Raw genomic sequence first — 46,421 nt, 5'->3', positions numbered from 1 at the left:
ATGTAGGGACAGACCGCGTGTCTGTCCGATGAGCGTGTGGCGGACAGGCACGAGGCCTGTCCCTACAGGTTGGTTGCGCACCTCCTATAGCGCAGACAGAATCCGCATAAAGGACAGATTTCAGGCACGAATCCCCTGTTTGTGGCAAGCGGAAATGTAGGGACAGACCGCGTGTCTGTCCGATGCGAGTGTGGCGGACAAGCACGGGGCCTGTCCCTACATTTCGCCTGCGATTCGCTGCACATTATCAGTCGCACATCACAAACAGCATTTCGCCTTGCCCAGCCTGCTGTCTCCATAAAACGAAAGTGCCGTTTTCGCATGACGAAAACGGCACTTTGACTATGCGAAAACGGCACTTTCATTTTCTCAGAAAGGCACTGCCCCTCCCATTCCGGGCGGAGGCGGAGGCAGCGGCTCGTCGTTCATGCGGCTTCCGATAATCTCTCCGCCTGTACCGCCGTCCGGCAGCGGTGCACGGAAATCGTTGTCCTCGGGATTGGCAAACCGCGTAAACTCGCCGCGGAAATTCAGGAGCACGTCGCCCGTGGCACCCTTGCGGTGCTTGGCAATGATAATCTGCGCCATGCCGTGCAGGTCGTTCCCCTTTTCGTCCATATAGATATGATAGTACTCGGGACGGTGAACAAAGAGCACCATGTCGGCATCCTGCTCAATGGCTCCCGACTCGCGGAGGTCGCTCAACTGCGGACGCTTGCCCTCAAGACCCTCGCGCGCCTCGACGGTACGGTTGAGCTGCGACAGGGCTATGACGGGAATGTTCAGCTCCTTGGCCAGTCCCTTCAGCGAGCGCGATATGGTCGAGACCTCCTCCTGACGGCTGTTGAAGCGCGCCCCGTTGGCATTCATCAGCTGAAGGTAGTCTATCATCAGCAGCTTGATGCCGTGCTCGCGGGCCAGACGACGGGCTTGGTGCGCAGCTCGAAGATGGACAGGCCGGGAGTGTCGTCGACATAGATGGGCGCACCGTCGAGGCGGCGCAGGTTGGAGTCGAATCGTTCCCACTCGTCGGGCGTCAGCTGACCGTTGAGAATCTTGTTTCCCGGTACGGAACAGACGTTGGAGATGAGCCGGTTGACGAGCTGCACGTTGTTCATCTCGAGCGAGAAGAAGGCGATAGGCTCCCGGTAGTCCACTGCAATGTTCTTGGCGATGCTCAGGGCGAACGACGTCTTGCCCATCGCAGGGCGTCCGGCAATGATGATAAGGTCGGAGGCCTGCCATCCGGCCGTGATCTTGTCGAGCTGGTGAAATCCGCTCGGGACTCCCGTCAGTCCGCCGTTCTCCTTGTTTCGGGCCGCTTTGACGAGAAGGTCGTGCGCCTGTCTGACGATGGGGTCTATCTGCGTGTAGTCCTGCGCCATGTTCTTCTGCGACAGTTCGAAGAGCGAACTCTCCGCCTTCTGCATCAGTTCGTCTACGTCGACGGTCTCGTCGAAGGCGTCGGTCTCCACCATCGAGGCGAACTGTATGAGCTGGCGGGCAAGAAATTTCTGTGCAAGGATGCGCGCGTGGTACTCTATGTGGGCCGACGAAGCGACGTGCGAGCTTAGCTCCACGATGTAGCCCGGGCCGCCGATGTCCTCAAGGTCGCCCTTCCGCTTGAGCTCTTCGGCAACGGTCATGATGTCGACGGGCTTCTCGTGGAGGTTGAGCGACTGGATGGCATCGTATATCTTCTGGTGGCGGCTCTCGTAGAACGTCTCGGGACGGATAATCTCCGATACGACCGTGAAGGCATCCTTGTCTATCATCAGTGCGCCAAGCACAACGCGTTCTATTTCAGGTGCTTGCGGCTGCAAGTGTCCGTAGGTGTTGTCTATCGGTGCCTGCGTCCTGCGCCGGTTGGTTCTGGGTGTATTGCTTTTGGTTTCTGGCATAATGCGCAAAAGTACACAAAATAATTCATAATCCATAATTCATAATTCAAAATTATCCCCGCCTATTCGTCGGTACCTCTTGCCGATTATGAAATATTATTGCTACCTTTGCACCACACATTATATATAATAATACATGATTACCTTTCCCTGCTGCAAAATCAACCTCGGACTGAACGTCGTCAGCCGCCGTCCGGACGGCTATCACAACATAGAGACCGTCTTCTATCCCGTTCCCCTGTGCGACGCTTTGGAGATAAAGACGATGGACGACGGCTTCCCGTCCGACACCGACTGCGACCTCAAGCTGACCGGCGACGCCATCGGGGGCAGCGAGGCCGACAACCTCGTCGTGCGCGCCTACCGTCTCCTCGCTGCCGGCTACACCCTGCCGCGCGTCCATGCCCACCTCTTCAAGCGCATACCCTCTCAGGCCGGACTCGGAGGAGGCTCGTCCGATGCCGCCGGAATGATCCGGCTGCTCAACGAGCGGTTCAGGCTCAACATGGGAAAAGCCGAAATGGAACGCCATGCAGCACGGCTCGGGGCCGACTGCGCCTTCTTCATAGCCTCCGAGACCGCCTATGCAACGGGCATCGGAGACCAGTTTGCCCCTGCCGGTATGGAGAAAGGAAAACTCAGCGGATACTACATCGCCATCGTAAAGCCCCGCATCGCCGTCTCCACGGCCGATGCCTACCGCGCCATCACACCCCGGCAGCCGGCAAAATGCTGCCGCGACATTGTCCGGCAACCTATAGGAACATGGCGCAGCGAACTGACCAACGATTTCGAGCAGCCTGCCTTTGCCGCCCATCCGCGTCTGGCAGACATCAAGCAGCGGCTCTACGGACTCGGCGCACTCTATGCCCAGATGTCCGGCAGCGGCAGCGCGCTCTTCGGAATCTTCGGCCACAATCCGGGGCAGATAGCCGGGACATTCCCCGACGATTTCACCTTCGTCTGCCGCCTGTAGCCCCGCGGCAGTCCGGCTACAGCAGGAAAACAGGGGCAAAACCCCATACGGCATTTGGCGGATGAGCCAAAATATATTGCAATAAATTTCATTATACGCGAGTTTTTCATTAACTTTGCCCCGATATTCCCCCGTTGTCTTCCTGCGGAGATGCCGTGGGCGCACCATACAAACGAAAATAACAAAAAACAATAAAGAAAAAAATGGCAAACAAAAAAGCAGAAGGGACATACGAAGAAACCCTCAACAATTCTGAAGCCTTCTTCCTGAAGTACAAGAAACAATTCATTATCGCCGTGGCGGCAGTGGTCATTGTCGTTGCAGGCATATTGTGCTACACCACGTTCGTGTCGGGTCCGCGCGAGGCAGAAGCCAGTACCGAACTGGCAAAGAGCCAAGCCCTCTTCAACGCACAGCAGTATGATCAGGCCATCAAGGGATTCGAGAAGATCCAGAGCGACTACAGCGGAACCGAAGCAGGAAACCTTGCTAACCTCTACACTGCTCTCTGCTATGCGCATCAGCCAAGCCGAACTGGGCAAAGGCCATGGAGAACGCCGAGAAGTTCAGCACCGGCAAGGACATGGTAATCAGCCCGGCATCCCAGATGGCCCTTGGCGACATCTATGCCAACAACAATCAGAACGACAAGGCACTGAGCGCGTTCAAGAAGGCAGCCGATCTCGCCAATAGTCAGGCCCTCGACAACGTGAACACAACCATTGCCCCACTCGCCCTCAAGAAGGCAGGAATCCTCCTCGAAAGCCAAGGCAAGAAGGCAGAAGCACTCGAAATATACAAGAACATCAAGAAGACATACGTCAATTCTCCTGCTTTTCAGGACATAGACAAGTATATCGAGCGCGCATCCAACTAAATACAGACGCCTGAGACTTGAGGCTTGAGGACCTTTCCCTACCGTGGAAGCAGACCCCAAGCCTCAATTCTACACGTCCGGGCCCCCATCCTCAAATCACCGAATCCCAACATGGCAACAGCCTTACACAACCTATCTTCCTACGATACCGCCACCGTTCCCGATGCAAGCAACATGTGCTTTGGCATCGTAGTGTCGGAATGGAATCCGGAAGTAACGGGTGCGCTCCTCGACGGAGCCGTGAAGACTCTCGAAAAGCACGGCACCATACCCGAGAACATCCACATCAAGACCGTGCCCGGCAGCTTCGAGCTGATATACGGCGCACAGCAGCTGACCAAGAACGACGGTTTCGATGCCGTCATCATCCTCGGCAGCGTCATCCGTGGCGAAACCCCGCACTTCGATTACATCTGCGAGGGAGTTACCTACGGCATTGCCCACCTCAACGCCACGCAGAACATCCCCGTCATCTACGGACTTCTGACCACCGACAACCTCCAGCAGGCTCTTGACCGCTGCGGAGGAAAGCTCGGAAACAAGGGCGACGAGTGTGCCATAGACGCCATCAAGATGGCCAAGTTCTAAGGCGACGGGCACCGCGCATTGTGGGAAATGACGCCGAACGACGCCCTTCCCCTGCCAATACGCGGCAACATAGCCGTTCGCCAACACCCGGCACCCGTTACCAAACACCCAATATCACCCAGCAATGAAACTTCAAGAATACTTTCAGGCTTACGATTTTGAAGAGATATTCCCCTATGTCGGACTGATGTTTCCAAAGGGCAGAAAGCTCCGCGAGCCGTTTCAGGCCGCATACGGTCTTCTTCTCGCCATGACGCCCGTCCCCTCCAAGAAACAGATACACTACCAGCTAATGGAAGACCCCGACTCGGGCGAAATGTTCTTCGGGGCAGACGACAGCAACTTCAACGGCCCGTGGGAGGTGCTGCTCGGCAAGAACGTCAGGAAAGACGGCAAGGTTCAGCTGACCAACGAGGAGATTGTCGCCAACTGCCTCGTCAACGTCATCCTCATCGGACGCCATCCCAAGGCCTTCGAGAAGGAGTACGCGCGCATCGTCCGATAGCCTGCAAACATATCCAGCCGCCTGTCCGACCCACCGGGCAGGCGGTTTTGCATATCCGCATCCGCAGCATCCGGCATACGGGGACTGCCGGTGCATACGCAGGGCGGAGCATCTTCCTCCCGCAATTCCGGGACAGGGACGAGGCTGATGCCCAACGGCCAATTACCCAATAATAGGCGAAAAGATGTTAAAAAGTTATGCCTTACCAATAAATTATGCTACTTTTGCAGCACGAACAGGAAATATTGGAATTATTACAAATACACCTTGACGATTCCATCACGGAAGAATAAAGGCGGAATCAAGCTAAAAGAGAACGTCCAATACAGGAACATTAGGAAACAAACAAGATTATATCATTTCAAATTAAGACAGAAACATTATGAAGAAGAAATTCATTTGCACCATTTGCGGCTACATGCACGAGGGCACAGAGGCTCCGGCAGAGTGCCCCGTTTGCCACGCTAAGGCAGACAAGTTTCAGGAGTTCGACGGCGAGGCCCTGAAAGGCAGCAAGACCGAGAAGAACCTTCAGGATGCCTTTGCAGGCGAAAGTCAGGCACGCGGCAAGTACACCTACTTTGCTTCCAAGGCCAAGAAGGAAGGCTATCAGCAGATTGCAGCCATCTTCGAGGAAACTGCGCTCAACGAGCAGGAGCACGCAAAGCTCTGGTTCAAGTTCCTTCACGGTGCCGAAATCCCCTCAACGGACGAGAATCTGAAGCTGCCGCCGAGGGCGAGAACTACGAATGGACCGACATGTACGACCGTATGGCCAAGGAGGCTGAAGAAGAGGGCTTCCTCGGTATTGCAGCCAAGTTCCGCAAGGTAGCTGCCATCGAGAAGAAGCACGAGGAGCGTTATCTGAAGCTCTTGAAGAACGTAAACGACAAGCTCGTCTTTGCAAAAGACGGAAGTGCCGTATGGCAGTGCCGCAACTGCGGCCATATCGTAGTGGGCAAGGCTGCCCCGGTAGTATGTCCGGTTTGTGAGCATCCACAGAGCTTCTTCCAAGTAGCTCCAGAAAACTATTAATCCTTTGTTACTTCCGCTCAGGCGGTAGTATAGCCGACACTTCAAGACCCCTGTCTGTTCCCTTCCGAGGGCAGACAGGGGCTTTGCCGTGCATGCAGACAGAAGGGAACAGGCACGGCAGGGTGCTGATGGGTATATTGTTCTTTCAGGCAGAAGATGTGCGTGGAGAGATTTCAAAAGTGAGAAAGACAGAATGAATAGATAAGGATTTAGACAAAAAGGTACAGAAGGAGCAGAATCCAAACGCGAATACCCTTTTTATTGCATGTGAAATGTAGGGACAGACCCTGTGTCTGTCCGAAACGAGCGGAGCGGACAGGCACAGGGCCTGTCCCTACAAGTCGCTTGTTCTTCGCCTGTAATGCCGTCAGACAATACATAAAGGACAGATTCCAAGCGCGAATATCCTTTTAATAGCAGGTGAAAATGTAGGGACAGACCCCGTGTCTGTACGAAACAGGCGGTGCGGACAGGCACAGGGCCTGTCCCTACGGGTCGCTTGTGCTCCGCCTGTAATGCCGTCAGACAATACATAAAGGACAGATTCCAAGCGCGAAAACCCTTTTAATAGCAGGTGAAAATGTAGGGACAGACCGCGTGTCTGTCCGAAACAAGCGGTGCGGACAGGCCACTTGCTGACTGTTGCACATTGTCCGCTGCTCGTCTCAAGCTCTGTATTGACAATCCGTTCAGCCGTCTCCATGAAATGAAAGTGCCGTTTTCGTCGTGTGAAAACGGCACTTTGGCTACACGAAAACGATACTTTCGTTTTCCCAATCACATACCGCTGGTTATCAATGTTTTCAGGATACATATTTCTTTCCCACAATATAGAAACATGACGGAGAGAAAATAAACAGATTAGCCCATGAAAAAAAGGTAGATAATGCACAGATTTCAGACACGAATACCCTTTTAATAGCAAGCGGAAATGTAGGGACAGACCCCGTGTCTGTCCGAAACAAGCGGAGCGGACAAGCACAGGGCCTGTCCCTACAGGTCGCTTGCTGACTGCTGCCCATTATCATCCGACTGGCTCAAGCCCCGTGGCAGCATATCCGCATTGTTTCTGTTGCCGTCTCGATTCCCCACAGCGGAATATCGGGAAACAGACACCGAACAGGCGACTGACTGAATCTAATACGACTCCTCCACGCCCGGGAACGAACTGTCCTTCACCGTCCGTACATACTCCTCAACGCCTTCGGTCATACATCTGTTGACATCGGCAAAATGGCGGAGGAATTTCGGCTTGAAGCCCTTGGTCATCCCGAGCGCGTCGGCATAGACCAGCACCTGCCCGTCGGTCGCGTTGCCTGCCCCGATGCCAATCGTAACCGCACGGACGCAGCGCGTAACCTCTGCCGCAAGGCTGGCAGGAACCTTCTCGAGCGTAATGGCGAAGACACCGGCCTCGTCGAGGGCCTTGGCGTCGGCAAGGAGCTTGGCGGCCTCCGCCTCTTCCTTGGCACGCAGACCGTACCCCCCGAAGACGTGGATGCTCTGGGGAGTCAGCCCGAGATGCCCCACGACGGGTACTCCTGCCTGCACGATGCCGCGCACGGTATCGGCTATCTCCTGTCCGCCCTCCATCTTCACAGCGTCCACCCCCGTCTCCTTCACGATGCGGATGGCGTTGCGGATGCCCTCCTCGCGGCTCGCCTGATAGCTGCCGAAGGGCATGTCGCAGACCACGAGGGCATGTTTGCACGCCCGGGCCACCGCACGCGCGTGGTAAATCATCTGGTCGACGGTGATGGGGAGCGTGTCCTCGTTGCCTGCCATGACGTTGGAGGCTGAGTCGCCTACGAGTATGCTGTCAATCCCGGCAGCGTCGAGGATGCCTGCCGTCGTGAAGTCGTAGGCGGTCATCTGCGCTATCTTTTCGCCTGCTGCCTTCATTTCGGCAAAGGTCTTGGTCGTTATCTTCTTCTTGTCTGTCGTTAAATATCCCATTGGTAGTGAGTTTCGAGTAATGAATGTTGAGTGATGAATGGGGAGATTCCCCGGCTTCGGGTGCTGAATGTCGGGAGAGAGGTTTCCTGATTGCGGATGTCGAACGGTGAATTTCCTCAATTCCGGGCACTGAATGTCGGATTAGGCACGCAGGAATCAGGGGCAATCGTAATTTTGGATTACGAACTTTGAATCTAAATAGTTCTCCCTCGTCTCGTCGCAAAGCCCTGCAATCGCCTCCGCGCTGTTCGTGCTGGTTATCCCGACGACGTATGCGCCCGATTCCCTTCCCGACCGCAGTCCGTTGAAACTGTCCTCAAAGACTATGCAGTCTTTCGGTTCAAGGCCGAAACGTGCGGCAGCACGCTCGTAGCACTGGGGCGACGGCTTGCTCTCGGTGAAGTCCTCGGACGTGAGGATGGCATCGAAATAGCCGCGGAACTCGGGGTGGCGGCGGTAGATGTTCTCCATCTTCTCGCGGTTAGAGCTGGTAACGACGGCCGTCTTGATGCCCCCGCTGCGCAGTCTCTCCACAAACGCCTCGAAGCCCGGCAGGTAGCTGTATGCCAGCTCGTTGCGCTCATAGTCGTTCAGGCGGTCGGTGATGGTCTGCTGCGTAGCAGTGTCGCCCCCGAAGTACCGGTCGTAAATCTCTACGAGCGTCTGTCCCTTTATCAGATGTTCCATATCGGACACGTCGGGGCGGAACTCGCGCGCTATCTTTGCCCAGAAGAGCGTGTACTGTGGCTCGGTATCGAATACCACACCGTCGAGGTCGAACAGGCAAGCCTTTGCTTTCATAGTCTTTTGTCCTTTCGTTGGCAGCGGCAGATGGGTTGCGGCAGTGTCGCAACATACAGGGCCGCGCTGCTGTTTATTTTCTTTAATGTTCCTTTACTGACCTGCAAAGTTACAAAACTTTTTCGTAACTTTGTCCCGATTATGGTCAAGAAACTATATACGGCAGCCTTTGCGCTCGCCGCCGGCCTCGTCCTCGCCGCCTGCGGAGGTGGGGATAAAAAGCCGAAAGCCCTCACCGTGCCCGTGGCGCATGCCGTGGCCGACACCGTGCTCACCCTCGGCCACTACGGGCGGCTGCGCGTACACGTCGACTTTGCCTACCTCCGCGGCAAGGAGTATGCCGCAGTCAACGACTCGCTGCTCCGCATGGGACTCCTGCAACCCGACTATTCGGGCATCAGCTACCAACGGCTGCAGCCCGTGCCTGCCGTCCGCGACTTCGTCAGACGCTATGCCGACGACTACGTGGAGATGGCCCGGCTCATCAGACAGCACGAGAAAAAGGCGGCGCGGCTCGACTGGCAGCTCGACATCCGCACACGCTTCGCCGCAGGACAGGGCAGCGACATCGTCTGCCTCGCCGACATTGCAAACAAGACGGGCGATGCCGTTGTCCGGTACACCCTCGTCCGCAATTTCAACCCGAAGACCGGGCGCATCACAACCCTCGCCGATGCTTTCGGCGACGACTACCGCGAGAGTCTCACCCACGAGATTGTCTCCGCCCTTGCCGGACGCCTCGGATTAGAAAATGCCGACTCCACCGCCCTGCGTACCAAGGGCTACTTCGTAGGAACGTCGCCCTACCCCACTGACAACTGCATCCTCACCGACGATTCCGCCACCTTTATATATACGCCGGGCGAGATTGCAGCCAAGGAAGTGCGCGTCAGCATAGAGCGGTAGGCAGGAACAACAACCCGGCATGCCCCATCCTGCATCTTGAAAAAGCCCCTCCGGCTCCCTCGGAGTATCTGAAAGAAAGCTCCCACCGCCCCTGATAGTGCTCACAAATACCCACCATCCGACAACCAACACCCGAATATGACAGAACTCATCACCCAATACTTCCCCGACATCACCGAGCGTCAGCGCGGCCAGTTCGAGGCCCTCGACGCGCTCTACCGCGACTGGAACGCGAAAATCAACGTCATTTCCAGAAAAGACATCGACAATCTCTACGAACGGCACATCCTCCATTCCCTCGCCATCGCGAAGATGATACGCTTCGTCGACGGCACCAACGTGCTCGACTTCGGCACAGGGGGCGGTTTTCCGGGCATCCCCCTCGCCATTCTCTTCCCCGAGGCAAACTTCAAGCTCATTGACGGGACAGGCAAGAAAATACGTGTCGCCACCGAGGTTGCCAATGCTATCGGACTGGAAAACGTACTGCCGCAGCACCTCCGCGGCGAGGAGGAGAAGGGAAAGTTCGACTTCGTCGTCTCGCGTGCCGTCATGCCGCTGCCCGACCTCGTGAAGATTGTCCGCAAGAACATCGCACGCGACCAACACAACGCCCTTCCCAACGGCATCATCGTCCTCAAGGGAGGAGACCTCTCGGCCGAGACAGCCCCCTTCCGGCGCATCGTTCAGCAGGAAGACATCAGCCACTGGTTTGACGGAGAATGGTTCCGGGAGAAGCATGTAGTCTATCTGCCGGTATAGGAAAGCCTCCCCAAGCCCCCGGAAGGGAGGGGATGCCGGATACCGGAGGCTCGCCTGCACCGTCGCTGCACTCCAGCCTGTGCTCCGAGACACTGCCGACGCCTTGCCCGTCAGCTCCTCGCCCCTCCGCAGCCTTCACCCTCTACGTCGCGGCTCTGCCGCAGCCATCCCCCCAAAAAGTACAAACAACTCCAAAAACAACGCCCCACCCGTACCCGTCAGCTCCGCGGAAAGAGCGGAAGCACGACAGAACCTCCCCGTCGCAGCCTTCCGGGCGTTCCCTCCCGGCAGCAGAAAGCCGGGGAGAGACCGACGGGAAAGGGACTACATACAGATATGCTCAACATTCAGAAATTCCCCTGCAACATGCTCTCCGAGAACTGCTACGTGGTTTCCGACGAGACTTCGGAGTGCGTCATCATCGACTGCGGTGCCTACTACGAGGAGGAACGCCGCGCCGTCACCGACTATATCCGCACCCGGAACCTCCGTCCCGTCCATCTCCTCTGCACCCACGGGCATCTCGACCACAACTTCGGCAACAACACAATATACGAAGCCTTCGGACTCAGACCCGAGGCCGCACCCGGCGACGACGTGCTCATGGAGAACATGAAGGCACAGGCAAGAGAGATGTTTCAGATAGAAACCGACTACGACTTCCCTGCCGTAGACCACTACTTTGCCGAGGGCGAGACCGTCAGCTTCGGAAGCCACAAGATGGACATCCTGCGCACGCCGGGCCACACTCCCGGCTCGGTGGTCTTCCACTGCCCGTCCGAGCACGCCGCCTTCACGGGCGACACGCTCTTCAAGGGCAGTATCGGGCGCACCGACTTCCCCGGAGGCAGCATGTTCCAGATAATCAGCTCCCTGCGGCAGCTCTGCATGCTCCCCGACGAGACCGCAGTCTATCCCGGACACGGCCCGAAGACCGACATAGGATTCGAGCTGGCACACAATCCCTACATGGACCGATGAGCGGAAGGACGGAAACGGAACCGAAGATTATCCTCGGAATAGACCCGGGCACGAACGTCATGGGCTACGGGGTGCTCCGTGTCGTGGGCAGCAAGGCGCAGCTCGTCGTCATGGGCGTCATAGACATGCGGCGCGAAAAGGACGCCTACCTGCGGCTGGGCAAGATATTCGACCGCGTTACGGGCATCATCGACGAGTACCTGCCCGACGAACTGGCCATCGAAGCCCCCTTCTTCGGCAAGAACGTCCAGTCGATGCTGAAGCTCGGCCGCGCCCAAGGAGTCGCCATCGCCGCCGCCATCCACCACTCCGTCCCCATCCACGAGTATGCCCCCTGAAGATAAAGATGGCCATAACCGGCAACGGCGCAGCTCGAAAGAGCAGGTTGCAGGCATGCTGCAGCGGCTGCTCTGCCTCCGCGACGACCAGATGCCCCACTTCATGGATGCCACCGACGCCACCGCTGCCGCCTACTGCCACTTCCTGCAGATGAACCGGCCCGAGCCAGCCGACCGGCACTTCTCCTCGTGGAAGGACTTCGCCAACAAGAACAAGGAACGAATCAGATAACACAAAGCCCACACCATCACCCACAACCGCCGCCGCATCTCTCCTTGCCGGAGGAAGCGGACAGGCCAACAAGCAAGAATTATGAAAAGAACAGTATTATTCCTCACCCTCGCCTTCCTCGCTGCAATCGGCGCAAAGGCACAGACCAACACCCACGTCTATCAGCAAATCTACGACGCCGCCTACAAGGTGGCCACCGACACCCGTGAAGACGCTGCCGTCCGAAAGGTAGCATCGTTCAAGGTCGATGCCATCTCGTACCTGAAGACGCGCACCCTCATCGCCCTCTCCGACACTGCGCGGCAGTACACCAACACGGAGGTGGCCCACCTGAGCAACCAGCTCGACTCAATGGCCTACTACATGTACGACTATGTCAACCTCTTCACCAAGGAATATCAGCGCGCACAGACCATCGACCGCGCACGCGTCCTGAAGATTTTCCGCGAGGCGAGCATCAACCATCCCCTCTACAACGACCCCGACCGCGAACTGGTGCTCTCCTATTACAACCGCGAGGACTACCTTACCCAGTTCTCTCTCGATACCGACTGGGTGGCCGCACTCGCCGACGTGAGACGCAAGCTCCGGTAGCCTTCCGGGCTGCCCGAAAGGCCAAGTCTTGCCGACAAAACGAAAGTGCCGCTTTGACCACGCGAAAGTGCCGTTTTCACCATGCGAAAACGGCACTTTCGTTTTCCCGTCCCGACACCTTCTCCACGACGCCGCGCCACCTCCTTTCACGATGCCCCCGGCAACGGCTTTCCGCCCCCAAATGCCGGGGAAATGAAGACGGAAATGCCGCAATACGGGCCTTTTTGTCCCTTTTCTCGGTCTCATTATTGAAATTTTTCCATATTTTCTTTGCCACCTCAGATTAAATACCTACATTTGCCACGTCAGCCGACGGCTTCCGGCCCAATCAGGCAGCAGCCGGCTTACCTACCCGTCGGAAATACCAAATCAGACAGCGGAGAAAACATCCGCACAACAGAAATTATCGCGAACAGAAAACAAGCTGCCAAATCACAAAAATACTAACAATATGGGAAATGAAACCTAAGACAATCCTCCGTTTGCAAACTTCACATTGCAAAACGCGACCTTAGCGGACAAGGCAATACCTAATAATAATGATTGAAAAATAAGAAAGAAACCATAGCTGCACAAAGAAACGGACATGTGCAACGTTTTTTACTTACAAATAAGTATTGCCCAAAGCGGCAAAAGCACGTAACTTTGCATACGTAAAAACAAGGCCGCAGACGGACTGCAGCGATGCCCCTGCACGCAGGGACGCCACCGTACTGCACCGCCCACGGGACGCCCGTCCCACCTTGCAGCGCATCCGTGCTCCCGTTGCCGATGCCTGTATGCCGCCCCACCTACCCAAAACACCAGACAGAAAAAAGTATTCACATTTATATTTCCACAGTCATGAGAAAAGAATGGAGAGGCTTCACTGGCACCAAGTGGCTTGATGAAGTCAACATACGCGAGTTTATTCAGAACAACTACACCTGCTACGACGGCGACGAGTCGTTCCTCACCGGTCCGACCGATGCCACCGACAAGCTCTGGGGCATGCTCAAGGAGCTTCAGAAGCAGGAGCGCGCCAAGGGCGGAGTGCTTGACATGGAGACAGAGGTTGTCTCCAGCATGACCGCCTACGGACCGGGCTACATCAGCGAGGGTACAAAGGAGCTTGAGAAGGTGGTCGGCCTCCAGACAGACAAGCCCCTCAAGCGTGCCTTCATGCCCTACGGCGGCATCAAGATGGCAGAGCAGGCCTGCACGACCTACGGCTATCAGCCTCTGAAAAACTGCACGAAATCTTCACAAAATACTGCAAGACGCACAACGACGGAGTATTCGACGCCTACACCGACGAGATGAAGCTCGTCCGCCACAACCATATCCTCACAGGTCTGCCCGACACCTACGGACGCGGACGAATCGTGGGCGACTACCGCCGTGTGGCTCTCTACGGAATAGACTTCCTCATCGAGGAGAAGAAGAAGGACCTGCGCAACTGCGGCGACGGCACGATGACCGACTATACCATCCGCCTGCGCGAGGAAATCTCCATGCAGATAAAGGCCCTCAACGAGATGAAGGAGATGGCGAAGATTTACGGCTACGACATTTCACAGCCTGCATCCAACGCACGCGAGGCTGTGCAGTGGCTCTACTTCGGCTACCTCGCTGCCATCAAGACGCAGAACGGTGCCGCCATGTCCGTCGGCCGCATCTCCACCTTCCTCGACATCTACATCCAACGCGACATACAGGAAGGCACGCTCACCGAGGCCGGGGCACAGGAGCTGATAGACCACTTGGTAATGAAGTTCCGCATGGTGAAGTTCGCACGCATCCCGTCCTACAACCAGCTCTTCTCCGGCGACCCCGTATGGGCTACGCTCGAAGTGGCAGGCATGGGCATGGACGGCCGCTCGATGGTTACGAAGAACGACTTCCGCTTCCTCCACACACTGGAGAACATGGGACCGTCGCCCGAGCCTAACCTCACCGTACTCTACTGCTCCCGTCTGCCCGAGGGATTCAAGCGTTACGCTGCCAAGATTTCAGTCATTACAAGCTCCATCCAGTACGAGAACGACGACGTGATGCGTCCGGTCTGGGGCGACGACTACTCCATCTGCTGCTGCGTCTCGGCTACGCAGACGGGCAAGGAGATGCAGTTCTTCGGTGCACGCGCCAACCTCGCCAAGTGTCTCACCTACGCCATCAGCGGCGGTATTGACGAGAAGACACGCGAACAGTGCTCCCCGGCTTTCCGTCCGATTGAGGGCGACGTAGTGAAGTACGACGAGTTCATGCCGCGCTTCATGGACATGATGGAATGGCTCGCTGGTGTTTACGTCAACACCCTGAACCTTATCCACTACATGCACGACAAGTATTTCTACGAGGCAGCCGAGCTGGCACTCATCGACACCGACGTGCGCCGCACCTTCGCTACGGGCATAGCCGGCTTCAGCCACGTTGTCGACTCCATAAGTGCCATCAAGTACGCCAAGGTCAACATTATCCGCGACGAGACGGGCTTCCCCGTTGAGTTCAAGACCGAGGGCGACTTCCCGCGCTACGGCAACGACGACGACCGCGCCGACGATATTGCAGTATGGCTGCTGAAGACCTTCATCGGCATGGTGAAGAAGCACCACACTTACCGCGACTCCGAGCCGACGACAAGCATCCTCACCATCACTTCCAACGTGGTTTACGGCAAGTACACCGGCAACATGCCCGACGGACGTCCTGCAGGTGCACCGCTCGCCCCGGGTGCCAATCCGTCGTACGGCGCAGAGAAGAACGGCCTTCTGGCTTCGCTCAACTCTACGGCCAAGCTGCCTTACAAGTATGCGCTTGACGGCATCTCCAACACTCAGACCATCAGCCCCGACACGCTCGGACACAACGACGAGGAGCGCACCAACACGCTCGTAGGCGTAATGGACGGCTACTTCGACCGTGGCGCACACCACCTGAACGTCAACGTATTCGGTGTCGACAAGCTCATCGACTGCATGGAGCATCCCGAGAAGGAGGAGTATGCCAACTTCACCATCCGTGTCAGCGGATACGCAGTGAAGTTCATCGACCTCACCCGTGAGCAGCAGATGGACGTTATCGCCCGTCAGGCACACGGAAAGATGTAATATCCCTCTCCCTGAATCCACCCTCTCTCCCAACGGAGGGGTAAACTGACAGCAACACCCCCCTTGCCCACGACGGCAGGGGGCTTGTTTTCCTGTCTTATTCCTCCGCCCTCATCACTCTTTCCCCGTCCTGCCGGTCTTTCCTTTCATTCTTCCCACTCCTGCGACCGCCCTCCCGGCCTGTCTGCTGCCGTTGTGTTGCAGCCCCGGCGATTCCCTTTCGGACAGGATTTCCGCGAGACAAGCCCCTTCTTGTGAGGCTTCGGGGAAGGTTCTTTATCACTATCATGCAACCAATCAACCAACAACAGCAACCCTCCGCCGAGTCTGCACAGCCCCTTTCCTCCTTCCCGAAAGGAGGAAACAACGATGGGCATGAATCTCTTCTGGTCCATTCCGTCGAGTCTTTCGGCTCCGTCGACGGGCCCGGCATCCGCTTCGTCATCTTCCTGAAAGGCTGTGCCATGCGCTGCCGGTACTGCCACAATCCCGACACGTGGGAACAGACAGGCGGCGAGCTGCGCACCGTAGACGAGCTTCTCGCTCAGGCCGTCCGCTACCGCAGCTATTGGGGCAGGCAGGGAGGCATTACCGTCAGCGGCGGCGAGGCTCTCTTACAGATAAAACCGCTTATCCGGCTCTTCCGCAAGGCAAAGGAAATGGGCATCCACACCTGCCTCGACACGGCAGCGCAGCCTTTCCGGCGCGATTCTGCCGGCTTCCGCCTTTTCGAGGAGCTGATGCAGTACACCGACCTCATCCTTCTCGACATCAAGCACATCGATTCCGAAGCCCACAAGTCGCTCACCGGCTGGGCGAACGAGAATATTCTTGACTGTGCGCGCTATCTTTCCGACATCCGCAAGCCCGTATGGGTTCGCCACGTCCTTGTTCCCGGCATCACCGACGACGACTCCGCCCTCCGCCATCTCCGCAGTTTTCTCGACACCTTATATAATATAGAGAAGGTCGAAGTGCTGCCCTACCATTCGCTCGGGACGTACAAGTGGGAGAAACTCGGTATCCCCTACACCCTCAAGGACGTGCCTGCCCCCACCTCCGAACGTATCGAGAACGCCAAACGAATACTCAAGGCACAATAACAGGCCTCTCCGCTTCAGTTTCCTCCGCTGTCTCCGTCCTGCATGCTGCCATACGGGCGCAGCCTTTCCTCCACCGTCGAGGCAGGACTCCCGGTAATCTTTCACCACGGACGGGGAGCAGAGGCGAGGGCCTTCAACACCATCATTATGCAAAACCTCCTTTTCATTTGTCTCGGCAACATTTGCCGGTCTCCGGCCGCCCACGCCGTCATGCAGCGGTTCGTCGACGATGCCGGACTCACCTCCCAGTACTTCATCGACTCCGCAGGCATGGGCGGATGGCATGTCGGACAACTTCCCGACAAGCGCATGCGGCAGCACGGCCTCCGCCGCGGCTACCACATCGACCACATCGCCCGTCAGTTCGATGCCGCTGCGGACTTCCGCCGCTTCGACCGCATCATCGTCATGGACGAGGATAACTACCGTGCCGTTACCGCCCTTGCCCCCTCGCCCGAGGCCCGTGCCAAGGTGCTGCGCATGGCAGACTATTTCACCGCCCATCCCGGTGCAGCCTCAGTTCCAGACCCCTACTATGGGGGGCCTGAAGACTTTGAGCTTGCCCTCGACCTCGTTGAAGACGGTTGTCGCGGACTTCTAAGCGAGTAGCTCATTAACAACAAACAGCACCACCGTTCCGGCTCCCTCCCTTGGCGGAGAAGCCGGATTGGGTATCAGATATGCACATCCTCCTTGCCTCTGCCAAGATTATGCGCGACCTCTCCGCGCCCGGCCTGACTGCCACCTCTCCCCGTTTTGCAGACGAAGCCCGACGCTTCGCCCTTGAGATGTCGTCGCGCAGCCCTGAACAGCTCGCCTCCGACCTTCACTGCAATCCGCAAATTGCCCTTGAGAATCTCCTGCGCTATCAGGACTTCTTCAACGATTCAGCCAATCGCCCTGCCATTCTCGCCTATCACGGACAGGCATACAAATGTCTGAAAGCCGAGAATTTCTCCGCCGAAGACCTCGGTTTCGCCCAGCAGCACCTGACCATTCTGAGTTTCCTCTACGGCATGCTGCGCCCTCTCGACCTTATCCACGCCTATCGGATGGAAGCCAAAATTACGACCGAAGCAGCCGGAGGAAAGAACATGTTCGCCTTCTGGAAACCCCGGCTCACCGACCTCCTCCTCCAAACCGTACATGCCGACGACGGCATCCTCCTGCATCTTGCCACCGCAGAGTATCAGAACCTCTTCGACTGGAGGCGCATCAATTGTGAGACGATGCTCATTCAGCCGCATTTCCTCGTCCGTCAGCCGGACGGAACTCTCAAGAACGTTACCGTCTATGCCAAGAGTTGCCGTGGTGCCATGACTCGTTTCATCATTCAAAACCGCCTCACCTCCCCATCCGGCCTTGCCGCCTTCTCCTACGAAGGCTTTGCCTACGACAGCCGCCTCGGAGACGACAGGCATCCGCACTTCGTAAAATAGCTGCTGAGCACATCGCTATTAAATCTTTTTCTTGTCCATTCCAAGGATTTTCCGTATATTTGCAACAAATAAATCTAAAACAATGCGTAAACTTGCAACTACTTTCCTACTGCTTCTCCTCGGCCTTACCATGCAGGCGCAGGACTTCGACAAGTATTTCACCAACGCCACCCTCCGCCTCGACTATGTCTTCTCCGGCAACCGCAGCCGGCAGTTCATAGCCGTCGACGAGCTATGCCGACTGCCCCGATGGGACGGAAAGCGGCAGCGGCTGTCGGAAGTTCCCGTCGAGGGTAACGGACAAGTCATCGTCCGCGACCACCGTTCGCACGAGGTTATCTACCGCAATTCCTTCTCCACTCTCTTTCAGGAGTGGCTCTCTTACGATGCTGCCAAGACCGAGACAAGGTCGTTTGAGAACGTCTTTCTCGTACCTTTCCCGAAAGACAGCGTAGACATCACGCTCGAACTTTACAACAACCGGCGCACCGTCATGACGTCCCTAACCCACACCGTCGACCCCAACGATATTCTTATCCGCCGGATTGGCAGCAAGCCCACGCCCTACCAGACCCTTCAGCAGGCTGCCGACACTACACGCTGCATACACATCGCCTATATTGCCGAGGGATATACCAAGGCAGAGATGCCGACCTTCCTTGCTGATTGCCGGACGGCCATGGAAGCCCTCTTCGCCCACGAACCGTTCAAGTCGCTCCGCCCGCGTTTCCATGTCGTTGCCGTGAAGTCGCCGTCGCAGGAAAGCGGAACATCCGAACCGGGAAAGGGAATCTGGAAAAACACCGCCCTCCACTCCAACTTCGATACCTTTCACAGCGACCGCTACCTGACCACGCTCCACCTCAAGGACCTTCACAACTGGCTGGCAGGCACGCCTTACGAACACATTATAGTACTCGTAAACACCGAGAAATACGGTGGCGGAGGCATCCTCAACTCCTATAATCTCTCCATGACCCATCATTCTTACTTCAAGCCCGTCGTCGTGCACGAGTTCGGACACTCCTTCGGCGGACTTGGTGACGAGTATTCCTACGGCAACGAGCAGATACCCATGTATCCGCACGACGTGGAGCCATGGGAACCCAACCTTACCACCCTCGCCAACTTCCACGGGAAATGGGAAAATCTCATCGAGAAGGGAACGCCGCTGCCCACACCGCAGCCGTCCGACCTTGACAAGCCCAGTGCCGATATGTCCAAATGGCGTGTCGGAGCCTACGAGCCGGCAGGCTACTCCGAGCATGGAGTATATCGCGCCTTCCCCGACTGCCGCATGCGCACCAATGCCAATCCGGAGTTCTGCCCTGCCTGCCGGAAAGCCCTCGTGCAGCTCATAGACTTCTATACCAAATAGTCAGTATGCCGGCACAGACGGCCTGCTCCCACAGCTCCGCCTGACTCCAAAGACAGACAAAGCCTACACGGACCGGCAGCAAGCCGGCCTGCCGGCACAAGACAAATTCCCCGGATGGGCGTTGATGAGAGTCAACGCCCATCATCGTTTACCATCCACCCCTCCATATACCTCCCCGGCCTGCTTCCTCTCCTCTTTCAAAACTGCGAACACTGCCTTCCGGCATAGTGCTGATGAAGAATTGACACCGTCAGACCCACCTTTCTGTTAACTCATGTTATTTTCTTGAATAATTTCCACGGGAAATTTGTTAGATTAAACTTATATATCTATCTTTGCAATGTTTTCCAACGGAAACTACAAAAACGCCGCTCCTATATGGCAATCACAATGTAAAGAAAAGAAAGGACAAGCAAAATGAACGCACGACCCATCTCACAGGAAGAGTTCAAGACACTCGTAGGAACAGGAAATCAAGGCAACTTCCAGTTTGCCGCCAACCGTCCCGTCATCGTAGACTTCTCGGCCCTTGAATGGTGCAGCCACTGCCGTACCCTCGCACCCATCTTCGAGGAACTCGCAGGAAAGTATGCCGACCGCGCAGACTTCTATACCGTCAACGTGGACGAGAACGAGGAACTCACGCGCAACTTCAATATCAGAATGGTGCCCACCCTCCTCTTTGCGCAGCCGGGGAAAGCCCCGGAGCTTCTCCTCGGAACTCTCAACCGTCCACAGCTCGAAGAAAAAATAAAGGAAATATTCTCATTTTAATACAACAATGGCGGTTCAGACCTGCAAGCGGCTCACACACCTCCCCCTTACGGGCCGCCACCGCCCTTCATAACCAACACACGACTATGACAAAGAAACTTCTGGCAGCCTGCCTTGCAGCCTTTGCCCTCACCATGGGCAGCTGCGCACAGACAACAAAGAAAGAGACTCAGCCAACCAACACAGAACAACAAAATAAAGAGAACAAGAAAATGAACGGAGTAACAGAACTAACAGCAGCCATGTTCCGCGAGCGCGTCATGGACTACGAGAAGAATCCCAACCAGTGGAACTACAAAGGCACGAAGCCGGCCATCATTGATTTCTACGCCACTTGGTGCGGCCCCTGCAAGGCCACAGCCCCTATCGTGGAGCAGGTAGCCGAGGAATATGCCGGGAAAGTGGACGTTTACAAGGTAGACGTAGACAAGCAGCCCGAACTGGCTGCACTCTTCGGAGTACAGTCTATCCCCACTATCCTCTTCATTCCTACCGACAGCCTTCCCAAGAAATCGGTCGGAGCGATGATGAAGCCGCAATTCGACGAAATCATCAAGGCCGACTTGCTCAAGTAAGCTGACAAGCCGACTGGCTAACAGGCCGACAAGTTGATTGCAGCCAAGGCGATTTCGTACCCATACAAACCCGCCTCCCCCACCCTAAGCGTCAAGTTTGGGGAGGGGGAGGCTTTACGAGCTGACGCTTAAGACATCACCATCATAGCTTATGAACCAATCCTGCATTTCCCGAATACGCGACATATACCGCGCCATTTCCTCATTTGAACATCAGCTCGAAGCCACCTTCGCGCTCAATATCAACGAAACCATGCTGCTATGCCTGCTCACCGAGAGGGAGAACCTGCTCGCCAGCGAAATAGCCGGCGAACTCGGGCTTACACGCTCCAACGCCTCGAAGGTGATAGCATCCCTCGAAAGAAAGTCGCTTATCCGGCGACAGGCATGCAAGCACGACAGCAGATGCCAGCGGTTCCACATCACAAAGAAGGGCACGGAACTGCTCTCACACATCAACTGCCCCAGCTTCTGCCTCCCCGACGGACTCAGCCGGCTCATCGGACCTGACGCTCCGGCAACAGACCCCGAAGCCGACGACGGGCCATCTCCCTTGTCCGAAAACTCCTGAACACCGCCGGCGCAGCACCCAGCCGCCACTCCCCGGCAGCGAAACCGACGGAAGAGGGACGGGAGCTTCGCACACCGGCAGCCCTTAGTCAAAGAGTTTCTTCCAAATCCACAGCACCGCCACTGCCCCAAAGAGGCAGAACACGAAGTTGGCAAGATAGCCCCTGCCGAACAACTCTATGTTCAGCAGATGGCTGATGAACGCTCCGGCATAGCTGCCGGCTATTCCCACGACAAGGTTCAGGCAACATCCCTTGCCCTCACCGCTCATAATCCGATTGGCAATGTAGCCGACAAAGATACCTGTCAGTATCGGCCAAGCCGTAAATTCTGCAATATGTCCTAACATTTCCAATATTTTTCTGCGACGTCCTCCCGGCTTCGGAAACCGTTTCCCGAAACTGCGGCAACGCCCTTCCGCCCTGTCGGCGGCTACTTCCGGCTTATCTGCCGAGATATTCGTCGTCCCTTACGAGAATCTTCTCAATCTTTCCGACATACATTGTGTGAAAATCTTTCTCGGGATAGCTCTCCCCGACGGTTTCCCGGCTCATGAATCCGCTCTCCTTCAGTTCGGCCGCATACATCTTCTTGCAGACTATCACCATCTTGGCTTCGGCAAAATAGACGCTGCCGTCGGCAAACACCTTGGTCAGCCCGGCCTTGGCAATCTTGTCCTCGTCCCTGCCCGACACGCTGCCCAAGTAGGCCATCTGCCGTTTGAACGACTTGTCCATCACCGAGAGCGTGAACCGCTCCTCCCTGTCTACGAACTTCTTCGTATGGCGCGTGGGACGCACGTAGATGACAGCCGTAGGGTCGTTGTTGCCCCACAGGCAGCCGAAGTGCCCCCAGCTGATGGTCATCGTGTTGCATCCCTCCTGTTCGTTGCCGGCAGACGCCAGCATCCACTCTCCGCCCAGCAGGTTGAACGGGTTGAACCTAAGTTCCTTGTAACTTACCCCTTTCATTTCTTTTCGCGTTTTATCTGTTTTCTGAATATTTCCATACGGCAGCCGTTTAGCCACGGCTTCCGTTGCCGGTATGCGGCCGGCTGCCCGAAGTCAGCCCCCGGCCTCCCTACTCCTCCAGTCTCCATCCATGCTCGCCATGATAAACCATCTGGCGCGTCATGCCGCCGTCGATGCAGAGGTTCTCGCCCGTGATGAAGCCCGACCGCGAGGAACAGAGGAAGAGCACCGCATGGGCGATGTCAATCGGACGGCCCACCCTGCCCACCGGCTGCTGCGCGGCATCCGGCCCTTCGTACCGGGTGCCGGAAGTGTCTATCCAACCCGGCGAGATGCTGTTGACGCGCGCCTTTCCGCGGAGGCTCACCGCAAGCGCGTGGGTCAGGGCAGCTATGCCGCCCTTGGCAGCCGTATAGCTCTCGGTCTGCGGCATGCTCATGCGGTCGCGCGACGACGATATATTGACGATGGCAGCTCCCGGGACAAGATGCGCGGAAAGGAGCTTCACGAGGTAGAACGGAGCCGTTACGCCCACGCTCATGGCATACTGGAAGTCCTCGTAAGAGCAGTCGTCGATGCCCTTCATTACCGGCAGCGCATTGTTGACGACGAAGTCTACCCTGCCATATCGTGCCGCCACCTCTCCGGCAAATGCCTCGAGCACCTCCTTCCGGGCGATGTCGCCCACAAAGTGGCTGCCCTCCTGCCTGTCGATGATGCAGACCTGCGCCCCTGCTTTCCTGAACTCGTCGGCCACACACTTGCCGATGCCCTGCGCACCGCCCGTTACCACGGCTACCTTGTCCTTAAATTCATTCATACGTTTTCGGTTTATTTCAGTGCAAATATACGATTTTCTTTTGGTAAGACGTAACTGCACGCGACGAAAATTTTCCTCAGCCGTCCTGCCGTTTCCGCTGTCTCCGAAACATCCCGGGGCATCTCTGCCCTCCTCCTCGATTCACAGGCTGAGCGCAAACAGTCTGTCCGCCGTGCCTACCGGCATCACAGGTGAATCGCAGGCAACTTGTAGGGACAGGCCCCGTGCCTGTCCGCCAAACACGCAAATCGGACAGACACGAGGTCTGTCCCTACACTTCCGCTTGCAACAAATAGGGTGTTTGCACATGGATTTTTTCTTTTTGCACATTCTGTCTGCATCACAGGCGAAGCGCAGGCAACTTGTAGGGACAGGCCCCGTGCCTGTCCGAAACACGAGAATCGGACAGACACACGGTCTGTCCCTACATATTAATTGGCATCAGTGGCAAATTCCTGACGGAGACATGCTTCCTCCATGCCACCACATCGCCCGGAACCGATTCTGCGGAAACAGAGGCGCAAAGAAAAATGTAAACATCTGATAATCAATTGGGTCAGTTGTGTAAAACGAAAGTGGCACTTTGACCTGATGAAACAGCCTTGTTCGCATGGCGAAAACGGCACTTTCGATTCATGGAAACAGCGGAATGGATATGCAGCCACCGGGATGTAGGAAGAAAAAAGGAAACAGAACGCGAGGCGCAACTAACTTGTAGGGACAGGCCCCGTGCCTGTCCGCCACAAGCGCATCGGACAGACACGAGGTCTGTCCCTACACTTTCAACTGCTACAAAAAGGATATTCGCACCCGAAAACTATATATTCCGCCTACTGCACAGGCAGAAATCCGCTTCAGAAGACGGGTAACCGTCAGCTGCGGACGAACTCTGCCAACAACTGACCGCCAAGGACTGCAAGGAAGCCGACGGCGAGACTGCCGACGATATAGGCCGCAAGAACAGGCATGTTGCCGTCTTTCAGCAATGCCGCGCCCTCATTCATAAACGTGGAAAAGGTGGTGAAGCCACCGCAGAAACCCGTGGTGAGAACCAGTCTGGAGGCAGGCGACAACGCTCCGCCCGACGGCAGGCCGGAGAGGAAGCCTATCAGCAGGCAGCCCAGTACGTTGACGGCAAACGTGCCCAGCGGAAACGGAGTGGTCATCCACTGCGACATCAGCCTCGAAACCAAAAGACGAGAGCCGCCACCAAGGAAGCTGCCCAGTCCGACGAGTAGGAAGTCTTTCAACATGCTTTCTGTATTTTCCTGCAAAGGTAAGAACTTTCGACGGCAATTTCTTCGTATTCTCTCCTTTTATCAGTACTTTTGCATGGAAGTAATCCCGAATATCATCATCCAAGACCAATAACATGAGGAAAACATTGCTATTATCGGCCCTTGCGCTCTCGGCTGCAAGTGCTGTCGGACAAGACATCAAGTATCCCCCTGCACCGCAGGACGGACGGTAGACGAATACTACGGAGAGAAGGTGGCAGACCCCTTCCGCCCCTTGGAAAACGACACCAGCGCGGCAACCAAGGCATGGGTAGAGGCCGAGAACGCCGTAACGGCGGCCTATCTCGCCAAGATTCCCTTCCGCGAGAAGCTCCTCAAGCGGCTCAAGGCAGTATCTGACTACGAGCGGACGAGCGTCCCCTTCGAGCAGAACGGGAAGTGGTATGTCTACCGCAACGACGGACTGCAAAACCAGAGCGTGCTCTACCAGATGGACAGGCTGGGCGGCGAGCAGCGCGTCTTCCTCGACCCGAACAAGCTGAGCAGCGACGGCACGGTGGCACTGCAAGGCACCAGCTTTTCCAACAACGGCAAATACATGGCCTATGTCATCTCGCGCTCGGGCAGCGACTGGCAGGAAATATACGTCCGCGACGTGAAGACGGGAGAGCAGCTCGCCGACCACATATTGTGGGCGAAGTTCGGCGGTGCCGTCTGGTACGGCGACGGATTCTACTACAGTGCCTACGACGCACCCGAGAAGGGCAAGGAGTTCAGCAGCAAGAATGAGGTTCACAAGGTCTACTATCACAAGATGGGCACGCCGCAGTCGGAAGACGTGCTCTTCTATCAGAACCCGACGCAGCCCCTGCGCTTCTACAGCGTCAGCGTGAACAAGGAGGAGACGGTCATGTTCCTGCACGAGTCCGGCGCAGGCGCGGGCAACAACCTCTACGTGCGCGACCTCCGCGTGCCGGGCTCGCAGTTCGTGCAGATTACCAACAACATGGACTTGCAGTATTTGCCCGTCCAAGTCGTAGGCGACAAGATATACATCTACACCAACGACGGTGCCCCGCGCAACCGGCTGATGGTAGCCGACGTGCGCAATCCGGCCATGTCGGAATGGCGCGAGCTGATACCCGAGTCGCCGGACGTGCTCACCGACGTTACCTTCACCAACGGGCGGATGATACTGGAGTACAGCAAGGACGCTTCCACACACGCCTATCTCTACACGATGGAGGGCAGGCGCATCCGCGAGATAACCCTGCCGTCGGCAGGAAGTGCCGGATTCTCGGGCCGTCGCGACCAGAAAGAGTGCTTCTACACCTTCACCTCGTTCACCGTTCCGGGCACGGTCTACAGCTACGATGCCGAGACGGACAAGAGTACGGTGTACGGTCAGCCGAAGGTTAACTTCCGTCAGGACGACTTCGTTACCGAGCAGATATTCTACACGAGCAAGGACGGTACGCGCGTGCCGATGTTCCTGACCTACAAGAAGGGTCTGAAGCGCAACGGCAACAACCCTGTCTACCTCTACGCCTACGGCGGCTTCAACATTGCCCTGCCTCCGTCGTTCTCGGCAAGGCGCATCCCCTTCCTCGAAGCCGGGGGCATCTATGCACAAGCCAGCCTGCGCGGCGGAAGCGAATACGGAGAGGAATGGCACGTGGCAGGCACGAAGATGCAGAAGCAGAACGTCTTCGACGACTTCATCGCCGCGGCCGAATGGCTCATCAGCAACAAGTACACGTCCAAGAACAAGATTGCCATCGTCGGGGGAAGCAACGGCGGACTGCTCGTCGGTGCGTGCATGACGCAGCGTCCCGACCTCTTCAAGGTCTGCATACCGCAGGTAGGCGTGATGGACATGCTCCGCTACCATAAGTTTACCATCGGATGGAACTGGGCACCCGACTACGGCACGAGCGAGGACAGCAGGGAGATGTACCGGTATCTGCGTGCCTACTCGCCCCTGCACAACCTGCGGCCCGGCACTTCCTACCCGGCCACGCTGGTAACTACGGCCGACCACGACGACCGCGTGGTTCCGGCACACTCCTTCAAGTTCGCCGCCACGCTGCAACAATGTCAGGCAGGCCCTGCCCCCGTGCTCATACGCATTGACAGCAAGGCCGGGCACGGTTCGGGAAAACCGCTCAGCAAGCAGCTCGAAGAGTCGGCCGACGTATACGGATTCATCATGTATCACCTCGGAATGAAGTACTGACAATCCTCCCCCTGCCTCCCTCGCAGAAAGGGAAACGCCTCACGAAACCCAGTCAGACGGGTCTCCGTGAGGCGTTTTTCCGTGTAAGTGTGTTGTGAACAGGCTTTTCCGAGTGCCATGCTTATGAAACGGCAGAGCGGAAGGCCGGGATTCTCCCTACAGCTCTACCACCGTGATGCCGGCACCGCCGAACTGCACGTGCTCGTCGCGGTAGGAAGAGACATTGGGTACGGCAGAGAGGTACTGCCGTATCATCTGCCGGAGGATGCCGTTGCCCTTTCCGTGAAGGATGCGAACCTGCGACGCACCCACGAGAATGGCGTCGTCGATGAAGTACTGCACCTGTGCGAGGGCCTCGTCGGCACGCATCCCGCGCACGTCTATTTCCTGTCGGAAATGGCTGCGGTGCTGGTCGATGGTCTCGCGCGTCTCCCGACTGTAGTTGAAAGCCTGAAACTGCTTCTGCTCGCTTTGCAGCGCGGCAGCGTCGACATGCTCGAGCCGCCCTACCTGCATCTTCGTGCGGACGGTTCCGAAGATGACTATCGCCTGCTTGCCCTCAAGAGATTCTACCCTGCCTACGGAGGTCAGGCCCTTGATGCGCACGTTGTCGCCCACCCTGACGAGACCTTCCGACCGTTGCTTTTCGGCTGCGGCACGCAGCTGTTCAGCGGCAGCCTGCTGCCGGTCTGCCTTGTTGCGCTGGTGCAGCTCGTGGCGTTCCTTGCGGCTGCGTATCTTGTCAATCTTCTTTTGGAAGTCCTCATCGCTAAGGAGTCCGGCCGAGTGGAGGGTCTGTTTGTCCGTCTTGCCTCGCTTGCCGGCCTTATCCCCCTTGCCGGGCAGGCCGTCTTCGCCCATCAGCCCGGCCTCGTAGGCAGCCAGTTCCTGCCTTATCCGCTTCGTCTCCTCTTTCTCCGCCTGCTTCTCGCGTATCTCGCGGATGGTGTTTTCTACCCTTCGGTTGCTCTCGCGGATGATTTCCTCAGCCTCCCTCTTGGCCTTGGCAATGATTTCCCTGCGGCTCTGCCTGAGTTCGGTTATCTCCTGCTCATAGCGTGCGAGGGTCTTTTCGAGTTCCTTTTCCTGCCCGTGTATGGTCTGGCGTTTGCCCTCCCAGTAGCGTTTGTCGCGCACGATGTCTTGCAGATACTTGTCGCTCTGTATGTAGTCCGAGCCTACTATCTCCGACGCGTCGCGTATGACGGCCTCGGGAAGTCCCGTCTTCCGCGCAATCTCTATGGCAAACGAGCTGCCCGGCCGTCCGATGGCGAGCTGGAAGAGAGGCCGCATCTCGTGGCGGTCGTAGAGCATCGCCCCGTTGACCACGCCGTCGTGGCCGTCGGCAAAGTGCTTCAGATTCTGGTAGTGGGTCGTGATGACCGCCCAAGCATGCTTCTCCCAGAACTGCTTCAAGACCGATTCGGCTATCGCACCGCCTATCTGCGGCTCGGTACCCGTACCGAACTCGTCGATGAGAATGAGTGTCCGGCCGTCGGCATGGCGCATCATCAGCTTCATGTTCCGCAGGTGCGACGAGTAGGTACTAAGGTCGTTCTCTATGCTCTGTTCGTCTCCGATGTCTATCATCAGGTTATCGAACACGCCTGTCTGCGACCGTTCGCCCACGGGAATGGAGAGACCGCACTGCAGCATGTACTGAAGCAGGCCTGCGGTCTTCAGGCAGACCGACTTGCCGCCGGCGTTCGGACCCGAGATAATGAGGATGCGCTTCTCCGCGGTCAGCCGTATGTCGAGCGGAACGACGCTTGCAGGCAGCTGCTGCCGGGCCTGCCGGTCGGCTGCATCGTCCTCGTCGTCGGCGAAATCATACCGCGGCAGGGCAGCCTTTTTGGCGAGCGAGCGTTGCAGCAGCGGATGAATGGCACGAATCCAATCCATCTGCGGACCGTCCGCCACCTCCGGCTCAAATGCCTGAAAGGCTTTGGCAAGCTCTGCCTTGGCGCGCACGAAGTCTATCTGTCCGAGGAAATGATAGGAGTCGAGCAGCTCGCGCACATGGGGGCGGAGCTTCTTTGCAAACTCGGTGAGGATGCGTACAATCTCCCGCCGCTCCTCGTTCTCAAGCTCGCGCACCTTGTTGTTCGCCTCCACCACCTCGGCCGGCTCTATGTAGACCGTCCGTCCCGTGGCACTCTCGTCGTGTACAATGCCCGATATTCTGCGCTTCAGGCCCGGTGCGACAGGTATGACGAGGCGGCCGTCACGCAGGGTCGGCGTAACGTCCTTCTCTACCACGCCCTCGCTCTGTGCCGAGCGGAGTATATTATATAAGGTGCGCGATATGCTGCCCTCTACGCGCGCGAGTTCCCGGCGTATCTGCAACAGGTCGGGAGAAGCCGTATCGCGCATCTTGCCGAACTTGTCTATCATCTGCGAGATGCGCTGCACGAGCACGGGAAAGGTCGCCACTCCGTCGGCAAGACCGTAGAGGGCAGGATATTCGCGGCGCACTTCGCCCAGACCGTTCTCCTCGCCCCGCGACAGGAAGGCGACGATGGCGATAATCGTCTCCATCGAGCGTTTGAGGTCGAAAAGCTCGTCCACCTCCATGTATGTGCCTTCGAGGCGGAGCCGTCGGACGCTCTCGCGCACGTCGAAGAAGTTGTCGAGCGGAAAGTCCTCGGCTCCCTCCTGTATACGGCGGAACTCCCGGGTCTGCTCCAACCACAGGTTGATTTCCCCGGCATCGGCAGAGAAGGTCATCTTCTCCACCTCCTCCTTGCCCAAGGTGGACAGGCAGCGTGCAGCAAGCAGGCTGCGCACTTCGGCGAATCCTATTTTCTGTTCAAAATTATGCGGATATATCATTGATTGACTGACAAGTTTACGAATTGACAAACAGACGGGTCCGTGGCCCGGCCGGTTACTGGCGGTGAAAGGAGTTCCCTGCCCCGACCCGGCCTCCCGGGAGACTTCTTGCGGCCGGACTTCCTCCCTGCCTTCCCTTTCCCTTGGGGGAGGAGGTTCGGAGAAACTTTCCCTGCAAAGGTACGGAAGTTTCGTCTGCCTGCCAAATTTTCGCCTGCAAAGTCGCCCGAGACCGTAACCGAAGCACAGCTCCATCATGGCGGACGAGAAAAGCAGCATTGTTCATCATATTGTATTTCCCGTCCGGGCATATTTTCAAGATATTGTCGTAACTTTGCAGCACCGCCCCGGACCGTCGCCTGCGTGCCTCCGTCCGCCGGCCGAAACAACACGACCGTATGAAAAGAATACTATCCATCAGCCTCCTTACCGCCGTCATGGCCTGCGGATGCTCCAACGGGAAGACGGAAACGCCGCCCAAGGCTGCCGACACCGCTGCCGCCGTACCGGCCAACGAGACCGTCGACATGGGCGACCAGCGCGTCAGGTCGGCCAATGTCCGCAATGCCGGCTTCCGGGCCAGCAGCCCTTCCAACGCCACCGTAACCGAACCGTGCTTCGGCACACGCATGCCCGAGACGCTCGACATGCTTCCCAGTCCGTCGCGTGCGTCGGCCCGGGACTCCGTTCTCATCCGTCAGCTCAACTCGGGAGAGGTCTTCCTCCTGCAGCCCGGGGAGAAAGGGAGCATTGAGACCGACGGGGGCAACAAGCTCCTCATCCGCTTTCAGGCTGCCGAGCTGTGGGTCTGGAAGAGTCAGGTGGCCACGAAATAACCGTCAGAATACTGCCATGAACCGAATATCTCTCATCGCCTTCGATGCCGACGACACGCTCTGGGACTGCCAGACATTCTTCAGCTCTGTAGAAAAGGACTACTGCCGGCTGCTCGCCCACTATGCCTCGCCCGACGAGACGGCCGAGGCTCTCTTTGCCACCGAAACCGCCAACATGCCCCTGCTCGGCTATGGCTGCAAGGCCTTTGTGCTCTCGCTGATAGAAAATGCCGTGCGCGTGAGCGACGGACGCCTGACGGCCGAAGAGACGGCCCGTATTCTCGAACTCGGAAAGACGCTCCTCCGCCTGCCCGGCACTCCCCTGCCCCATGTCGGGGAGACGCTCGCGCGCCTGCGTGCCCTCGGCCGCTACCGCCTCGTGGTCTTCACCAAGGGCGAGCTGCTCGATCAGGAGAACAAGCTCGCCCGTTCGGGACTGGCGACGCTCTTCGACGACGTCGTCATTGTGTCCGACAAGACGCCTGATGCCTACCGACGGCTCTGCCGGCGTTTCTCTACGGACACCGACCGTTTCCTGATGGTCGGCAATTCCTTCCGTTCCGACATTGCCCCGGTCCTCGAACTGGGTGGCTGGGCGGTGCATATCCCCTACCACATAGAGTGGCAGCACGAGGTTACGGCAGAATATGCGCACCCGCGGCTGGTCAGGCTCGACCGCTTTGCCGAACTCGCCGACCTGATGGAAGGGTGGGCAGGATGACGCCCCACCGCCCTACAGGGCAGCAGACCGCAGAACTATGGAAAGAAAAAAGACCGATGCCGGGACATTCCCTGCATCGGTCTGATGTTTCTGCCGCCCAGTCCGGGCCGTTAGTTTACCTTTACAATCCTCGTCGGAGCCTGCTCCTTGTTGCGGCGGTTGACCACCGTTACCACAGCCTGCGCCAGAGACAGGAACGCCTGTCCCGTAACGCTGTCTACCCGCGTGGCCGAGGGCGCGCCTCCGTCACCGCTCTCGCAGATGCTCTGCACGAGCGGTATCTGCGCCAGCAGCGGACAATTCATCTCCTTGGCAAGATTCTTGCAGCCGTCCTTGCCGAAGATGTAATACTTGTTCTCCGGCAGTTCGGCAGGCGTAAACCATGCCATATTCTCCACCAGACCGAGGATGGGAACGTTCACCTTGTCGTTGCTGTACATGTCGATACCCTTGCGCGCATCCGCCAGAGCCACGGCCTGCGGTGTCGACACGATGATGGCACCCGTGATGGCAAGCGTCTGCAGGAGCGTCAGGTGGATGTCGCTCGTCCCCGGGGGAGTATCGAGTATGAAGTAGTCAAGCTCGCCCCAGTCGGCATCGGCAATGAGCTGCTTCAGCGCCGACGTCGCCATGCCTCCGCGCCAGAGCGTCGCCGTGTCGGGCTTGACGAAGAATCCGATGGACAGCAGCTTCACGCCGTACTTCTCTATCGGCTCTATGAGCTGTCGCCCGTCCTTCTGCACGCCATACGGCCGCTCCTCCTCCACGCCGAACATCTTCGGCATCGACGGCCCGAATATGTCGGTATCGAGCAGCCCCACCTTGTAGCCCAGCCGCGCGAGGGCTATGGCGAGATTGGCAGAGACGGTGCTCTTGCCCACGCCGCCCTTGCCCGAGCTGACGGCAATGACGTTCTTCACCTGCGGCAGCAGCTTGCCCACCTCGGGACGGGGCGCGCTCTTGAACTCGGGGGTAATCTCCACCTCCACGTCCTTGCCCACGGAATAGTGTATCTGCGCCTCGGCAGCCTTGATGGTCGACTTCATGAACGGGTCGGTCTCGCGTGGGAAGATGAGCGAGAAACTGACCTTCATGCCGTCTATGTGCAGGTTGTCGGCCACCATGCCGCTCTCTACGAGATTCTTCTTCGTACCGGCGTAGACTACCTGCGCCAGTGCGTCGGTGATAAGTTTCGGATATAGTGTCATTATTCTTCTTGTTTTTGTATGGTTTCCCCTTATGGTGATGGCGTGCCGACCGTCAGGCGGACACTGTGCAGGGACTTTCGTGCAGACAGGCATCAGGCAGATGCCGGCGCGACATCTCCGCTACGGAGAGGCTGCGCCCTGCCGGTGCCGGGCCGACAAACGGAAGTTCTGCCGGAAAATCCTGCAATTCTTTTGCAAAGATAACAAATTTTCTTCTTTCTTTCCCCCTTTTTTGCTAATTTTGCCCCAAAACAACAAGTTATGAAGAAAATCCTCCTCCTTTCGCTGCTCTGCCTTCTGGCAACAGCCCTCCACGCCCAGCCGGCCGACACGCTGCGCAGGGAAGTAGTATTGGAAACCGACAGCGGCACCATCCGCATACGGCTCTACAACGAGACGCCGGGACACCGCGACAACTTCCTCCGCCTTGTCGGCAGCGGTGCCTACGACGGCGTGCTCTTCCACCGCGTCATCCGCGACTTCATGGTGCAGACAGGCGACCTCGGCTCCAAGACCGCCACGGCAGGACAGCAACTCGGCGACACGCCCGAAAGCTACTCGCAGCCTGCCGAAATCCACTATCCGCAGCTCCTCCACAAGCGCGGTGCCGTCGCCGCCGCACGCGAGCCGGACAGCGTCAACCCCGAGCGGCGGTCATCGGCCACGCAGTTCTACATCGTCTGGGGCCGCCAGTTCAACGACGAACAGCTCGACCGGGTGCAGCAACGCCTCGACACCAATACGGGAGGCAGCGTAACCCTTACGCCCGAAGTGCGCGAGCTCTACCGCACGCAGGGGGGAACGCCCCACCTCGACGGCCAGTACACCGTCTTCGGAGAGGTGGTAGAGGGTCTTGAGGTGGTCGACCGCATACAGCGCACAGCCACCGACGGCAACGACCGCCCCACGGCCGACATACGCATCGTGCGCGCCTACTGCCCCTGATGCAGCTTCGGGCAGGCATCCGCCTGTCCTCCGGCTGACAGGAAAGTGCCACTCTCGTCTTGCGAGAGTGGCACTTTCGCATGGTCAAAACGATACTTTCGCATGGTGAAAGCGGCACTTTCATAACTCGTTGATAGTCAATGCCCCGTGCAAAGAAGCAGCCAACCCCATACAAAACGGACAAACACGGGATGTACCCCTACAGGATTCCCACACCAAAGAAGAGTAACAATGTAGGGACAGACCGCGTGTCTGTCCGCTCCGCATGCTTCGGACAGGCACAGGGCCTGTCCCTACAGGCAGCCTGCTCTTCGCCTGCAAGCCAAACAAAATGTACATAAAGGACAGATTACAGGCGCGAAGACCCTGTTTACAGCAAGCAATAATGTGCGGACAAACCCCGTGTCTGTCCACAAAACCGAACGGCAAGAAGCAGGGCATACGGAAACAGGTTCACCGCCCACCGCAGCGGACAGGGCCGCAACAGACCCGGCAGGATGGAAAAAGGCGGCATGAAAACGCCTCTGGATGGTTTTCCAACAGATTCCCGACAATTTCCGAAAAGCAGAAAACACGCTGTAAGCCACTGAATACCAAAGAGAAACGACATCATATAGAATTTATCTATACGCGTATAGATTTTATCTGTTGTGCGATATGCGGCAAACCGCTACCTTTGCATCAAGAAAAGATAACAAAAACATTAATAGAAAGGAAAAAGATTATGAAGACTTTAGATTATTTAGGTTTAGACGAGAAGAAAGTTCAGGACGTAGTTAGCAACCTCTCGGTACTGCTGGCCGACCTTCAGGTTTATTATACCAACCTCCGCGGATTCCACTGGAACGTGAAGGGACACAGCTTCTTCATCATGCACGCCAAATATGAGGAACTGTATAACGACACTGCCGAGAAGGTAGACGAAGTAGCTGAGCGTATCCTGCAGCTGGGTGCTGTGCCCGAGAGCCGCTACAGTGCTTATCTCCAGACTTCGGAAGTGAGCGAGGCAGGCGAGATTCACAATGGGCAGGAGGCTTTCGCAAATCTCTTGGAAACCTACAAGACACTCATTGCACGCGAACGTAAAATCATTGAGGTGGCAAACGAAGCCAAGGACGACACCACCGTGGCCATCATGAGCGACTTCCTCCGCGAACAGGAGAAGACAGTGTGGATGCTGACCGCTGTACGCGCCAACCACGCTGAATAACTTTGCCGGAAGCAAAGAAAGAGAGAGGCCTTGCAACGCTACATGCGCTGCAAGGCTGTTTCGTATATATGACATTACGTGCGTCCGGCACAAGCAAAATGCCTGTACGACGGCCGTTGTGCCGGGATTCGCTCCCATGCCCCCTGTCTGCACCACAAACGAAGTGCGGGCAGCCTGTAGGGACAGGCCCCGTGCCTGTCCGCCATACCCGCATCGGACAGACACGAGGTCTGTCCCTACATATCCGCTTGCAACAGGCAGGGTGTTTGCGTCAAGAATCTGTCATTTATGCACCTCCTGTCTGCACCACAAACAAGGTGCAGGCAGCCTGTCTGCTCTGTCTATTTCCTCCGCTCGGCTATCCGGAACAGCGTGCCGGTAGGGCAGACAAAGCGGCAATAGGGGCGCGGAACGAAGAAGGAAAGCAGGAGGACGACTGCCCCGAGGACGAGGACGACGCTGCTCGCCGAGGTGAAGACGAAGGCCGAGAAGACCTCGTAGTCCATCCACTCCGAGCCGATGCCGCAGAGCATCAGGCCGAGGAGGACGGCAAAGAGGCTCTGGCGGAAAAGGCCGAGCCGCCTGACGGTGTTGCTGCCCATCTGCCATCTGTGCCGCCTGTTGGCCATAGAGGCAAGGTCTTGCAGCGAACCGCAGGGGCAGACATTGGTACAATAGTAGTTTTTCTTTCCGAAAAGCGGATAGCCGAACGCCACGACGAGCATGACTACGGGGACGATAGAGTTCCAAAAGCTGATGCCGTTGGACATATAGTTGACGAAGAGCGACCACGACAGGAACTCTCCGCACCAAAATCCGAGTACGGCAACATTGAGCACGAGCTGGGCAATGCGGTAGCGACGGCTTTTCAGGAAGAGCGGGACGAGGGCGGACAGCAGTACGACGACAGTGCCGATGATGGTCTTCAGTCCGGGGTCTGCCTTGCCGGCCGCGTTAATTTTCCCGGAGTTGTGGGCCGCGTAGGCGAGTCCGCGGTGCAGGTTGCCGATGATGCCGCGCGAGGAGTAGGTGGCTCCGCTGACGGCGTCGACTTTCAGCTGCTGCGCCTCTTCGGGCGTCTTTCCGTTCCACGAGCGCAGGAGGGGCTTGGCGAGACCGAAAAACTCGGGCGTCTCGTTGTTTCTGAGTGCGCGAACTTCCGTAATCCTGTTGTCCTTGATGTATATTTTCAGCGGCACAGGGCCTCCGAAGCCGGATATGTCCTTTGCCAGCGGTGTGGTGTTGACCACCGCCGTCCCGTCGTCGAGCAGGGTTATCGTGTCGGCAGCCGCCTTTGCGGTCGCCGTGGTGTCGTTGAGCTTGTGTCCGAGTATCTTCCCGTCGCGTCGGACGGCTGCGGCTGCTATCACCGCAAGGCAGGTGATGAGCATGAGAACTTGCTGTGCTTTCTTCATAATTACTTCTGAGATAGTATTTCAACGTCCCTTTCCTACTCCTTTTCGGGCAAGGCGGAACGGGTCTTTGGCTCTGCAAAAGTAAGAAGAAAAAGACGAAGGTATCGTCTGCCCAAGCCTTTCTTATTGGTTTTTAACTTATCCGGTCGGCAGTGTGCCCCGGCTTTGCGGCCGCATGTCGCTGTATCGCGGAGTGTACCTTCCTGCATTTCACTTGCTGTAAAAAGGATATCCGCGTGTAAGACCTATTCTTTCGTATTTTCTGCCTGCACCACAGGTGGAGCGGACAGGCACGAGGCCTGTCCCTACAGGCTGCCTGTGCTCCACGTGCAATGCAGGCTGAATATACGGAATAAACATTTTCAGGATGCCAATATACGGCAGACAACAATTGAAAATGTAGGGACAGACCGCGTGTCTGTACGATATGAGAAATGCGGACAGGCACAGGGCCTGTCCCTACAAGCTGCTTGCGCTCCGCATGCAATGCAGGATGAATATACAGAATAAACATTTTCAGGATGCAAATATGCGGCAGACCACAATCGAAAATGTAGGGACAGACCGCGTGTCTGTCCGATACGAGAAATGCGGACAGGCACAGGGCCTGTCCCTACAATCCGCTTGCGCTCCACGTGCAATGCAGGATGAATATACAGAATAAACATTTTCAGGATGCCAATATACGGCAGACCACAATCGAAAATGTAGGGACAGACCGCGTGTCTGTACGTTCCGCATGTTTCGGACAGGCACAGGGCCTGTCCCTACAATTCGCCTGCACTCCACGTGCAATGCAGGCTGAATGTAGAACAGGAATCCAGCATGCGGCATTTCGCCACCCGTTGTCATCCGAAACACGGCAATGATATATCCATCCTGTTGCCTCCAAAAACGAAAGTGCCGTTTTCATTCAGTGAAAACGGCACTTTGACACAGCGAAACGGGCTTGCCCGCATGGCGAAAGCGGCACTTTCGCTTTTCCCTTCCGGGACGGACAGGACGGAATCAGCGGTTGCTGCTGTTCAGCACCTGCGTCTTCTCCACCTTCTTCCCCTCTGCCACCCAAGCGAGGTAGCCGCCTTCCAGATTGGTTACGCGGTAGCCCTCCGACGAGAGCAGGCGGGCCGCTATCATCGAACGGCGGCCCGAACGGCAGTAGACGGCGATTCGGAAAGAGGGGTCGAGCACCCCGAGGGCAATGCCGACAAACGACGAGTCGAGCACGTTGATGTTGCAGGCACCGGGAATATGCCCCTCGGCATACTCGCCTGCCGTCCGCACGTCAACTACCCTGACCGAATCGGTCGCGGCCAGTGCCTCAAAGGCCCCTGCGCCCACATTGTCTATCGCTGTCTGTGCGCCTGCCACGGTAGCCGAACCGAGCAGGGCCATCAGCAGTCCCAGTATTTTTCCCATATTTTCTGTCTTCGCTGTATGTTTCCGCCGTGACAGGACCGGCATCCGCCCCTGCTACGGCCAGACTCCTAAGAGTTGGTTATCGTCTCTACCTTGCAGTGGTTTCGGTCGAGTCCGCACTCTGCCAGATAGGTCTTGGCAGCATAGTAGACGGCATTGTCGCCGTTCTCCGGCGAATAGGCCAGCAGCAGATGGCACTGCTGGCTCTGCCCTTCGGTGTAGCTGCTCTCTACGACGGGCATGCCGTGGTCGTCGAGATAGCTGACGAGGTCTTCTATGTGGCGGTTCAGCCATTGCTGTCTTGCGTCGTTTTCGGTAATTCGGAGATAGTGGACTCCGGCTGCCGGAATGGTCTGTTTCATTGTCTTAGGATTGTGTATTTTGTTTTGCGGTGCAAATATAAGAAAAAGATACGAACATTGCCCTGCCTGTCCCGTCCTTTCGCAGGATTATTAAAACATATTAACGAATAACTTTTTACTATTCCTTGCAGCTGATTGAGTGCCAACGCATTAGCCTGCAAACATACAGCAATGCTCTAACCGACATGCCCAACCATTCTGTCTGCCGCAGTCTTGTCGGCACGATGCCGCGGGGAAGCTGCTTTCCGGGAGAAATCTTCGCTGCTTCCAGATTTTTTCAGTACTTTTGCATCAACGGCAGCACAAGGCCCGACTACGACCCGAGGCAGCCACGACGACAACGAGAGGGCCGTGGCCCGGACAACAAGCAAGAAGAGAATGACCGAAGCGGAAGAACAGTTTTTCACGGACTTGCCCCAACAGGGGCCGGGCTCCGACTACGAGACGCTCAAGGCTCTCGCCTACGTCAGGCAGGGCCTGCAACGCGACTCGCACATCCTCAACATCGGCTGCGGAACGGGGCGCGACACCTTCTGCCTTGCCGACCACACCGACGCCGCCATCACGGCCGTAGACCGCTCGGCCCGCTTCATAGAGAAGCTCAAGTCGCTACGCGGCAAACGCTCCGTAACCGCCCTCTGCGCCGACTGCCGCGAGGCCGGACTGCAGGCCGGGAGCTACGACGCGGTATGGTCGGAAGGGGCTGCACGGCACTTGGGCTTTGCCGAAGCCGTCAGGCAGTGGCATCCACTCGTCAGACCGAAGGGCTTCCTCGTGCTGACCGACTTGGTCTTCATGGGACGTCATTATCCCTACGAGGTGGGCTACTTCAAGAAGATTTATCCGCAGATGTCCGCCCTTTCCGCGTCCGTCGCCATCCTCGAGGCCGAGGACTTCCGCCCCATTGCCACCTTCCCTCTCTCGGAGCAGGCTTGGATGCCCTGCTTCTACGACATCATAGAGCGCAGGCTGCCGCAGTTTGAGCGCAAGTATCCCGAGGAGAAGACGTTCGTCAGGACGCTCCGCAAGGAGATACAGCTCCGCCGCGACTTTGCCGAATATTATAACATGGTGTTTTTCGTGGCGCAGAAGATTTAGTCCCGTGGCGTAAAACGGCTGCCGCTGCTCCGCCGGACTACCGCGTCAGCCAGCTGACTGCCACGGAGCTGGGGCGCGCCCTACCCCTGCCGGCAGGGCTGAAAAAACAAGTAAAGGTTCCGAATCCGGGCAAGCCGGATAATCGGAACCTTTACTTTATCATTCCTCCATACTGCACTGACAAACAGCGCAGTATGGCTTCTATCTAAGTTCTTCCCTATACGCCATAATAGCCTTGATGGCAATCTGCTCCGCCTCCGCGATACTGCAATGCAGCTTACCGCCCGATGCGTCGGCATGTCCGCCACCATTGAAGAACTTCACCGCCATCGGCTGGCAGTGGAAGCCGTTGCAGGAGCGCAGGCTGACAAGCACCTGATTGGGGTGCTCGGTGTCTTCGCGGAGCGAGATGCTCAGCTTCAGCCCCTTTATCTGCTGCGGAATGTTGACCAGACCCTCCATGTCGCCCTTGATGAAGTGGAAGCGGCGCATCTCCTGCTTCGTAACCGCATAGTAGGAGGCGTGCAGCTCTTCAATGACATTGAGCTTGTTGAGAATGATATGGGCGCGGAGCTTCAGCGCGCTGACCGAATAGTTGTGGAAAACACGGTTGTATATGCTGTCCTTGTCGACACCCTTGGTGAGCAGTTGACTGATGACGAAATAGATTTCGGGGCGCGTGGAATTGTAGGTGAACCCTCCCGTGTCGGTCATCATGCCGCAGTAGATGCACTGCGCGCACTGCTTGGTCATGGCGTCGAAGCCTCCGAGCTGGCAGATGAGGTTGAAGATGATTTCCGAAGTGCTCGACATCTCGGGGTGAGAGACCGAAAGGCGGCAGGGAAGGTCGGGGTCGAGGTGGTGGTCGATAAGCAGGCGCGGCGCGGCGCAACCGTCGAGGACGGGCTGCATGGCCTCCACGCGCCGGGCACTGTTGAAGTCGAGGCAGCAGACGAGGTCGGCCCCGGCGAAGGCTTCTTCCACCTCCTTCCTGCGCTTGTCGTAGCGCAGAATGGTGTCAAAGCCCGGCATCCATTGCAGGAAGTCGGGGGCGGCATCAGGCAGGCAGACCTTTACGTCGGTCTTCCCGGCCTGTACGAGGAAGTGTTTCCATGCCAGCGCAGAGCCGACTGCGTCGCCGTCGGGCGACTTATGGGCGCAGACGACGATGTGCTCTGCCGTTTCGAGCAGGGCGCGCAGGTCATTGAGCTGGCTTTCGTTCAGTAGATTGAAATTCATTGTAGTATGTACCCTCCCCCGTTCCTTTCCTGTGGGGAAGGGAACGTGCGGAACTTATCCGGGGAGGATTCTGTTTTTGTAAGATGATGATGCCTTTTTAGAACAGCTTTCCGGGATATACCCCCTCGTCGACAAGCCTCTGTATGCGCTCCACTACGCCGGGGCGGTCTTCGGCATAGGTTACGCCGAACCACTTGCTCGTCGTATCGAGCACCTTCACGGTGGCCGTTCCGTCGCCGATGAGCTTGTTCACCATCATCGGTATGAAGTATTCGGACTTCTTGTTCGCCATGTTCGCCTCGTCGGAGAGGAACTCGCGGAAGTAGGCATCGCTGTACTCGAAGTAGTCGGGGGTGAAACCCCACACGTTCATGGACACGGGCGTATTGTCGTCGGTGGCCGTCCATTCGCCGTCGTCGCCGATATACTGCACCTTCCCGTCCCTGCGCTCTATCTTGGTGCGCTCTACGACGTTGGCAAGGTGGCCTTCGGCATCGGTCGTGCAGATGCCGCGCGATACCGTTCCGTTCTCGCTCAGCGTGTTGCCTACGCGGAATCCTACCATGGCATACCTGCCCCGGGCATCTTCGGGAAGCGTGGCGAGGAAGTTGCCGATGACCTTAAAGCAGTCGCGGTTGTAGAAATCGTCGCAGTTGATGACGCAGAACGGCTCGCGGATAACGTCCTTCGCCATCAGCACCGCGTGGTTCGTACCCCACGGCTTCTCGCGCCCCTCGGGCACGCTGAATCCCTCCGGCAGCGCGTCGACGCTCTGGAAGACAAGCTCTACGGGCACATGGCCCTCGTATTTGGAGAGAACCTGTTCGCGGAACTGCTGCTCGAAGTCCCTGCGGATGACGAAGACAATCTTCCCGAACCCTGCCTCAATGGCATCGTAGATGGAATAATCCATGATGGTTTCCCCGTTGGGGCCTACTCCGTCGAGCTGTTTCAGGCCTCCGTATCGGCTGCCCATTCCGGCAGCAAGAAGCAATAATGTTGGTTTCATTATCTGTTTGTTTTTTGATATTATCCTTACGAATGGGGCATGCCGCCCCGAAACGATGTGCAAAAGTACATAAAAAAAACGAGTAACGGGACAGAAGGCACGAAGAATATCCAACTTTCAGTCACCGATGCCGCCCGTCCGCCTGCCTGTTTCCTTCCTGCCGATGCCGTTCCGGGGCACGCATGACGGGCTGAAAACAGCCTGTCTACCCGTCAGCCTGTCCGTCCGTCAGCTCTCCAAGGCGTTTCCGAAAGAACCAATAGTACAGCACGCCTGCCGTGGTAAGGCCGAACGGGAAGGCGTACCAGATGCCGAGAAGGCCGTAGCCAAGGCGGATGCCGAAGAGATAGCCCAGCGGAAGCGAGACGACGAAGTAGGCAAGGAAGGCGACAAACATCAGCGGGCGGACGTGGGAAAGCCCACGGAGCGCGTTGCTGTAGGCACACTGGAGTCCGTCGCCGAACTGATAGACTATCAGCGGAGTAATAACCTCCGCCACAAGCAGGCTCACCTCGCGGCTGTCAGTGAAGATGCCGCCAAGGCTGCTACGGAAAATCACGACGGGAACGGACACCACCAAGGCTATCGCAAGTATCAGTCCGAAGCCCACACTGGCCGAACGGCCGACCGCACCGTAGTTGCGCTGCCCGGCAAACAGGCTCACGCGCACCGCCACGGCAGCCGCCATGCCGTAGTAGACCATGAAGAAGAACTGCGAGATGGTCAGCATCACCTGATGGGCGGCCAATGCTGCCGTGCCTATCCAGCCCACCATGACGGAGCTGAGACTGAAGGCGGCCGTCTCCATGCCCATTTGCAGGCTGAGCGGAAAGCCGAGCCGGCAGAGGTGGACGAGCGGTTCGCGACGGAAGCGGCCCGCCATGAAGCCCCGGCGATAGGGACGGTAACGGTCCGAAAGGCAAAAGACGGCCACAAAGGCAAGTGCCATCACCATACGGGAAAGCATCGTAGAGACTCCTGCACCGAGAAGTCCGAGTTCGGGCAGGCCGAGCTTACCGTATATGAGGAGGTAGTTGCCTATGATATTGAGTAGGTTTCCGCCTACGAGAATCCACATTCCCGTGCGCGTATCGGTCGTTCCGTCAGACAGTTGCTTGAAGGTGTTGAAGCAGGCAACGAACGGCAGCGACGCCAGATTGACCAGAAAGTAGGGCCGCATGAGCGGAAGCAGCTCGTCAGGCTGTCCGAGGCGGCCGAGCGACAGGTAGAGCAGGAGCAGCGCGCCCGTCAGCACGACTGCCAGAGCAAGGTTGGCAAGCAGCGCATTGCGGAGCATGTCGCCTGCCCGCCACCGCCTGCCCTGCCCGTAAAGAGTACCGACAATGGGTGTCAGGCCATACGAGAAGCCCAGTCCGAAGATAAGGACGAGCACGAACATGTTGTTCACAAACGATGCCGCTGCGAGTTCGTCGGTGCTGTGCCGGCCTATCATCAGCGTGTCGGCAAAGCCCAGCACGATAGTCCCTATCTGTCCGACGACGATGGACACTCCGAGCGCGACGAGCGCGCCCGACTCGCGGGCCGTCCGCCTTGCCCCCGGCCCCTGCCAGAATGAGGATTGAAAGATATTTGATGACATGGTTATCCGTTTGTGGAATGTGCCCGTTGCCCTGCCCTGTTCCTTGCCCGGAGTCAGGGGAAACCTTTCGGCGACCGTGCGTCAGGGCGTCCCCCGGCAGTGCCGCTGCCTGTCTTCACTTGCCTGCGCCCCGTTGTCCCCTCCCCTCTTGGGAAGAACCGGGAGACGCTGCCGCCCTCATCCGCACCTCGCCCCGGAACAGACTCTTCAGCAGTTTCTCCACCTCGCGGTGCGCGTTTTCCTCGGCGGCGTGCAGGTTCTCCTTGGTCATGCAGCGTGCAAGCATCTTCCTGTAGGCCCGCTGGTAGAGCTGCTCGCGGTCAGCAGCCGTCCAGTCGCCCTTTTCAAAGAACGACCGCGTGCGCGCCTCGTCTATGAAGTCGGTGTCGAGCAGCCTTACGGGCGGCAGCTGCGCCACGACCACCGAGTCGCCCTCGACGCGGAACCAGTGGCGGCTGGCCTTGCTGAAGTCTATGCCCAGCCGCAGCGTACCGTAATAGATGCGCACCAGTTCGGCATCGGAGAGGAAACCGCGGCGCACGGTGTCCACCAGCTCCTCGTCGCTGACGGCCAGAAACTCCCACTGCCCGATGTCGCGGATTTGTTGCAGCTGTGTGGGGGTGATGTCAATGCGCTGTTCCACGGTAACGCCTGCGTGGTTGTCGCGGTTCAGCCATACGAGGATGCCGATGCCCACACCGAGCAGCACCACGGCCGCAACGACGGCCCAGACCATTCTGCCGAAGCTCCCGAAGAGGTCGGCCAGACTATTGTACGTCTTCTTCATATCGTTTCTCTATCGTCTGATTGTCAATGAGGCTGCGTATGTCGTTCAATGAGAACTTACGGCGGAACGTTACCGTGATGTCCTCCTCGCGGTAGCCGAGTGCCTTGACGAGGGGCACAATCTGCCGTGCCGCGCTCGCCCGTGCCGTCTCTATGAGGTTCATCTGCGGTATGCTGCCGATTATCTGCTCCCTGCCCTGCCGTCCGTAGCCGGTCAGCTCGGCATCGGAGAAGTTCCGGCGCGTCAGTGCCACATACTGGCGGACGCCCTTGTGGTCAATCTTCGTGGCGGTGAGGACAAAGCGCGGGTCGGGCAGGAGGATGGTAATCTTCCGTCCCTGTCGCCGGACGTTGTCTTCGGAGAATCCGCCCAAGTCGACGTATGCCTTCAGCACGGCCGTCATGGGGATGGCGATGCGCCGTTCGCCCACGGGCAGATTGACGCTGAAGCTGTGCCGCATGACCGTACCCTCCAGCTTCATCTGGTCCGAATGGGTAACGATTTTGTGTATGCGGTACTCCGATGTATAGAGCCTTGAGCACTGGCGGACGTCCGACACCAACACAGGAATGGTGTCGAGGGCCGCGGGGGCAGGCTCGGCGGTCTTCTCCCTGCCGCACGAGGCGGAGAGGAAGAGCAATGCTGCAAGCAGCAGGAGGGTGATATGGGGATTTTTCTTCATACTTTACGTTGTTTGGAAGCGGGGCGGAGACACGGCCGCAGCGCACGGCGGCGACGGGGCTAATACACTCTCAGGTCGGCAATGACCATTCCGCCCACCTTGGCGTTGAGCTTCCTGACCAGCTCGCTGCGCATCATGGCAAGGTCGGCACGCAGCGCGGGATTGACAATCTTGACGAAGAGCGTCTGGTTGCGTATCGCTTTCTCGGCCGTATAGCATGCCACGGTGCTGCCTGCCACCTCGTCCCAAGCGTCAATGAGCCGCTTCTGCTGCAGCGGCATCTCCAGTCCCTGCTGACGGAGGAGCTTTCCCATGACCTCGCTCAGAGGCTGTACTTTGCGTCGAAACATATTACTTGTATTTTAGGATGAAACATCCGGGTGTCCGCAGACGGTCTGACAACACGGCCGCGGCGTCAGTCTGCCCTGCCTGCCAGCTCGCTCACCTCGCCCCCCCTCACCTCGAAGAGCTTGTAGGGAGAGCTGCTCGCCTGAAGTATCCGGTCGAGATGGTCGCGGTTGGTATCGGTGATGAATATCTGCCCGAAGCCCTCGCCCGAGACCAGACGCACTATCTGCTCCACGCGGCGCGAGTCGAGCTTGTCGAAAATGTCGTCGAGCAGCAGTATGGGCGTGTTGCCCGGGGAACGCCGGCAGAGGAACCTGAACTGCGCGAGCTTCAGGGCCAGCACGAAAGTCTTGCTCTGCCCCTGACTTCCCTCCCGGCGGATGGGATAGCCGCCCAGCTCCATCAGGAGGTCGTCGCGGTGGATGCCGTGGAGCGAGAAGCCCATGATGCGGTCCTTGGCGCGGTCGCGGCGGATGACATCGAGCAGCTTTCCGCGCTGACAATGAGATACATACGAGAGCGAGACCTCCTCGTGTCCCTCCGAGATGGTGGAATAGATTTCCTGAAAGAAGGGCTGCAGCTCCTCGACGAAGGCTGCCCGGCGGCGGTAGATTTCCTCGCCGTGCTCCGCCATCTGCATCTCGAGCAGCTCCATCAGCGTCGGGTCCGGCTCCGTCTCCTGCTTCAGAAGCGTGTTGCGCTGCTGCAACACCTTATTATATAGCTGCAGCTCGCGGATGAAGGGGCGGTCGTACTGCGCTATCACCACGTCCATAAGCCTCCGGCGTTCCTCGCTGCCCCCGTCGATGACCGCAGCGTCGGCAGGCGAGACGAACGTCAGCGGCACCATTCCGATGTGTTCCGCCAGCCGCTTGTACTCCTTCTTGTTGCGCCTGAAATGCTTTTTCTGTCCGCGCTTCATGCCGCAATAGACCTGTTCCGGCTCTCCGCCGTCGCCGGTGTAGTCGCCCTCGACGACGAAATAGTCCGCCCCGTGGCACATCACCTCGGAGTCTTTCGGGTTGAACGCGCTCTTGCAGAACGAGAGATAGTAGACCGCGTCGAGCAGATTGGTCTTCCCCTCCCCGTTATGTCCTATGAAGCAGTTCATCTTCGGCGACAGCACGAGCGACGCTGCGCGGATGTTCTTATAGTTGATAATGGATAGCCTGTCTAATAGCATAGCTGCAAAGGTAAATAATTTTATCTGAAAAACAAAGCCAGAGGGCCGGAGAAACGGCCTCGACATTCTTTATGCCGCACGGAGAGCGTTTTTCTCCGCCGTGCAGAATGTTCTCCCGTCCGTTCCCGTGCCGGTGCCGGCAGGCCGGGCGCGGGTCCGCGGCAGCCGGCAGGCAGTCCGTCCGCATTGCCCGTTCGGGCATACGGAGTGTCCGTACCTGCATTTCTATCATCGCATAAGAACATTCTGCACCCTCCGTCGACACCACCGACGAAGTGCAGGCGACTTGTAGGGACAGGCCCTGTGCCTGTCCGCCAAACACCCATCGGACAGACACGCGGTCTGTCCCTACATTTTCGATTGCTATAAAAAAGGATTTTGGGGGACGGAATATGGCCACCATACACCCCCTGCACCGCAGGCGCACTGCCCGTCCAAAACAACGGGAAAACGAAAGGGCCGCTTTCGCAAGGCGAACAAGCCCGTTTCGCTGTGTCGGAACGGCACTTTCACCGTGTCAAAGTGCCGCTTTCGCAAGGCCGGGACGGAAAGGGGGACAGGCGTATAAAAACGAAAAAAGCGATGACCTTCACAGGGAACCGCTTAATTCTTAAATAGGCATTAGTACCTTCTAAGGTAAAAAGATTGTTTTCAGGATAACGATTGCAAAGTTAATGCTTTTTGAATAAATCACCAAAAGAAAAGACCGTTATTTTGTACACGGCACGCATATTAGCAGACACAAGGGGCGCGCAGCACGCCGGGAACGGGGCTGGACGCCCGGAAGAACGGCAGGATGCGGCCGGAAAACGGAGACGGAAAGCACGGGACGGCCGATTTCCGGCACCAAAGCGACGGGTAATGGCATTATTTTCGTAACTT

General features: G+C 57.4%; 38 protein-coding genes and 6 pseudogenes. 25 read left to right on the top strand and 19 right to left on the bottom strand.

The window, feature by feature from the left end:
- Positions 1 to 369: 369 nt before the first annotated feature.
- Positions 370 to 1,901 (bottom strand): annotated as a pseudogene (dnaB, locus tag JCM15908_RS12700) (replicative DNA helicase).
- A gap of 136 nt (positions 1,902 to 2,037) precedes the next feature.
- Between dnaB and ispE the strand changes: the two are divergent.
- From ispE to rbr, 5 genes and pseudogenes are all read left to right on the top strand, one after another.
- Positions 2,038 to 2,877 carry a 4-(cytidine 5'-diphospho)-2-C-methyl-D-erythritol kinase gene (gene ispE / locus JCM15908_RS06145; protein WP_025002684.1) on the top strand — a complete coding sequence of 280 codons (840 nt, stop codon included), beginning with the start codon at positions 2,038 to 2,040 and terminating at the stop codon, positions 2,875 to 2,877.
- Positions 2,878 to 3,080: 203 nt separating this feature from the next.
- Positions 3,081 to 3,754, top strand: a pseudogene (locus JCM15908_RS12695) (tetratricopeptide repeat protein).
- A gap of 111 nt (positions 3,755 to 3,865) precedes the next feature.
- Complete coding sequence (gene ribH / locus JCM15908_RS06135) at positions 3,866 to 4,342, top strand: 6,7-dimethyl-8-ribityllumazine synthase (protein ID WP_025002683.1); 477 nt, start codon at positions 3,866 to 3,868, stop codon at positions 4,340 to 4,342.
- Positions 4,343 to 4,466: 124 nt separating this feature from the next.
- The gene (locus JCM15908_RS06130; RefSeq protein ID WP_025002682.1) at positions 4,467 to 4,847 is read left to right on the top strand and encodes a hypothetical protein; all 381 of its coding nucleotides are present in this window, start codon (positions 4,467 to 4,469) and stop codon (positions 4,845 to 4,847) included.
- 382 nt (positions 4,848 to 5,229) lie between these two features.
- Positions 5,230 to 5,882: pseudogene (gene rbr / locus JCM15908_RS12690) on the top strand (rubrerythrin).
- 1,137 nt (positions 5,883 to 7,019) lie between these two features.
- Here the strand turns inward: rbr and panB are convergent.
- Positions 7,020 to 7,838: a 3-methyl-2-oxobutanoate hydroxymethyltransferase gene (gene panB, locus JCM15908_RS06115; RefSeq protein WP_025002681.1), complete on the bottom strand. Its 819-nt coding sequence runs from the start codon at positions 7,836 to 7,838 to the stop codon at positions 7,020 to 7,022.
- A 156-nt stretch (positions 7,839 to 7,994) separates the two neighbouring features.
- Positions 7,995 to 8,639: an HAD family hydrolase gene (locus JCM15908_RS06110; RefSeq protein WP_025002680.1), complete on the bottom strand. Its 645-nt coding sequence runs from the start codon at positions 8,637 to 8,639 to the stop codon at positions 7,995 to 7,997.
- Between the two features lie 141 nt (positions 8,640 to 8,780).
- Between JCM15908_RS06110 and JCM15908_RS06105 the strand changes: the two genes are divergently transcribed.
- The 14 genes and pseudogenes from JCM15908_RS06105 (at position 8,781) to JCM15908_RS06040 (ending at position 21,381) form a co-directional block, all read left to right on the top strand.
- Positions 8,781 to 9,545 (top strand): RsiV family protein, encoded by a 765-nt coding sequence (locus tag JCM15908_RS06105; protein ID WP_025002679.1) that lies wholly within the window; start codon positions 8,781 to 8,783, stop codon positions 9,543 to 9,545.
- A 138-nt stretch (positions 9,546 to 9,683) separates the two neighbouring features.
- Entirely contained in the window at positions 9,684 to 10,307 is a 624-nt protein-coding gene (rsmG, locus tag JCM15908_RS06100) for a 16S rRNA (guanine(527)-N(7))-methyltransferase RsmG (RefSeq protein ID WP_025002678.1), read from the top strand.
- Between the two features lie 336 nt (positions 10,308 to 10,643).
- Positions 10,644 to 11,288: an MBL fold metallo-hydrolase gene (locus JCM15908_RS06095; RefSeq protein ID WP_025002677.1), complete on the top strand. Its 645-nt coding sequence runs from the start codon at positions 10,644 to 10,646 to the stop codon at positions 11,286 to 11,288.
- A pseudogene (ruvC, locus tag JCM15908_RS12685) lies at positions 11,285 to 11,858 on the top strand (crossover junction endodeoxyribonuclease RuvC). Before JCM15908_RS06095 ends, ruvC begins: the two are co-directional and overlap by 4 nt.
- Before the next feature lie 81 nt (positions 11,859 to 11,939).
- Entirely contained in the window at positions 11,940 to 12,452 is a 513-nt protein-coding gene (locus JCM15908_RS06085) for a hypothetical protein (protein ID WP_025002676.1), read from the top strand.
- A 684-nt stretch (positions 12,453 to 13,136) separates the two neighbouring features.
- Positions 13,137 to 15,049, top strand: a pseudogene (locus tag JCM15908_RS12680) (pyruvate formate lyase family protein); the annotation flags it as partial.
- Positions 15,029 to 15,541 carry a glycine radical domain-containing protein gene (locus JCM15908_RS15580; RefSeq protein ID WP_373277409.1) on the top strand — a complete coding sequence of 171 codons (513 nt, stop codon included), beginning with the start codon at positions 15,029 to 15,031 and terminating at the stop codon, positions 15,539 to 15,541. The pseudogene JCM15908_RS12680 and the gene JCM15908_RS15580, both read left to right, overlap by 21 nt.
- Positions 15,542 to 15,828: 287 nt before the next feature.
- Positions 15,829 to 16,644 carry a pyruvate formate-lyase-activating protein gene (gene pflA / locus JCM15908_RS06070; protein WP_025002674.1) on the top strand — a complete coding sequence of 272 codons (816 nt, stop codon included), beginning with the start codon at positions 15,829 to 15,831 and terminating at the stop codon, positions 16,642 to 16,644.
- 147 nt (positions 16,645 to 16,791) lie between these two features.
- Positions 16,792 to 17,253: a low molecular weight protein-tyrosine-phosphatase gene (locus tag JCM15908_RS06065; RefSeq protein ID WP_036892870.1), complete on the top strand. Its 462-nt coding sequence runs from the start codon at positions 16,792 to 16,794 to the stop codon at positions 17,251 to 17,253.
- Between the two features lie 71 nt (positions 17,254 to 17,324).
- Complete coding sequence (locus JCM15908_RS06060; protein ID WP_025002672.1) at positions 17,325 to 18,083, top strand: YaaA family protein; 759 nt, start codon at positions 17,325 to 17,327, stop codon at positions 18,081 to 18,083.
- An 82-nt stretch (positions 18,084 to 18,165) separates the two neighbouring features.
- Positions 18,166 to 19,461, top strand: coding sequence for a M64 family metallopeptidase (locus JCM15908_RS06055; RefSeq protein WP_025002671.1), 1,296 nt, complete (start codon positions 18,166 to 18,168; stop codon positions 19,459 to 19,461).
- A gap of 417 nt (positions 19,462 to 19,878) precedes the next feature.
- Complete coding sequence (locus tag JCM15908_RS06050) at positions 19,879 to 20,235, top strand: thioredoxin family protein (protein ID WP_025002670.1); 357 nt, start codon at positions 19,879 to 19,881, stop codon at positions 20,233 to 20,235.
- Between the two features lie 86 nt (positions 20,236 to 20,321).
- Positions 20,322 to 20,810, top strand: a complete 489-nt coding sequence (gene trxA, locus JCM15908_RS06045; RefSeq protein WP_025002669.1) for a thioredoxin — start codon at positions 20,322 to 20,324, stop codon at positions 20,808 to 20,810.
- A gap of 151 nt (positions 20,811 to 20,961) precedes the next feature.
- Entirely contained in the window at positions 20,962 to 21,381 is a 420-nt protein-coding gene (locus tag JCM15908_RS06040) for a MarR family winged helix-turn-helix transcriptional regulator (protein WP_025002668.1), read from the top strand.
- Between the two features lie 84 nt (positions 21,382 to 21,465).
- Here JCM15908_RS06040 and JCM15908_RS06035 read toward each other — a convergent pair whose 3' ends face one another.
- The 4 genes from JCM15908_RS06035 to crcB all read right to left on the bottom strand — a co-directional run bounded on the left by JCM15908_RS06035 (position 21,466) and on the right by crcB (position 24,424).
- Complete coding sequence (locus JCM15908_RS06035) at positions 21,466 to 21,729, bottom strand: GlsB/YeaQ/YmgE family stress response membrane protein (RefSeq protein WP_025002667.1); 264 nt, start codon at positions 21,727 to 21,729, stop codon at positions 21,466 to 21,468.
- A gap of 94 nt (positions 21,730 to 21,823) precedes the next feature.
- Positions 21,824 to 22,351 carry a flavin reductase family protein gene (locus JCM15908_RS06030; protein WP_025002666.1) on the bottom strand — a complete coding sequence of 176 codons (528 nt, stop codon included), beginning with the start codon at positions 22,349 to 22,351 and terminating at the stop codon, positions 21,824 to 21,826.
- 109 nt (positions 22,352 to 22,460) lie between these two features.
- Positions 22,461 to 23,171: an SDR family NAD(P)-dependent oxidoreductase gene (locus JCM15908_RS06025; RefSeq protein WP_025002665.1), complete on the bottom strand. Its 711-nt coding sequence runs from the start codon at positions 23,169 to 23,171 to the stop codon at positions 22,461 to 22,463.
- An 872-nt stretch (positions 23,172 to 24,043) separates the two neighbouring features.
- Positions 24,044 to 24,424: a fluoride efflux transporter CrcB gene (crcB, locus tag JCM15908_RS06020; RefSeq protein WP_025002664.1), complete on the bottom strand. Its 381-nt coding sequence runs from the start codon at positions 24,422 to 24,424 to the stop codon at positions 24,044 to 24,046.
- 119 nt (positions 24,425 to 24,543) lie between these two features.
- On the opposite strand from crcB, the pseudogene JCM15908_RS12675 reads away from it, so the two are divergent.
- A pseudogene (locus JCM15908_RS12675) lies at positions 24,544 to 26,645 on the top strand (prolyl oligopeptidase family serine peptidase).
- Positions 26,646 to 26,801: 156 nt separating this feature from the next.
- On the opposite strand, the gene JCM15908_RS06010 reads toward JCM15908_RS12675, so the two are convergent.
- Positions 26,802 to 29,477, bottom strand: a complete 2,676-nt coding sequence (locus JCM15908_RS06010) for an endonuclease MutS2 (RefSeq protein WP_025002663.1) — start codon at positions 29,475 to 29,477, stop codon at positions 26,802 to 26,804.
- Between the two features lie 398 nt (positions 29,478 to 29,875).
- Between JCM15908_RS06010 and JCM15908_RS12665 the strand changes: the two genes are divergently transcribed.
- A complete protein-coding gene (locus JCM15908_RS12665; protein WP_025002662.1) occupies positions 29,876 to 30,313 on the top strand; it encodes a hypothetical protein in 438 nt (145 codons plus the stop codon).
- A gap of 16 nt (positions 30,314 to 30,329) precedes the next feature.
- Positions 30,330 to 31,034 (top strand): HAD family hydrolase, encoded by a 705-nt coding sequence (locus tag JCM15908_RS06000; RefSeq protein WP_025002661.1) that lies wholly within the window; start codon positions 30,330 to 30,332, stop codon positions 31,032 to 31,034.
- A 110-nt stretch (positions 31,035 to 31,144) separates the two neighbouring features.
- Here JCM15908_RS06000 and JCM15908_RS05995 read toward each other — a convergent pair whose 3' ends face one another.
- Entirely contained in the window at positions 31,145 to 32,242 is a 1,098-nt protein-coding gene (locus tag JCM15908_RS05995) for an Mrp/NBP35 family ATP-binding protein (RefSeq protein ID WP_025002660.1), read from the bottom strand.
- A gap of 261 nt (positions 32,243 to 32,503) precedes the next feature.
- Here JCM15908_RS05995 and JCM15908_RS05990 point away from each other — a divergent pair, with 261 nt between their 5' ends.
- Together JCM15908_RS05990 and JCM15908_RS05985 are read left to right on the top strand one after the other, a co-directional pair.
- Entirely contained in the window at positions 32,504 to 33,187 is a 684-nt protein-coding gene (locus JCM15908_RS05990; RefSeq protein WP_025002659.1) for a peptidylprolyl isomerase, read from the top strand.
- Between the two features lie 724 nt (positions 33,188 to 33,911).
- The gene (locus JCM15908_RS05985; RefSeq protein ID WP_025002658.1) at positions 33,912 to 34,397 is read left to right on the top strand and encodes a Dps family protein; all 486 of its coding nucleotides are present in this window, start codon (positions 33,912 to 33,914) and stop codon (positions 34,395 to 34,397) included.
- Positions 34,398 to 34,738: 341 nt separating this feature from the next.
- On the opposite strand, the gene JCM15908_RS05980 is transcribed toward JCM15908_RS05985, so the two are convergent.
- The 3 genes from JCM15908_RS05980 to JCM15908_RS05960 form a co-directional block, all read right to left on the bottom strand.
- Entirely contained in the window at positions 34,739 to 35,812 is a 1,074-nt protein-coding gene (locus JCM15908_RS05980) for an FMN-binding protein (protein ID WP_025002657.1), read from the bottom strand.
- Between the two features lie 1,008 nt (positions 35,813 to 36,820).
- The gene (locus tag JCM15908_RS05965; protein ID WP_025002655.1) at positions 36,821 to 37,231 is read right to left on the bottom strand and encodes a rhodanese-like domain-containing protein; all 411 of its coding nucleotides are present in this window, start codon (positions 37,229 to 37,231) and stop codon (positions 36,821 to 36,823) included.
- A gap of 68 nt (positions 37,232 to 37,299) precedes the next feature.
- Positions 37,300 to 37,593, bottom strand: a complete 294-nt coding sequence (locus tag JCM15908_RS05960; RefSeq protein WP_025002654.1) for a hypothetical protein — start codon at positions 37,591 to 37,593, stop codon at positions 37,300 to 37,302.
- Between the two features lie 378 nt (positions 37,594 to 37,971).
- On the opposite strand from JCM15908_RS05960, the gene JCM15908_RS05955 reads away from it, so the two are divergent.
- On the top strand, positions 37,972 to 38,691 hold the full coding sequence (locus tag JCM15908_RS05955; protein WP_148295537.1) for a class I SAM-dependent methyltransferase: 720 nt from the start codon (positions 37,972 to 37,974) through the stop codon (positions 38,689 to 38,691).
- Positions 38,692 to 38,892: 201 nt separating this feature from the next.
- On the opposite strand, the gene JCM15908_RS05950 is transcribed toward JCM15908_RS05955, so the two are convergent.
- From JCM15908_RS05950 to recF, 7 genes are all read right to left on the bottom strand, one after another.
- Positions 38,893 to 39,930 carry a DHH family phosphoesterase gene (locus tag JCM15908_RS05950; protein ID WP_025002652.1) on the bottom strand — a complete coding sequence of 346 codons (1,038 nt, stop codon included), beginning with the start codon at positions 39,928 to 39,930 and terminating at the stop codon, positions 38,893 to 38,895.
- 97 nt (positions 39,931 to 40,027) lie between these two features.
- Positions 40,028 to 40,939 (bottom strand): glycosyltransferase family protein, encoded by a 912-nt coding sequence (locus tag JCM15908_RS05945; protein ID WP_025002651.1) that lies wholly within the window; start codon positions 40,937 to 40,939, stop codon positions 40,028 to 40,030.
- Between the two features lie 205 nt (positions 40,940 to 41,144).
- Complete coding sequence (locus tag JCM15908_RS05940) at positions 41,145 to 42,539, bottom strand: MATE family efflux transporter (protein WP_084607830.1); 1,395 nt, start codon at positions 42,537 to 42,539, stop codon at positions 41,145 to 41,147.
- Between the two features lie 115 nt (positions 42,540 to 42,654).
- Positions 42,655 to 43,326, bottom strand: a complete 672-nt coding sequence (locus JCM15908_RS12660; RefSeq protein WP_025002649.1) for a DUF4230 domain-containing protein — start codon at positions 43,324 to 43,326, stop codon at positions 42,655 to 42,657.
- Positions 43,307 to 44,008: a DUF4230 domain-containing protein gene (locus JCM15908_RS05930; protein WP_025002648.1), complete on the bottom strand. Its 702-nt coding sequence runs from the start codon at positions 44,006 to 44,008 to the stop codon at positions 43,307 to 43,309. The genes JCM15908_RS12660 and JCM15908_RS05930 overlap by 20 nt, the downstream gene beginning before the upstream one ends.
- A 59-nt stretch (positions 44,009 to 44,067) precedes the next feature.
- Complete coding sequence (locus JCM15908_RS05925) at positions 44,068 to 44,358, bottom strand: DciA family protein (protein WP_025002647.1); 291 nt, start codon at positions 44,356 to 44,358, stop codon at positions 44,068 to 44,070.
- A gap of 65 nt (positions 44,359 to 44,423) precedes the next feature.
- Positions 44,424 to 45,539, bottom strand: a complete 1,116-nt coding sequence (recF, locus tag JCM15908_RS05920; protein ID WP_025002646.1) for a DNA replication/repair protein RecF — start codon at positions 45,537 to 45,539, stop codon at positions 44,424 to 44,426.
- Positions 45,540 to 46,421: the final 882 nt, after the last annotated feature.

Origin of the sequence: Prevotella dentasini JCM 15908, assembly GCF_000614065.1 — a bacterium.
Classification (GTDB): Bacteria; Bacteroidota; Bacteroidia; order Bacteroidales; family Bacteroidaceae; genus Prevotella; species Prevotella dentasini.
Note: the sequence above shows the minus strand (reverse complement) of the source record. Positions and strands in the feature narration are given on the sequence as shown.

Bases quoted from the DNA above. Each gene is read 5' to 3' on its own strand.
- JCM15908_RS05930 (WP_025002648.1), bottom strand. From the start codon at position 44,008: ATGAAGAAAAATCCCCATATCACCCTCCTGCTGCTTGCAGCATTGCTC.
- JCM15908_RS06095 (WP_025002677.1), top strand. From the start codon at position 10,644: ATGCTCAACATTCAGAAATTCCCCTGCAACATGCTCTCCGAGAACTGC.
- ispE (WP_025002684.1), top strand. From the start codon at position 2,038: ATGATTACCTTTCCCTGCTGCAAAATCAACCTCGGACTGAACGTCGTC.
- JCM15908_RS05950 (WP_025002652.1), bottom strand. From the start codon at position 39,930: ATGAATTTCAATCTACTGAACGAAAGCCAGCTCAATGACCTGCGCGCC.
- JCM15908_RS05965 (WP_025002655.1), bottom strand. From the start codon at position 37,231: ATGGGAAAAATACTGGGACTGCTGATGGCCCTGCTCGGTTCGGCTACC.
- panB (WP_025002681.1), bottom strand. From the start codon at position 7,838: ATGGGATATTTAACGACAGACAAGAAGAAGATAACGACCAAGACCTTT.
- JCM15908_RS06065 (WP_036892870.1), top strand. From the start codon at position 16,792: ATGCAAAACCTCCTTTTCATTTGTCTCGGCAACATTTGCCGGTCTCCG.
- JCM15908_RS05985 (WP_025002658.1), top strand. From the start codon at position 33,912: ATGAAGACTTTAGATTATTTAGGTTTAGACGAGAAGAAAGTTCAGGAC.
- JCM15908_RS05995 (WP_025002660.1), bottom strand. From the start codon at position 32,242: ATGACACTATATCCGAAACTTATCACCGACGCACTGGCGCAGGTAGTC.
- JCM15908_RS06010 (WP_025002663.1), bottom strand. From the start codon at position 29,477: ATGATATATCCGCATAATTTTGAACAGAAAATAGGATTCGCCGAAGTG.
- JCM15908_RS06085 (WP_025002676.1), top strand. From the start codon at position 11,940: ATGAAAAGAACAGTATTATTCCTCACCCTCGCCTTCCTCGCTGCAATC.
- JCM15908_RS06110 (WP_025002680.1), bottom strand. From the start codon at position 8,639: ATGAAAGCAAAGGCTTGCCTGTTCGACCTCGACGGTGTGGTATTCGAT.
- JCM15908_RS05945 (WP_025002651.1), bottom strand. From the start codon at position 40,939: ATGAAACCAACATTATTGCTTCTTGCTGCCGGAATGGGCAGCCGATAC.
- JCM15908_RS12660 (WP_025002649.1), bottom strand. From the start codon at position 43,326: ATGAAGAAGACGTACAATAGTCTGGCCGACCTCTTCGGGAGCTTCGGC.
- JCM15908_RS12665 (WP_025002662.1), top strand. From the start codon at position 29,876: ATGAAAAGAATACTATCCATCAGCCTCCTTACCGCCGTCATGGCCTGC.
- JCM15908_RS15580 (WP_373277409.1), top strand. From the start codon at position 15,029: ATGGTGAAGAAGCACCACACTTACCGCGACTCCGAGCCGACGACAAGC.
- JCM15908_RS06060 (WP_025002672.1), top strand. From the start codon at position 17,325: ATGCACATCCTCCTTGCCTCTGCCAAGATTATGCGCGACCTCTCCGCG.
- JCM15908_RS05940 (WP_084607830.1), bottom strand. From the start codon at position 42,539: ATGTCATCAAATATCTTTCAATCCTCATTCTGGCAGGGGCCGGGGGCA.
- JCM15908_RS05990 (WP_025002659.1), top strand. From the start codon at position 32,504: ATGAAGAAAATCCTCCTCCTTTCGCTGCTCTGCCTTCTGGCAACAGCC.
- JCM15908_RS06035 (WP_025002667.1), bottom strand. From the start codon at position 21,729: ATGTTAGGACATATTGCAGAATTTACGGCTTGGCCGATACTGACAGGT.
- JCM15908_RS06040 (WP_025002668.1), top strand. From the start codon at position 20,962: ATGAACCAATCCTGCATTTCCCGAATACGCGACATATACCGCGCCATT.
- JCM15908_RS05980 (WP_025002657.1), bottom strand. From the start codon at position 35,812: ATGAAGAAAGCACAGCAAGTTCTCATGCTCATCACCTGCCTTGCGGTG.
- pflA (WP_025002674.1), top strand. From the start codon at position 15,829: ATGCAACCAATCAACCAACAACAGCAACCCTCCGCCGAGTCTGCACAG.
- ribH (WP_025002683.1), top strand. From the start codon at position 3,866: ATGGCAACAGCCTTACACAACCTATCTTCCTACGATACCGCCACCGTT.
- JCM15908_RS06055 (WP_025002671.1), top strand. From the start codon at position 18,166: ATGCGTAAACTTGCAACTACTTTCCTACTGCTTCTCCTCGGCCTTACC.
- rsmG (WP_025002678.1), top strand. From the start codon at position 9,684: ATGACAGAACTCATCACCCAATACTTCCCCGACATCACCGAGCGTCAG.
- JCM15908_RS06050 (WP_025002670.1), top strand. From the start codon at position 19,879: ATGAACGCACGACCCATCTCACAGGAAGAGTTCAAGACACTCGTAGGA.
- JCM15908_RS06025 (WP_025002665.1), bottom strand. From the start codon at position 23,171: ATGAATGAATTTAAGGACAAGGTAGCCGTGGTAACGGGCGGTGCGCAG.
- trxA (WP_025002669.1), top strand. From the start codon at position 20,322: ATGACAAAGAAACTTCTGGCAGCCTGCCTTGCAGCCTTTGCCCTCACC.
- JCM15908_RS06030 (WP_025002666.1), bottom strand. From the start codon at position 22,351: ATGAAAGGGGTAAGTTACAAGGAACTTAGGTTCAACCCGTTCAACCTG.
- recF (WP_025002646.1), bottom strand. From the start codon at position 45,539: ATGCTATTAGACAGGCTATCCATTATCAACTATAAGAACATCCGCGCA.
- JCM15908_RS06130 (WP_025002682.1), top strand. From the start codon at position 4,467: ATGAAACTTCAAGAATACTTTCAGGCTTACGATTTTGAAGAGATATTC.
- JCM15908_RS05925 (WP_025002647.1), bottom strand. From the start codon at position 44,358: ATGTTTCGACGCAAAGTACAGCCTCTGAGCGAGGTCATGGGAAAGCTC.
- JCM15908_RS05955 (WP_148295537.1), top strand. From the start codon at position 37,972: ATGACCGAAGCGGAAGAACAGTTTTTCACGGACTTGCCCCAACAGGGG.
- JCM15908_RS06105 (WP_025002679.1), top strand. From the start codon at position 8,781: ATGGTCAAGAAACTATATACGGCAGCCTTTGCGCTCGCCGCCGGCCTC.
- JCM15908_RS05960 (WP_025002654.1), bottom strand. From the start codon at position 37,593: ATGAAACAGACCATTCCGGCAGCCGGAGTCCACTATCTCCGAATTACC.
- JCM15908_RS06000 (WP_025002661.1), top strand. From the start codon at position 30,330: ATGAACCGAATATCTCTCATCGCCTTCGATGCCGACGACACGCTCTGG.
- crcB (WP_025002664.1), bottom strand. From the start codon at position 24,424: ATGTTGAAAGACTTCCTACTCGTCGGACTGGGCAGCTTCCTTGGTGGC.